Annotated in this window: 55 protein-coding genes, 2 tRNA genes and 1 other RNA gene (2 of these 58 only partly in view); 28 read left to right on the forward strand and 30 right to left on the reverse strand. The window is 65.0% G+C overall.

Annotation, left to right across the window (positions count from 1 at the left end; all coding sequences use genetic code 11):
* From C935_RS0101495 to C935_RS0101520, 8 genes are all read right to left on the reverse strand, one after another.
* A protein-coding gene (locus C935_RS0101495; protein WP_026278577.1) for a 50S ribosomal protein L25/general stress protein Ctc crosses the window boundary here: on the reverse strand, positions 1-133 show its beginning. It extends 569 nt beyond the left edge of the window; only the first 133 of its 702 coding nucleotides appear in the window; it begins with the start codon at positions 131-133; its stop codon lies beyond the left edge, outside the window.
* 129 nt (positions 134-262) lie between these two features.
* A complete protein-coding gene (locus tag C935_RS0101500) occupies positions 263-1,219 on the reverse strand; it encodes a ribose-phosphate diphosphokinase (RefSeq protein ID WP_026278578.1) in 957 nt (318 codons plus the stop codon).
* Positions 1,220-1,350: 131 nt separating this feature from the next.
* A non-coding RNA gene (locus C935_RS12885) (RtT sRNA) lies at positions 1,351-1,475 on the reverse strand.
* Between the two features lie 33 nt (positions 1,476-1,508).
* Positions 1,509-1,583 (reverse strand) — tRNA-Gln (locus tag C935_RS0101505).
* 142 nt (positions 1,584-1,725) lie between these two features.
* Positions 1,726-1,797, reverse strand: a tRNA-Gln gene (locus tag C935_RS13250).
* Positions 1,790-2,683 (reverse strand): 4-(cytidine 5'-diphospho)-2-C-methyl-D-erythritol kinase, encoded by an 894-nt coding sequence (gene ispE, locus C935_RS0101510; protein ID WP_018860749.1) that lies wholly within the window; start codon positions 2,681-2,683, stop codon positions 1,790-1,792. The genes C935_RS13250 and ispE overlap by 8 nt, the downstream gene beginning before the upstream one ends.
* On the reverse strand, positions 2,680-3,288 hold the full coding sequence (gene lolB, locus C935_RS0101515; protein ID WP_018860750.1) for a lipoprotein insertase outer membrane protein LolB: 609 nt from the start codon (positions 3,286-3,288) through the stop codon (positions 2,680-2,682). Before lolB ends, ispE begins: the two co-directional genes overlap by 4 nt.
* A gap of 44 nt (positions 3,289-3,332) precedes the next feature.
* Positions 3,333-5,051 (reverse strand): tetratricopeptide repeat protein, encoded by a 1,719-nt coding sequence (locus C935_RS0101520; RefSeq protein WP_018860751.1) that lies wholly within the window; start codon positions 5,049-5,051, stop codon positions 3,333-3,335.
* Positions 5,052-5,295: 244 nt separating this feature from the next.
* On the opposite strand from C935_RS0101520, the gene hemA reads away from it, so the two are divergent.
* From hemA to prmC, 3 genes are read left to right on the forward strand one after another with little or no spacing between them, the layout of a single operon-like run.
* A complete protein-coding gene (gene hemA / locus C935_RS0101525; RefSeq protein WP_018860752.1) occupies positions 5,296-6,594 on the forward strand; it encodes a glutamyl-tRNA reductase in 1,299 nt (432 codons plus the stop codon).
* Positions 6,591-7,676 carry a peptide chain release factor 1 gene (gene prfA, locus C935_RS0101530; protein ID WP_018860753.1) on the forward strand — a complete coding sequence of 362 codons (1,086 nt, stop codon included), beginning with the start codon at positions 6,591-6,593 and terminating at the stop codon, positions 7,674-7,676. Before hemA ends, prfA begins: the two co-directional genes overlap by 4 nt.
* Positions 7,676-8,533 carry a peptide chain release factor N(5)-glutamine methyltransferase gene (gene prmC / locus C935_RS0101535; protein ID WP_018860754.1) on the forward strand — a complete coding sequence of 286 codons (858 nt, stop codon included), beginning with the start codon at positions 7,676-7,678 and terminating at the stop codon, positions 8,531-8,533. The genes prfA and prmC overlap by 1 nt, the downstream gene beginning before the upstream one ends.
* A gap of 50 nt (positions 8,534-8,583) precedes the next feature.
* Here the strand turns inward: prmC and C935_RS0101540 are convergent, their stop codons facing one another.
* Positions 8,584-8,943: a hypothetical protein gene (locus tag C935_RS0101540; protein ID WP_026278580.1), complete on the reverse strand. Its 360-nt coding sequence runs from the start codon at positions 8,941-8,943 to the stop codon at positions 8,584-8,586.
* A 163-nt stretch (positions 8,944-9,106) separates the two neighbouring features.
* Here C935_RS0101540 and C935_RS0101545 point away from each other — a divergent pair, with 163 nt between their 5' ends.
* Complete coding sequence (locus C935_RS0101545; protein WP_018860755.1) at positions 9,107-9,862, forward strand: molybdopterin-synthase adenylyltransferase MoeB; 756 nt, start codon at positions 9,107-9,109, stop codon at positions 9,860-9,862.
* 13 nt (positions 9,863-9,875) lie between these two features.
* Here C935_RS0101545 and C935_RS0101550 read toward each other — a convergent pair whose 3' ends face one another.
* From C935_RS0101550 to gatC, 5 genes are all read right to left on the reverse strand, one after another.
* The gene (locus tag C935_RS0101550) at positions 9,876-10,292 is read right to left on the reverse strand and encodes a hypothetical protein (RefSeq protein ID WP_018860756.1); all 417 of its coding nucleotides are present in this window, start codon (positions 10,290-10,292) and stop codon (positions 9,876-9,878) included.
* Between the two features lie 99 nt (positions 10,293-10,391).
* Positions 10,392-11,288 (reverse strand): Hsp33 family molecular chaperone HslO, encoded by an 897-nt coding sequence (hslO, locus tag C935_RS0101555; protein ID WP_018860757.1) that lies wholly within the window; start codon positions 11,286-11,288, stop codon positions 10,392-10,394.
* An 18-nt stretch (positions 11,289-11,306) separates the two neighbouring features.
* Positions 11,307-12,740: an Asp-tRNA(Asn)/Glu-tRNA(Gln) amidotransferase subunit GatB gene (gene gatB, locus C935_RS0101560; RefSeq protein ID WP_018860758.1), complete on the reverse strand. Its 1,434-nt coding sequence runs from the start codon at positions 12,738-12,740 to the stop codon at positions 11,307-11,309.
* A gap of 10 nt (positions 12,741-12,750) precedes the next feature.
* Entirely contained in the window at positions 12,751-14,202 is a 1,452-nt protein-coding gene (gene gatA / locus C935_RS0101565) for an Asp-tRNA(Asn)/Glu-tRNA(Gln) amidotransferase subunit GatA (RefSeq protein ID WP_018860759.1), read from the reverse strand.
* 69 nt (positions 14,203-14,271) lie between these two features.
* A complete protein-coding gene (gene gatC / locus C935_RS0101570) occupies positions 14,272-14,559 on the reverse strand; it encodes an Asp-tRNA(Asn)/Glu-tRNA(Gln) amidotransferase subunit GatC (RefSeq protein WP_018860760.1) in 288 nt (95 codons plus the stop codon).
* A gap of 144 nt (positions 14,560-14,703) precedes the next feature.
* Here gatC and C935_RS0101575 point away from each other — a divergent pair, with 144 nt between their 5' ends.
* The 5 genes from C935_RS0101575 (at position 14,704) to rnd (ending at position 18,866) form a co-directional block, all read left to right on the forward strand.
* Positions 14,704-15,750 carry a rod shape-determining protein gene (locus C935_RS0101575; RefSeq protein WP_012981744.1) on the forward strand — a complete coding sequence of 349 codons (1,047 nt, stop codon included), beginning with the start codon at positions 14,704-14,706 and terminating at the stop codon, positions 15,748-15,750.
* A gap of 131 nt (positions 15,751-15,881) precedes the next feature.
* Positions 15,882-16,817 carry a rod shape-determining protein MreC gene (mreC, locus tag C935_RS0101580; RefSeq protein ID WP_155984189.1) on the forward strand — a complete coding sequence of 312 codons (936 nt, stop codon included), beginning with the start codon at positions 15,882-15,884 and terminating at the stop codon, positions 16,815-16,817.
* Complete coding sequence (mreD, locus tag C935_RS0101585) at positions 16,814-17,305, forward strand: rod shape-determining protein MreD (protein WP_018860762.1); 492 nt, start codon at positions 16,814-16,816, stop codon at positions 17,303-17,305. Before mreC ends, mreD begins: the two co-directional genes overlap by 4 nt.
* 90 nt (positions 17,306-17,395) lie before the next feature.
* Positions 17,396-17,698, forward strand: coding sequence for a DUF1244 domain-containing protein (locus C935_RS0101590; protein ID WP_018860763.1), 303 nt, complete (start codon positions 17,396-17,398; stop codon positions 17,696-17,698).
* Positions 17,691-18,866, forward strand: a complete 1,176-nt coding sequence (gene rnd, locus C935_RS0101595; RefSeq protein ID WP_018860764.1) for a ribonuclease D — start codon at positions 17,691-17,693, stop codon at positions 18,864-18,866. Before C935_RS0101590 ends, rnd begins: the two co-directional genes overlap by 8 nt.
* Positions 18,867-18,895: 29 nt before the next feature.
* Here rnd and C935_RS0101600 read toward each other — a convergent pair whose 3' ends face one another.
* A complete protein-coding gene (locus C935_RS0101600; protein ID WP_018860765.1) occupies positions 18,896-19,333 on the reverse strand; it encodes a hypothetical protein in 438 nt (145 codons plus the stop codon).
* Between the two features lie 133 nt (positions 19,334-19,466).
* On the opposite strand from C935_RS0101600, the gene C935_RS12890 reads away from it, so the two are divergent.
* On the forward strand, positions 19,467-19,955 hold the full coding sequence (locus C935_RS12890; protein WP_081616561.1) for a SprT-like domain-containing protein: 489 nt from the start codon (positions 19,467-19,469) through the stop codon (positions 19,953-19,955).
* Between the two features lie 37 nt (positions 19,956-19,992).
* Here C935_RS12890 and waaA read toward each other — a convergent pair whose 3' ends face one another.
* From waaA to C935_RS0101615, 3 genes are read right to left on the reverse strand one after another with little or no spacing between them, the layout of a single operon-like run.
* Positions 19,993-21,252, reverse strand: a complete 1,260-nt coding sequence (gene waaA / locus C935_RS0101605; protein ID WP_018860766.1) for a lipid IV(A) 3-deoxy-D-manno-octulosonic acid transferase — start codon at positions 21,250-21,252, stop codon at positions 19,993-19,995.
* A gap of 13 nt (positions 21,253-21,265) precedes the next feature.
* Positions 21,266-21,811 carry a D-glycero-beta-D-manno-heptose 1,7-bisphosphate 7-phosphatase gene (locus tag C935_RS0101610; RefSeq protein ID WP_018860767.1) on the reverse strand — a complete coding sequence of 182 codons (546 nt, stop codon included), beginning with the start codon at positions 21,809-21,811 and terminating at the stop codon, positions 21,266-21,268.
* On the reverse strand, positions 21,808-22,413 hold the full coding sequence (locus C935_RS0101615) for a D-sedoheptulose 7-phosphate isomerase (protein ID WP_018860768.1): 606 nt from the start codon (positions 22,411-22,413) through the stop codon (positions 21,808-21,810). The genes C935_RS0101610 and C935_RS0101615 overlap by 4 nt, the downstream gene beginning before the upstream one ends.
* A gap of 188 nt (positions 22,414-22,601) precedes the next feature.
* Here C935_RS0101615 and msbA point away from each other — a divergent pair, with 188 nt between their 5' ends.
* The 7 genes from msbA (at position 22,602) to C935_RS0101650 (ending at position 30,294) form a co-directional block, all read left to right on the forward strand.
* Positions 22,602-24,422, forward strand: a complete 1,821-nt coding sequence (msbA, locus tag C935_RS0101620; protein ID WP_018860769.1) for a lipid A export permease/ATP-binding protein MsbA — start codon at positions 22,602-22,604, stop codon at positions 24,420-24,422.
* A 71-nt stretch (positions 24,423-24,493) separates the two neighbouring features.
* Positions 24,494-25,501, forward strand: a complete 1,008-nt coding sequence (locus tag C935_RS0101625) for a lysophospholipid acyltransferase family protein (protein WP_018860770.1) — start codon at positions 24,494-24,496, stop codon at positions 25,499-25,501.
* Positions 25,488-26,585, forward strand: coding sequence for a glycosyltransferase family 9 protein (locus tag C935_RS0101630; protein WP_026278582.1), 1,098 nt, complete (start codon positions 25,488-25,490; stop codon positions 26,583-26,585). The genes C935_RS0101625 and C935_RS0101630 overlap by 14 nt, the downstream gene beginning before the upstream one ends.
* A complete protein-coding gene (locus C935_RS0101635; RefSeq protein ID WP_018860772.1) occupies positions 26,578-27,702 on the forward strand; it encodes a glycosyltransferase in 1,125 nt (374 codons plus the stop codon). The genes C935_RS0101630 and C935_RS0101635 overlap by 8 nt, the downstream gene beginning before the upstream one ends.
* Before the next feature lie 83 nt (positions 27,703-27,785).
* Positions 27,786-28,520 carry a sulfotransferase family 2 domain-containing protein gene (locus C935_RS0101640; protein WP_018860773.1) on the forward strand — a complete coding sequence of 245 codons (735 nt, stop codon included), beginning with the start codon at positions 27,786-27,788 and terminating at the stop codon, positions 28,518-28,520.
* A 2-nt stretch (positions 28,521-28,522) separates the two neighbouring features.
* A complete protein-coding gene (locus C935_RS0101645; RefSeq protein WP_018860774.1) occupies positions 28,523-29,407 on the forward strand; it encodes a sulfotransferase domain-containing protein in 885 nt (294 codons plus the stop codon).
* Positions 29,404-30,294, forward strand: a complete 891-nt coding sequence (locus tag C935_RS0101650; protein ID WP_018860775.1) for a sulfotransferase — start codon at positions 29,404-29,406, stop codon at positions 30,292-30,294. Before C935_RS0101645 ends, C935_RS0101650 begins: the two co-directional genes overlap by 4 nt.
* A gap of 41 nt (positions 30,295-30,335) precedes the next feature.
* Here C935_RS0101650 and C935_RS0101655 read toward each other — a convergent pair whose 3' ends face one another.
* Together C935_RS0101655 and C935_RS0101660 are read right to left on the reverse strand one after the other, a co-directional pair.
* Positions 30,336-31,103: a sulfotransferase family 2 domain-containing protein gene (locus C935_RS0101655; protein ID WP_018860776.1), complete on the reverse strand. Its 768-nt coding sequence runs from the start codon at positions 31,101-31,103 to the stop codon at positions 30,336-30,338.
* A 52-nt stretch (positions 31,104-31,155) separates the two neighbouring features.
* Complete coding sequence (locus tag C935_RS0101660; RefSeq protein ID WP_255349365.1) at positions 31,156-32,229, reverse strand: glycosyltransferase; 1,074 nt, start codon at positions 32,227-32,229, stop codon at positions 31,156-31,158.
* Positions 32,230-32,388: 159 nt separating this feature from the next.
* Between C935_RS0101660 and C935_RS0101665 the strand changes: the two genes are divergently transcribed.
* Positions 32,389-33,141, forward strand: coding sequence for a sulfotransferase family protein (locus C935_RS0101665; protein WP_018860778.1), 753 nt, complete (start codon positions 32,389-32,391; stop codon positions 33,139-33,141).
* A 12-nt stretch (positions 33,142-33,153) separates the two neighbouring features.
* Here the strand turns inward: C935_RS0101665 and C935_RS0101670 are convergent, their stop codons facing one another.
* From C935_RS0101670 to C935_RS0101690, 5 genes are all read right to left on the reverse strand, one after another.
* Positions 33,154-33,855: a sulfotransferase family protein gene (locus C935_RS0101670; protein ID WP_196799759.1), complete on the reverse strand. Its 702-nt coding sequence runs from the start codon at positions 33,853-33,855 to the stop codon at positions 33,154-33,156.
* Positions 33,856-34,052: 197 nt separating this feature from the next.
* Entirely contained in the window at positions 34,053-34,802 is a 750-nt protein-coding gene (locus tag C935_RS12670) for a hypothetical protein (RefSeq protein WP_038040133.1), read from the reverse strand.
* Between the two features lie 3 nt (positions 34,803-34,805).
* Positions 34,806-35,828: an aminoglycoside phosphotransferase family protein gene (locus tag C935_RS0101680; protein ID WP_018860781.1), complete on the reverse strand. Its 1,023-nt coding sequence runs from the start codon at positions 35,826-35,828 to the stop codon at positions 34,806-34,808.
* Complete coding sequence (locus C935_RS0101685) at positions 35,825-36,928, reverse strand: glycosyltransferase (RefSeq protein WP_196800526.1); 1,104 nt, start codon at positions 36,926-36,928, stop codon at positions 35,825-35,827. The genes C935_RS0101680 and C935_RS0101685 overlap by 4 nt, the downstream gene beginning before the upstream one ends.
* Before the next feature lie 30 nt (positions 36,929-36,958).
* A complete protein-coding gene (locus tag C935_RS0101690; protein ID WP_018860783.1) occupies positions 36,959-38,344 on the reverse strand; it encodes an O-antigen ligase family protein in 1,386 nt (461 codons plus the stop codon).
* Positions 38,345-38,550: 206 nt separating this feature from the next.
* Here C935_RS0101690 and C935_RS0101695 point away from each other — a divergent pair, with 206 nt between their 5' ends.
* Genes C935_RS0101695 through C935_RS0101715 form a run of 5 tightly spaced genes read left to right on the forward strand, consistent with a single transcriptional unit; the run spans position 38,551 to position 43,089 of the window.
* Positions 38,551-39,357: a 3-deoxy-D-manno-octulosonic acid kinase gene (locus C935_RS0101695; RefSeq protein ID WP_369771383.1), complete on the forward strand. Its 807-nt coding sequence runs from the start codon at positions 38,551-38,553 to the stop codon at positions 39,355-39,357.
* Positions 39,354-40,496: a glycosyltransferase gene (locus tag C935_RS0101700; RefSeq protein ID WP_018860785.1), complete on the forward strand. Its 1,143-nt coding sequence runs from the start codon at positions 39,354-39,356 to the stop codon at positions 40,494-40,496. Before C935_RS0101695 ends, C935_RS0101700 begins: the two co-directional genes overlap by 4 nt.
* Positions 40,493-41,095: a hypothetical protein gene (locus C935_RS0101705; RefSeq protein ID WP_018860786.1), complete on the forward strand. Its 603-nt coding sequence runs from the start codon at positions 40,493-40,495 to the stop codon at positions 41,093-41,095. The genes C935_RS0101700 and C935_RS0101705 overlap by 4 nt, the downstream gene beginning before the upstream one ends.
* A gap of 49 nt (positions 41,096-41,144) precedes the next feature.
* Positions 41,145-41,825 (forward strand): sulfotransferase family 2 domain-containing protein, encoded by a 681-nt coding sequence (locus C935_RS0101710; RefSeq protein ID WP_018860787.1) that lies wholly within the window; start codon positions 41,145-41,147, stop codon positions 41,823-41,825.
* Positions 41,800-43,089 (forward strand): hypothetical protein, encoded by a 1,290-nt coding sequence (locus C935_RS0101715; protein ID WP_018860788.1) that lies wholly within the window; start codon positions 41,800-41,802, stop codon positions 43,087-43,089. The genes C935_RS0101710 and C935_RS0101715 overlap by 26 nt, the downstream gene beginning before the upstream one ends.
* Before the next feature lie 12 nt (positions 43,090-43,101).
* Here the strand turns inward: C935_RS0101715 and C935_RS0101720 are convergent, their stop codons facing one another.
* The 5 genes from C935_RS0101720 to glnE all read right to left on the reverse strand — a co-directional run bounded on the left by C935_RS0101720 (position 43,102) and on the right by glnE (position 49,809).
* Positions 43,102-43,911, reverse strand: a complete 810-nt coding sequence (locus C935_RS0101720) for a sulfotransferase (RefSeq protein ID WP_018860789.1) — start codon at positions 43,909-43,911, stop codon at positions 43,102-43,104.
* Positions 43,908-45,344, reverse strand: coding sequence for a bifunctional D-glycero-beta-D-manno-heptose-7-phosphate kinase/D-glycero-beta-D-manno-heptose 1-phosphate adenylyltransferase HldE (gene hldE, locus C935_RS0101725; protein ID WP_018860790.1), 1,437 nt, complete (start codon positions 45,342-45,344; stop codon positions 43,908-43,910). The genes C935_RS0101720 and hldE overlap by 4 nt, the downstream gene beginning before the upstream one ends.
* 76 nt (positions 45,345-45,420) lie before the next feature.
* The gene (locus C935_RS0101730) at positions 45,421-45,645 is read right to left on the reverse strand and encodes a zinc-finger domain-containing protein (protein ID WP_018860791.1); all 225 of its coding nucleotides are present in this window, start codon (positions 45,643-45,645) and stop codon (positions 45,421-45,423) included.
* Positions 45,646-45,947: 302 nt separating this feature from the next.
* Positions 45,948-46,868 (reverse strand): branched-chain amino acid transaminase, encoded by a 921-nt coding sequence (locus tag C935_RS0101735; protein WP_018860792.1) that lies wholly within the window; start codon positions 46,866-46,868, stop codon positions 45,948-45,950.
* A gap of 13 nt (positions 46,869-46,881) precedes the next feature.
* Positions 46,882-49,809, reverse strand: a complete 2,928-nt coding sequence (gene glnE / locus C935_RS0101740) for a bifunctional [glutamate--ammonia ligase]-adenylyl-L-tyrosine phosphorylase/[glutamate--ammonia-ligase] adenylyltransferase (RefSeq protein WP_018860793.1) — start codon at positions 49,807-49,809, stop codon at positions 46,882-46,884.
* A 148-nt stretch (positions 49,810-49,957) separates the two neighbouring features.
* Here glnE and C935_RS0101745 point away from each other — a divergent pair, with 148 nt between their 5' ends.
* The 5 genes from C935_RS0101745 to C935_RS0101765 form a co-directional block, all read left to right on the forward strand.
* Complete coding sequence (locus C935_RS0101745; protein WP_018860794.1) at positions 49,958-50,995, forward strand: Fe(3+) ABC transporter substrate-binding protein; 1,038 nt, start codon at positions 49,958-49,960, stop codon at positions 50,993-50,995.
* Positions 50,996-51,212: 217 nt separating this feature from the next.
* Entirely contained in the window at positions 51,213-52,892 is a 1,680-nt protein-coding gene (locus tag C935_RS0101750; protein WP_018860795.1) for an iron ABC transporter permease, read from the forward strand.
* Between the two features lies 1 nt (position 52,893).
* Positions 52,894-54,009: an ABC transporter ATP-binding protein gene (locus C935_RS0101755; RefSeq protein ID WP_018860796.1), complete on the forward strand. Its 1,116-nt coding sequence runs from the start codon at positions 52,894-52,896 to the stop codon at positions 54,007-54,009.
* 93 nt (positions 54,010-54,102) lie between these two features.
* Positions 54,103-55,890 (forward strand): autotransporter assembly complex family protein, encoded by a 1,788-nt coding sequence (locus tag C935_RS0101760; RefSeq protein WP_018860797.1) that lies wholly within the window; start codon positions 54,103-54,105, stop codon positions 55,888-55,890.
* Positions 55,887-56,438, forward strand: partial view of a translocation/assembly module TamB domain-containing protein gene (locus tag C935_RS0101765; RefSeq protein WP_018860798.1) — the beginning only. 3,597 nt of this gene lie beyond the right edge of the window; the window shows 552 of its 4,149 coding nt (coding positions 1-552); its start codon is at positions 55,887-55,889; its stop codon lies off the right edge, out of view. Before C935_RS0101760 ends, C935_RS0101765 begins: the two co-directional genes overlap by 4 nt.

Here is a 56,438-nt window from a genome sequence, read left to right on the forward strand (position 1 = left end):
GGGTGATTGCCTGGGCGTCTTTGTCGCCCCCGTACAGGATGGCGGGCAGCCTGCCGGCGCGACGCAGGCGGCGGCTCGCACTCGATCCCTGCTCGTCCCGCTTCTCGGCTTCAATGGTAAAACTCATGCTCATCGTTGCTTTCTCCAAATGAACACGCCTCATCCGCGACCAGATGAGGCGTGAGGTTGGGGGTCAAGCCCCCGAAATCGTGACGCCGGAACGCCCTGCGCGTCAGTCCACAACGCGTCAATCTACGACGCGTCAATCTACAAACAGCGAACTGACCGACTCCTCGCGGTTGATCCGGCGAATAGTCTCGGCCAGCATCTCCGCCACCGACAACTGTCGGATCTTCGCACAGGCCTGGGCATTCGGCTGCAGTGCCAGGGTATCGGTCACCACCAGCTCGTCCAGCGCCGAACCGTTTATGTTATCAATTGCCGCACCAGAAAGCACGGGGTGCGTGGCATAAGCGCTCACGGACGCCGCTCCATGTTCCTTCAGGGCCCTGGCCGCCTGGCACAACGTGCCCGCCGTATCCACCAGGTCGTCGATAATGATGCAGGACTTGTCGCGTACGTCGCCGATAATGTGCATCACTTCGGATTCGTTCGCACGCGGGCGCCGCTTGTCGATAATCGCCAGATCGGCATCGTCCAGACGCTTGGCAATCGCACGGGCCCGCACCACGCCACCAACATCCGGCGAAACCACGGTCAGATTGCCGGAGACATGCCGCCAGACATCGCCCAGCAGTACCGGCGAGGCATAGATGTTGTCCACCGGGACGTTGAAAAAGCCCTGCACCTGATCCGCGTGCACGTCTATCGTGAGCACGCGATCGGCACCGACTGCCTCGATCATGTTCGCGACCACCTTGGCCGAGATCGGCACCCGCGCCGAGCGCACCCGGCGGTCCTGGCGGGCATAGCCAAAATACGGGATCACCGTGGTAATGCGGCCGGCCGAGGCGCGACGCAGCGCGTCCACCATGATCACCAGCTCCATGATGTTCTCGTTGGTCGGCTGCCCGGTCGGCTGGATCAGGAAGACGTCGCGCCCACGCACGTTCTCCAGAATCTCGACCTGCACCTCGCCATCGCTGAAGCGCCCTACAATCGCCTTGCCCATCGGCAGGCCCAGGTGCTCGGCGACGCTCTGCGCCAGGCGGGGATTCGCGTTCCCCGCGAAGACCATCATTCGGCTCTTGTCGACCACGGTTTCGTCCGGTCTGAGTGGTGCGGAGCGGGTGAACGGGTCACCTGGCTCCAGATATAGACACCGGCGTGGCGCCGGGGTCTGTGGTGTATGGCGCGGTGGCGATATCCAGCATCACCACCCGCGTTGTATGGCTGGGCCGGCAGGATTACGGCGCTGCGCGCCGCCCTTCGGGCCGCCGCCAGTGGCGGCGTTCTCTCGCGGCTACACCGCTCGAGTCGAACCCGGTTCTCATCCTGCCGGCCCTTTGGCCGGTGCCGCGGCGGCAAGCGCCGCGGGTCTCGTTGTATGGCTGGGCCGGCAGGATTCGAACCTGCGCATGACGGGATCAAAACCCGTTGCCTTACCGCTTGGCTACGGCCCAATTACTCGTTACTGCCTGCCTCGCCCCTGCCCGGGTTCCACTTCCGGAACCTGATGGCGGATCGGCTGCCGCCGATCCGGGCCGGCAGGATGATGGCGCTACGCGCCACCCTTCGGGCGCCACCTGCGGTGGCGTGCTCTCGCGGCTACGCCGCTCGGGTCGAACCTGCGCATGACGGGATCAAAACCCGTTGCCTTACCGCTTGGCTACGGCCCAATTGCTTCTTGTTCGGCACCTTCGCCCCCGGCCGCGCCACGCGGAAGCCACTGCCGCAAGGGCGACACATTGGTCAGCGGCGTCACCCAGCTTTGCCAGGACACGGGCTGTGCGGACTGCGCCTGGCGCGCGGCCGACTCGCTCGGGAACATCCCGAAAATGCAGCCCCCGGTACCACTCAAACGCGCACGCTTCGTCTGCCCGCCCATCCAGTCCAGTGCCTCGCCAATGGAGGGATACTGCCGGCGAACCAGCGGCTCGAAGACATTACGAAAGCGCGCGGCGTCGATTTCGGGCGAAATTGTCTCGGCGGGACAGTCGCGTGTCAATTCCGCTGCGCCAAACATGGCGGCTGTCGCCACCGAAACGCCGGGGTCCACCAGCAACAGCCAGGCCAGATCCGGCTCCACGGAAACCAGGCGATCGCCGACACCCTCGGCCCAGGCCGCCCGGCCGCGCACAAACACTGGAACGTCGGCTCCCAGATCAAGCCCGAGGGTCGCCAGATCGTCTTCCGACAAGCCGAGACCAAAGAGATGGTTCAATGCGACCAGCGTGGTCGCGGCATCGGAGCTCCCGCCACCCAGGCCGCCTCCGATCGGGATGCGCTTGTCGAGGTGTACCCGCACTCCGAGGGGCGCCCCGCTGGCGTCCGCCAGCGCCCGTGCCGCCCGCAGGCACAAGTTGTCAGCCCCGTCGACGGCACCAGCCGCCATCTCGATCCGCCCCCGCTCGAGCGGTTCAAAGCGCAGCGAATCCGCCAGTCCGACAAACTGAAAAACGGTCTGCAGTTCGTGATAGCCATCTGCGCGGCGACCCGTGACATGCAGGAACCGGTTGATCTTGGCTGGCGCGGGAAAGGCCGCATCGAAAGGGCCGCTCATGGCGTTGCCAAATGCCAGTTCGCGATGCGCACACGCAACTCCACACCCTCGCGCTCCAGATCCATGCGCACCGGCAACGCCACGCCGTCAACTTCGTCGAACTCGCCGAATTCGATCACCCAGCCGGACTGTTCGATACGACGAGGCAAGCCGTCCTCGTCCGTCGCCAGTTCGTAATCGGCGTCCGGGGCGAGCAATCCCCGCACCCAGTAGCGCATGCCGGAAACCGGGATCGACTCGTTCGTCAGGTAGGCGACCAGGGCATCCGGATCCTCGGCCTGGTAGTGCTCGCCAGAACGCGTGACCAGCACGGCTGACTGGTTCGGAGCCAGTGTCAGACGCCCACCCCCGCGTCCCATCGGGCCGGACAGGTCGAGGACATGGCGGCCCTGCTGCACCCGCCAGTTCAGCTGGGCGGACCAGTATTCGGTCTCGGTGGAAAGTCCCAGACGTGCCGCGAGACGCCACTCGTCGAAGGCCTTCACGATCTCGGCACGCTCGTCGAATGCCTGACGCGTGTCCGGGTCGGGCTCGGTGCGAGGCATAGGGGCCGTACAACCGACCAGCACCAGTGTCACGACGATACCCGACGCCCAGCGGGTCATTCCCGCCCACGAGGGTGCGCGGGACTTTCGGGATCCAGGCAACATCACTTGAGGAGTTCGTCGCGCACCCGCAGCAGGCGCTCGTGATCCGGTTCACGTTCCAGCGCCGCCTCCAGAATGGCGCGCGCTTCATCCCGTTCACCCCGCTCCCAGAGCACCACGGCGAGGTTGCTCGCGATCTCGCCATCATCGGAAAGATCGTAGGCACGACGCAGGAAATCCTCGGCCTCGTCGAGCCGCCCGAGACGGTAGAGGACCCAGCCATAGCTGTCGATGATCGCCGCATCGTCGGGCTCCTTCGCGTAGGCCCGCTCGATCAGGTCCAGCGCTTCCTCGTAGCGCTCGGTACGATCAGCCAGGGTGTACCCCAATGCATTCAGAGCCGCGACGTTCTCCGGATCGTTGTCCAGTATCGTGCGAAAGTCCGCTTCTGCGGCCTCGATATCATCCTTGCGCTCGTGAACCAGACCGCGCATGTACAACAAGCGGGTATCGCCCGGGAACTGGACCAGCCCCCGATTCAGACGCTCGCGTGCGGCCGCGTACTCGCCCTTTTCGCGCAACAGGTTCGCTTCGCCGAGATAGGCGCGTCGTGCCAGCTCCGTATCCGGGCCCTGCTGCATTTGCTGGAAACGCTCGCGTGCAGCCGGCTCGCCTTCGATCTCGAACGTCATGCGTGCCGCACGCAGACGTGCATCGTCCGCGTGACTCCCGCCATCGACCCGCTCGTAGGCCAGGCGCGCACCCTCCGGATCCTCTTCCATCTCATGCAGCCGGCCCAAGTAGTACGCGATGTCGTCCTCGCGCTCGCCCAGGGCATCCAGTCGCTCCAGATAGGTCCGGGCCGGCCCCAGTTGCTCGGCCTCCAGATTCATCAGTGCCAGTGCCAGCAGTAGCTGCACATCCTCCGGATCCTGCTCGACCAGGCGATCCATCTCCTCGCGCGCCATTTCGCGATCATCATGCTCGGCCAGCATACGGGCATAGCCAAAACGGGCCTCGCGACTCTCCGGGTGATCGGACACTGTCGCACGCAGGACTTCCAGGGCCTCGTCCGACTCCCCCGCCTCGTCCAGTGCGCGGGCATGGAGCAACCGCAACGGTACGGACTCCGGAAACCGCTCCACACCCCGCGTGGCCGCTTCCAGTGCCGGCTCGCCCGGAGCGAACCGCAGCGCCGCCTCGGCATACACACGGTGTACACCGACATCGTCCTGGCGTTGATCCGTCAACTTCTCCAGGGCTTCGAGCGCCGCCTCGCGGTTACGCGTCTGGCCCACAACAGCTCCGAGCGCCGCATAGGGATCACCCCCCTGCACGGCCTGCAGGTCGATGACCTCGCCCATCTGCTCGGCCGCCGGACCCGGTTGGCCCAGGTCCAGCCGCAGCACTGTGGACAGTTGCAGGGCATCCAGACTCTCCGGTGCCAACTGGCGCCAGCGCTCGGACGACTGCAGGGCCTGGTTGCGGTCCTGGGCAAACAGCGCGATGCGGGTGGCGCGTTCGGCGATCGCCGGATCGTCACTGATCAGGGCCGCGGCACCGTAATAGCGCGCCGCCTCCTGATATTCCCCGGAACGCACGGCGATCTCGCCCACCAGCACGCCGAGCATCAGAGCTGCCTCCGGGTCCTGCGCCGGCATGATCGGGAGGATGACGGGGCGATCCGTCTCCGGGGCCTCGCCCTCCGAGGCGCCCAGAGGCATGTGGGCACAGCCCACCAGCACTAGCACGGCCAGCGCCGCAAAAAGGGGTCGAATCATTTCGGGTCTGATCGGACTGCTCCATTTCATGAACGGTGAGACTCGAATGCGTGCATCATTATTGGGACGCCCGCCGCGCGCCACGGTTCCGGACCACTAACCGTGTGGTGCACCAATTGGACACTGTAACGGACGGCACGGGTCAGTACACTAGGGACGTCTCCCCTCGGGAAGCACAAGCACCCCGGGTGACTTGTATGTTTTGGGGGCCTTTTCCGGGCATTTGCGGCACAATAGCGTCAGCATGCTGTTCACTCTTGGCATTAATCACAAGACCGCCCCGGTCGCGATCCGCGAACGGCTGTCGGTGAACGAAAGCCAGCTCGGCGAGGCCCTGCACTCGCTGCGCTCGGGTGTCCTGTTGCCGGAAACCGCGATCCTGTCGACCTGCAACCGCACCGAGGTGTACTTCCGCGAGGGCGGCAATCAGTCGGAACACCGTGTGCTGGACTGGCTGGGCGGCTACCACGGCATCGACCGCGACGAACTCAGGCCCTACCTCTACCTGCACCACGACGGCTCCGCGGTGCGCCACACCCTGCGTGTGGCGAGCGGACTGGACTCGCTGGTCCTCGGGGAGCCCCAGATCCTCGGGCAGATGAAGACGGCCTACCAGCATGCCCACGACGCCGGCACGCTGGGCCGTTCGCTGGAGCGCCTGTTCCAGCATGCCTTTGCCACCGCCAAGGACGTGCGCACCCAGACCGCGATCGGCCAGAGCGCCGTCTCCGTGGCCTTTGCCGCGGTCTCGCTGGCGCGCCAGATCTTTGGCGACCTGAAGCCGCTGACCGCACTGGTGATCGGCGCCGGGGAAACGATCGAACTGGCGCTGCAGCACCTGTCCGGCCACGGGATCGGCCAGGTGATCGTCGCCAACCGTACCGAGGAGCGCGCGCAGGCCGTGGCCGAGCGCTTCGATGCCCACGCGATCAGCCTGAACCAGTTGCCGGATCGCCTGGCCGAGGCCGACATCGTGATCTCCTCCACCGCCGCGCCGCTGCCGATCCTCGGCAAGGGGGCGGTGGAACGTGCCCTGCGCAAGCGCCGGCACAAGCCGATCTTCATGGTCGACATCGCCGTCCCGCGCGACATCGAGCCCGAGGTCGGCCAGCTCGAGGACGTCTACCTCTACACGGTGGATGACCTCCAGGAAGTGATCGACGAGAACATGGCCTCGCGCCAGGCCGCCGCCGCGCAGGCCGAGGAGATCATCACCCAGCGCGCCAGCGAATTCATGCGCTGGCTGCGCGCCCGCGACTCCGTCGACAGCATCCGCCAGCTGCGTCAGCGCGCCGAGGCCGTCAAGGCGGAATCCCTGTCCAAGGCCGAGGCGATGCTGCGCGCCGGCAAGTCGCCGGAAGAGGCCATGCAGCTGCTGGCCCACAGCCTGACCAACAAGCTGATGCACGCCCCCTGCAAGTCGCTGAACACCGCCGCGCACGAGGGCGACGCGCGCCTGCTTGATGCCGCCCACCGGCTGTTCCAGCTGCCCAGCCCGGAAGACGACCCCGGCCACGACCCTGAATCCGGCCCCCGTTCGTGAAGGCCTCGTTCCGCACCAAGCTCGAGGGCCTGGCGGAGCGCCATGCCGAGATCGCGCAGCTGCTGGCCACGCCGGACGCCGCCGAGGACGCCGACCAGCTGCGCCGTTTGTCGCAGGAATACAGCCAGCTCGAACCGGTCGCCGAGGCCTGGCGGGCCTGGCACGACAACCAGGCCGCGCTGGAAGAGGCCCGCGCGATGCTCGCGGAGGACGACCCCGAGCTGCGCGCAATGGCCGAGGCCGAGATCGAGACCCTGACGGAACAGACCGAGGCGCTGGAGGCCGAGCTCCATCGCCATCTGATCCCGAAGGACCCACACGACAACGCCAACGTGTTCCTCGAGATCCGTGCCGGCACCGGCGGCGACGAGGCCGCAATCTTCGCCGGCGACCTGCTGCGCATGTACACCCGCTACGCCGAACAACAGGGCTGGAAGCTGGAAATCCTCAGCGCCAGCGAGGGCGAGCACGGCGGCTACCGCGAAGTGATCGGACGCCTGGCCGGCCAGGGCGCCTTCTCGCGACTCAAGTTCGAATCCGGCGCCCACCGCGTTCAGCGCGTCCCGGAGACCGAATCCCAGGGCCGCATCCACACCTCCGCGGCCACGGTCGCCATCCTGCCGGAGCTGGACGAGGTCGAGATGCCGGAGATCAACCCGGCCGACCTGCGCGTGGACACCTTCCGCGCCTCCGGGGCCGGCGGCCAGCACGTCAACAAGACCGACTCGGCGATCCGCCTGACCCACCTGCCCACCGGCATCGTGGTCGAGTGCCAGGAAGAACGCTCGCAGCACAAGAACCGCGCCAAGGCCATGACCTACCTCGCCGCCCGCCTGTTCGAGGCCGAGCGCGAGGCCCAGGACGCCGCGCAGAGCGCCGAGCGCAAGAGCCTGGTCGGAAGCGGCGACCGCTCCGAACGCATCCGCACCTACAACTTCCCGCAGGGCCGCGTCACCGACCACCGCATCAACCTGACCCTGTACAAGCTGGAACAGGTGATGGCCGGCGACCTCGACCCGGTGATCGACCCACTGATCCACGAATACCAGGCCGAACAGCTCGCGACTCTCGCGGACGCGTAATGGAAACGCCTGCCACGCTGGATGCCCTGCTGCGGGAGCTGCGCGACCGTCTGCAGGCGGCCGGATCGGACGAGCCGGGTCTCGAGGCCCGGCTGCTGCTCGGCGCGGCGACCGGGCTCGACACCAGCGCCCTGATCGCCCGCGGGCTCGATGTCGCCTCCGCGTCGCAGCGCGAACGTGCCGACACCCTGTGCCGGCGTCGCGAGGCGGGTGAGCCGATCGCCCACATCCTCGGCCGGCGCGCCTTCTGGACCCTCGATCTCGGGGTCTCCCCCGCCTGTCTGATCCCGCGCCCGGAGACCGAACTCCTGGTGGAACAGGCAATCGCGACCATCGACGCCTGCGAGCGCGCGCATCCCCGGGTGCTGGACCTGGGCACCGGCAGCGGCGCAATCATCCTCGCGCTGAAGGCGGAACGCCCGGCCATAGAGGCCGTCGCCACCGACCGCAGCGCGGACGCCCTGCGCCAGGCCCGTGCGAACGCAGACACCCTGGGGCTGGACGTGACCTTCCTGCAGGGGACGTGGCTCGCCGCGCTCAAGCCCGGGGACACCTTCGACGTGATCGTCAGCAACCCGCCCTACATTGACCCCGACGACCCCCACCTGACCCGAGGCGACCTGCGCTTCGAGCCACGGGAGGCACTGGCCGCGCCGGAAGCCGGGCTCGGCGACCTGTACACCATCATCGACACCGCATTCCTCCACCTGCTCCCGGGCGCGCCTCTGCTCCTGGAGCACGGGTTTGATCAGGCCCGCGACGTTCGGGCCCGCATGGAGCGGGCAGGCTATCGCGAGGTGCGGAGTTTGCGTGACCCCGCCGAACTCGAGCGCGTCACAATCGGAAGCCGCCCATAAAAAAAGCCCCGGCGCGAACGCCGGGGCCAACCGTGTGATGCGGGTATAGCCTAGAACGGCAGATGCAGATGCAGGTTCATCGAGCCACTCGGCGAGCGGTGTCGCGGGCGGCTGTGGTAGTGGTAATGATGGTGCTGCTGGTAGCTGTGATAGTGCCGGTGATGATGACCACGCCCGCGTTTGTGCGAGCGCTTGGAATGCTTGTAGCCACGATAGCCGGGATGGCTGCGGGCATGCGGCGGGCCGCCATAATGGCCCGGGCGATGATGCACATGCTGCAGGGCATCGGGGTCGAAGGCCGCGGCACCGGTGTGCACAAAGCCGGAGACCGGCTGGGCCGCATGCGCCGGGGCCGCCAGGGCAAACACCAGCAACGCCGCCGGCGCCAGGGCGATCATCATGCGTTTCATCGTGTACCTCCTTGGACTGCGCAACTGGCAGAATTGCCAAGGTCCAAATTACGGGGTCTTCCTGAACGGTTCCTAACCGAGCCGCCCCAGGAGCGTGACGCCGGTTACACTTTTCCGTACTACGTGACTAAGCCTTGACCCGATTCACACTGGAGAACGCCCCGTGGATGACCCGGAACTGCTGCGCTACAGCCGCCAGATCATGCTGCCCGGTGTCGGGGTCGAGGGGCAGCAGGGCCTGCAGGAGGCCCACGCGGTCATCATGGGCCTGGGTGGCCTGGGTTCGCCCGTAGCCGCCTACCTCGCGGCTGCCGGGGTCGGGCGACTCACGCTCGTCGACCCGGATCATGTCGAGGTCACGAACCTGCAGCGACAGATCCTGCATACCGATGCGGATATCGGTCGCGACAAGGTGGAGTCCGCGGCGCGGCGCCTGGCGGCGATGAATCCCAACTGTCGCGTCGAGACCCGCGCCGAACGCCTGGATGTGCCTGCCATGAGCACCCTGTTCGCGAAGGCCGACGTGGTTCTGGACGGCACCGACAACTTCGCCAGCCGGGGCGCAATCAACCGCGCGGCGGTTGCCAGCGGTACACCGCTGGTCTCCGGCGCGGTAATCCGCTTCGAGGGACAGCTCACCACCTTCGACTACCGCGACCCGGGGGCCGCCTGCTACCACTGCCTGTATGGCGAGGGCGGCGGGGACGAGGACACCTGTGCAGCCAATGGCGTGCTGGCCAGCCTGCCGGGGGTAATCGGCAGCCTGCAGGCCACCGAGGCGCTCAAACTGCTGATCGGGCTCCCGACCCTGAGCGGGCGGCTGCTGATCGTGGATGCGACCAGCATGCAGTTTCGCGAGATTCGTCTGCGCCGCGATCCGGATTGCCCGGTCTGCGCACAGCGTCCGGCCCGGGCCTGACGAAGACGCTGAGTCAGTCGCTGGAGCGGGGCCGGAAGGCGACCACCTGGCCACGGGGGATACGTTGATCCTCCTGGGCCAGAGCAGCGGCCAGACGGTCGGCCATGCAAGCCAGGGCGCGATTGGTGACCATGGTTGCCATGGAGTGATAAAGGCGCAGCTCGCAGGCCACCGGGCGATGCAGGTTATGACGATGGGCGGCGCGAAAGGCCGTCCAGGCCACCACCGGCATGTCGTTGAGCACGCGATCCACCACGACCCACGCATCCGGCTGCAGGATCAGGTCCAGGTGCTTCAGGATTGGCAGGGGCAGGCGGATCTCGGGGCCCAGCCGACGCAGGGCCAGGGCCGCCTGGTTGTAATAGCGGGCCTCGACCTGCCATCCGGGCCGGGTATCCAGAGTGGGAATCTCGGTATGCCGGGAATACATGACCAGCCCCCGCTAGGGAAACACTGATGCCATTGCTATCTCTATAGCAAAGACTGCCGCCCGGCGGGAAGATTCCGTGTCCGGTTTATTTGAACCCGGCTACTGGCGCGTGTCAGGGGTTGGCGGCTGGACCGCCTGGGTGGCGCAGAGGGCCTCGGCATCCACCGGGTCGAAGTGATATTGCGCGTTGCAGAACTCGCAGGTCACCTCGATGCGGCCCTGCTCCTCGATGATGCTGCGGATCTCGTCCTGCCCGAGGCCGCGCAGGGTCTCGGACACCCGTTCGCGCGAGCAGGGGCAGTGGAACTGGACCGGGGTCCCGTCGAACAGGCGTACGCGCTCCTCGGCGAACAGCCGGCCGAGCAGCGTGCCGGCATCCAGCTTCAGCATCTCCTCGGGGCTCGTGGTATCGGCCAGGATGTTCGCACGGTTCCAGTCCTCGGAATCACGCGTGACTGCATGACCACCCTCGCCGGGTACCGCCTGCAAGAGCATCCCGGCCGCGGACTGGCCATTGGCCGCCAGCCACAACCGGGTGGGTAGTTGCTCGGAACGCTCGAAGTAAACGTTCATTGCATCCGCCAGGGTCTCGCCCTCCAGCTCGACCACGCCCTGGTAGCGCTCGCCGCCGTCGCCCGGGTCCAGCGTCAGCATCAACCGGGCGTTTTCGCCGGCACACTGGGCCAGCGTCGCATCCTCGGGCGGCGTCTCACGGAAGCGGGCCAAGCCGCGCAGCCGACCCTGGCCATCGGCCTGGGCCACGATCATGTGCACGGGACCGGTGCCGGTCACCTGCAGGATCAGCGAGCCGTCGAACTTGAGCGTGGCGGCCGTCAGCGCCACAGCCGCATAGGCCTGACCCAGCAGGTCGCGCACCACCGGCGGATACTCGTGGCGTTGCAGCAGGGCCTGCCAGGCGGCGTCCAGGTGCACCCATTCGCCACGCACCCCAGCCTCCTCCAGCATGAAGCGGTGCAGGGTGTCGGTTTCACGCATGGAGTCCGCAGCCCTGCATCATCCGTCCAGCTTGGCCTTCAGGCGCTCGTTTACCTGGGCCGGGTTGGCCTTGCCCTGGGTGGCCTTCATTACCTGGCCGACAAAGAAGCCGAACAGCTTGTCCTTGCCGCCGCGGTACTGCTCCAGCTGCTGCGGATTGTTGGCCATCACCTCGTCGATGATCGCGTCGATCGCGCCGGTATCGGTGATCTGCTTGAGCCCCTTGGCCTCGATCACGGTGTCGGCATCGCCCTCGCCGTTCCACATCGCTTCGAAGACCTCCTTGGCGATTTTGCCGGAGATGGTCTCGTCCTGGATGCGGGCCAGGAGCCCGGCCAGGCCCTCGGCGTTCACCGGGGCCTCGGCCAGTTCGACCTCGGAGCGGTTCAGCGCCGCGGAGAACTCGCCCATCACCCAGTTGGCGGCGAGCTTGGGCGCGCCACAGCCGGCGGCGACGGCCTCGTAGAAATCGCCCATCTCGCGCGCGGCGGTCAGCACACCGGCGTCATAGTCGGACAGGCCGTACTGCTCGACAAAGCGGGCGCGCTTGGCATCCGGCAGCTCCGGAAGCTTCTCGCGCATCTGGTTCACGAACGCCGTGTCCACCACCACCGGTAGCAGGTCCGGATCGGGGAAATAGCGGTAGTCGTTGGCCTCTTCCTTGGTGCGCATGGAGCGCGTCTCGTCGCGATCCGGGTCGTACAGACGAGTCTCCTGGACGACACTGCCGCCACCCTCGATCACGTCGATCTGGCGCTCGATCTCGTGATTGATCGCGCGCTCGACGAAGCGGAAGGAGTTCAGGTTCTTCAGCTCCGCGCGGGTGCCGAACTCGGTCTGTCCCTTGGGCCGGATGGAGACGTTCGCATCACAGCGGAAGCTGCCTTCCTGCATGTTGCCATCGCAGATATCGAGATAGCGCACCAGCGAGTGCAGCTTTTTCATGTAGGCGACCGCCTCTTTCGCCGAGCGCAGTTCCGGCTCGGAGACGATCTCGATCAGCGGGGTACCGGCACGGTTGAGGTCGATGCCGGTCATCAACTCGAAGCCTTCGTGCAGGCTCTTGCCGGCGTCTTCCTCCAGGTGTGCGCGGGTCACCCCGATGCGCTTGATCGTGCCGTCCTCCAGCTCGATATCCAAATGCCCGCGGGCGACGATCGGCAGCTCGTACTGCGAAATCTGGTAGCCCTTGGGGAGGTCCGGGTAGAAGTAGTTCTTGCGCGCGAACACCGAGCGCGGGGTGATCTCGGCGTCAATCGCCAGCCCCAGCATCACGGCCTTCTCCACCGCACCCTGGTTGAGCACCGGCAGCACGCCGGGCATGCCCAGGTCCACCGCGCAGGCCTGGCGGTTGGGCTCGGCACCGTAGGCGGTCGGCGCCCCGGAGAAGATCTTGGAGATGGTGTTGAGCTGGGCGTGAATCTCCAGCCCGATGACGGTTTCCCATTCCATGCGGCGATCCTCAGGCGAAGGCCGCCGGCACACGGGTGTGCCAGTCGGTTTCTTGCTGGTACTGGTGGGCGACACCGAGCAGGCGCGCCTCGTCGAAGTAATTGCCGATCAGCTGCAGGCCCACCGGCAGGCCGTCGATCTCGCCGGCCGGCAGCGACATCGCCGGCAGGCCCGCGAGGTTCGCGGCGATGGTGTAGATGTCCGACAGGTACATGCTGACCGGATCGGCCTTGGCGCCCAGCGCGAACGGCAGCTCCGGCGTGGTCGGCCCGAGCAGGACGTCGACGTCCTGGAAAGCGCTGCGGAAGTCGTCGGCAATGATGCGGCGGACCTTCTGCGCCTTCAGGTAGTAGGCGTCGTAATAGCCGGCAGACAGTACGTAGGTGCCGACCATGATGCGGCGCTTCACCTCGTCGCCGAAGCCCTCCCCGCGCGAACGGGTGTAGAGGTCCATCAGATCCTTGGGGTCGTCGCAGCGGTGGCCGTAGCGCACGCCGTCGAAGCGCGCAAGATTGGATGAGCACTCCGCCGGGGCAATCACGTAATAGGCCGGCACCGACAGATGGCTGTTCGGCAGGCTGACCTCGCGGATCTCGGCGCCGCGGCCCTTGAGCACCTCAACGGCCGCGTCGATCACGCCGCGCACCTTCTCGTCCAGGCCCTCGCCGAAAAACTCCTTCGGCAGACCGATACGCAGCCCCTTCAGGTCCTGGTTCAGACCGGCGGTGAAGTCCTCGGCCGGACGCTCGACGCTGGTGGAGTCGCGCGGATCGAAACCGGCCATGGCGTTCAGCATCAGGCCACAGTCCTCGGCGGTCGCGGCCATCGGACCGCCCTGGTCGAGACTGGAGGCGAAGGCGATCATGCCGTAGCGCGAAACGCGGCCATAAGTGGGTTTGAGGCCGGTAATACCGCAGAACGCGGCGGGTTCACGGATCGATCCGCCGGTGTCGGTGCCGGTCGCCCCCGGCACCAGGCGCGCGCCCACCGCCGCGGCGGAGCCACCCGAAGAGCCGCCCGGGACACGCTCGATATCCCAGGGATTGCGCACCGGGCCGTAGAAACTGGTCTCGTTGGACGAGCCCATCGCGAACTCGTCCATGTTCGTCTTGCCGAGCATCACCGCACCGGCGGCATTCATCCGCTCGACGACGGTGGCGTCGTAAGGCGAGACGAAGGGATCGAGCATGCGCGAACCGCAGGAGGTGCGCACGCCCTCGGTGCAGAAAATGTCCTTCTGCGCGACCGGCACACCCAGCAGCGGGGTCTGTTCACCATTGGCCAGACGGGCATCGGCCGCTTCGGCCTGCGCCAGCGCGGACTCGGCGGTCACGGTAATAAAGCTGTTGAGCTGCGGATCGAAGCGCTCGATCCGCTCCAGATACAGCTGAGTCAGCTCGCGCGAGCTGATCTCGCGGGCCTGAAGCCTGCGCACCCAGCCGGACAGGGTTTCCTGGGACATGGTTTCGAGAACTCTTGTCGACAAAAAGCGTGATGAATTCGGCGGAATCGTACCGGTGGCGCCCGCGGGTTACTCGATGACGCGCGGCACCAGGTAGAGCCCACCCTCGACGGCCGGCGCAATCGCCTGAAATCCCTCGCGATTATCGGGCTCGGTGACGGCGTCCGGGCGCAGCCGCTGCTCGGCGTCCAGCGGATGGGCCATGGGTTCCACACCCTCGATGGGGGCGCCGTCGAGTTGTTCGACGAAAGCAAAGATGTCGCTCAAACCGCCGGCAAACTCACGGGCCTTTTCGTCGCTCATCGCCAGACGAGCAAGATGCGCGATGCGCTGAACTTCGGAGGCTTCTACGGACATGGTTCGGACAGGGCCCCTGTATCAGTCGATGATGATGCGGGAAACGGCCGGCAAACTTACCACAAAGCCGTTATTGCCCAAACCCCGGGCAGTTGCTAGAGTCTCGGGCTTTCCCGCCCGACCACCAACGCAGGTTTCTTCTTCATGTTCAAACGCCTCCTGGGGTTGTTCTCCAACGACATCTCCATCGACCTCGGCACTGCCAACACGCTTATTTACATGCGCGGGCAGGGCATCGTCCTGAACGAGCCATCCGTGGTCGCGATCCGGCAGGACCGGGGGCCGGGAGGCCCGCGCTCCATCGAGGCCGTGGGGATCGAGGCGAAGAAGATGCTGGGACGCACACCCGAACACGTGGTGACGATCCGCCCGATGAAGGACGGCGTGATCGCCGACTTCACCACCACCGAGAAGATGCTCCAGTACTTCATCAAGAAGGTGCACGAGCGGCGGATCTTCCGCCCCAGCCCGCGCGTGCTGGTCTGCGTGCCCTGTGGCGCGACGCAGGTGGAGCGCCGCGCGATCCGCGAGTCCGCGTTCGGTGCCGGGGCGCGCAAAGTGTATCTGCTGCAGGAGCCGGTGGCGGCCGCGATTGGTGCCGGCATCCCGTTGGACGAGGCCGTCGGCTCGATGGTGCTGGACATTGGCGGCGGGACCTCCGAGGTCGCGGTGCTGTCGATGAACGGCATCGTCTACTCCGAGTCCGTGCGCATCGGCGGCGATACCTTCGACGAGGCGATCATGTCGTATGTGCGTCGCAACTACGGCGTGCTGATCGGCGAGGCCACCGCCGAGCGCATCAAGCATGCGGTCGGGTCGGCCTATCCGGGCAAGGAACTGCTGGAGATCGAGGTCAAGGGCCGCAACCTGGCCGAGGGCGTGCCGCGCTCGTTCACGCTGAACTCCAACGAGATCCTCGAGGCCCTGCAGGATCCGCTGTACGGGATCGTCTCCGCCGTGCGTACCGCGCTGGAGCAGACCCCACCGGAACTGGGCTCCGATGTCGCCGAGCGCGGCATCGTACTGACCGGCGGCGGCGCGCTGCTGCAGCAGATCGATCGCCTGCTGATGGAAGAGACCGGCATCCCGGTGGTCATCGCCGACGATCCGCTGACCTGTGTGGCGCGTGGTGGCGGCCGCGTACTGGAGATGCTCGACGAGAAACAGGTGGACTTCCTGTCCATGGAGTAGACTCCGGGCTGGATCGGGGCGAGATGGGGCGCCGCCCCGCATTCCGGGTACACGGTGGGGTCCAGCCCGTCGCGCCCGCCGACCGCGGGGCGCCCCCGGCCCAACCACGACCCGCAACCGGAGGTTGAACTATCAGCAAGCCGCTGTTCAGACTGGGCGTATCGCCCACTCTGCGCCTGCTCGCGGTCATCCTGCTGGGGGTGGCGCTGATGGCGCTGGACCACCGGCTGAACGAGCTGCAGACGGTGCGCAATGCACTGTCCACCATCGCCTACCCCTTGCAAGTCGCAGTGGATGCCCCGATCCGGGCGGGCAGTCGACTGCTCGAATCCTTCACCAGTCGCGAAGATCTGATCACCGAGAATCGCATCCTGCGCGACGAGAATGCGGAGTTGCGGGCTCGTCAACTGCGCTTCGACGCGTTGCAGATGGAGAACGACCGCCTGCGGGCGCTGCTGAATACGGCCGAACGCGCGGAAGAACGCGTCGAGATCGCCAAACTCCTGGCCGTGGACCTGGACCCCTTTCGCCAGCAGATCGTACTGAGCAAGGGCAGCCGACACGATGTCTACCCCGGGCAGCCGGTGATTCACCCCGATGGCGTAATCGGCCAAGTCCTTTCGACCCAGATGACCAGCTCCACCGCCCTGCTGATCTCCGACCCGGGCCATGCCCTGCCCGTGCTCAGTGCGCGCACCGGCCTGCGCGGCATTGTCGTCGGCACCGGCAATCCGCGGCGCCTGGAGATGCGGCACGTGCCACCCCAGGAGGATATCGAGGAAGGCGACCTCCTGCTGACATCCGGTCTGGGCGGACGCTTCCCGCCGGACTACCCGGTCGCCCGTGTGATCTCGGTCGAACGTCAGCCCGGCCAGCCATTCCTGGATATCCAGGCCGAACCGCTGGCGGCCCTGGATCGCTCGCGGGAAGTCCTGTTGCTGTGGACCGACGAGGTCCCGGATGCGGATGCCGACACGACATCAAACACCGAAGAGGATGAACTGGACGACAGCGGATCAGAGCCCGCAACCGGGACCAGCACTCCGGAGGCGGATGAGGCCCCATGAACCGAGCACTGGGCATCCCCTGGCTGGTCGCCCTGACCCTGGTATTTGCACTGGCGCTATCCATCGTGCCCATGCCGGACACCCTGCCCCCGGCCCGGCCTGAATGGCTGTTGCTGACGCTGGTGTACTGGACCATGGCTTTCCCCCAGCGTATCGGTGTACTGACGGCTTTTGCCATGGGGCTGTTGCTGGACACCCTGCACGGCCAACTGCTTGGGCAAAACGCCATCGCCCTCGCGGTCGTGGCCTACATCGTGCTGCAGATCCACCCGCGACTGCGCGTTTATCCCCTGTGGCAGCAAGCCATCGTGATCGCCGTGATCACGGCGCTTTACAAGCTGTTGGCCCTGTGGCCGCAGGGCGCGATCGGACTGCCGCCCGGAAGCGCCTGGTACTGGGCCCCGGTGGCCACCAGCGCACTCGTCTGGCCCCTGATCTTTCTGCTGTTGCGCGACATGCGTCGACGCTGGCTGCTCCATCTAAGCTGAACGCCCGAGGTCAGTCCCGGTCGAACGCCCCCAAAAGCTGTTCCATACTGTGTGCACCGAGGGAAACACTGATCAATGGAGATATCCACGATGGATCCGAAGACCCGCACCGAGATCGAAGCCGCCGTCTTCCAGCGCCTTCTGCAACACCTGGATGAACGCAAGGATGTCCAGAACATCGACCTGATGAATCTCGCCGGCTTCTGCCGCAACTGCCTGTCCAAGTGGTACGTCGCGGCCGCCGAAGAACGCGGCGAGTCGATCGATTACGAGGGCGCCCGCGAGATCGTCTACGGCATGCCCTACAGCGAATGGAAGGAACGCTACCAGAAGGAAGCATCCGCCGAGCAGAAGGCGGCTTTCGACGCGAGCCAGAAATCGAATCATGCATGACCACGGGCTGATCGAGACGCCCGAAGACCTGCAGGCGTTCCTCGACTCCATTGCCGGAACAGACTGGATCGCCCTGGACACCGAGTTCCTGCGCGAGAAGACCTACTACCCGCAGCTCTGCCTGATCCAGGCCGCCACGCTGGATCAGCTCGCCTGCATCGACCCGTTGCAACTCGATATCCAGCAACTGGCCCCTCTGTTCCGGGACCCGGGCATCACCAAGGTTTTCCACGCCGCTTCGCAGGACATGGAGCTGCTGTATCGCGAATTGGGGTTTGTGCCCAGCCCGGTCTTCGACACCCAGATCGCGGCCAGCATGCTTGGCTACGGGGAACAGGTCGGCTACGCAAACCTGGTCAAGACCGTGCTCGAACGCGATCTCGACAAAAGCCAGACGCGGACCGACTGGTCCCGTCGGCCGCTAAGCGCAGAACAAATCCGCTATGCCGCGGACGATGTCCGCCACCTCGCAACGCTGTTCAATCGACTGTTGCACGAGCTGGACACCCACGACCGCATGCACTGGCTCCGCCCGGAGATGGAGGCCCTGAGCGATCCGGCACTGTACGAGCCGGACCCGGACCAAAGCTGGCAGCGAGTGTCGGGCGTGAAACGACTGAAGCCCAAGGAACGCGCCGTACTCAAGTGTGTCGCAGCCTGGCGCGAGCGCACTGCACAAAGCAGCAACCGACCCCGGCGTTGGGTGTTGTCCGATGATCTCCTGCTGGATATTGCGCGCCGCACACCGAGCACTGCCGAGGGCTTGCGCGAACTACGCCAGTTCCCCGGCGGGATGAAACCGGAACACATCAACTCGCTACTGGCAGCCATCAAGGAGGGGCAGGGCCTGCCGCGCGAAGATTGGCCGCATCTGCCCGAAAAGCCACGCCTTGGCGAACGCGACGAGGTCCTGGTCGATATCGGCATGGCGCTGCTACGCGAGTGCGCACGCGAACATCAGATCAGCGCCTCTGCGATCGCACAGCGCAAGGATGTGGTCGAACTCCTGAAGAGTGGCGGCAAAAATGGCCGCCTGGCAAGCGGCTGGCGCCAGGAGATTGCAGGCCACACGATCCAAAGCTGGTTCAACGGCGAGAGCCGCCTTGTCTGCAGCCCCGGGAATGGGGTCGAACTCGAACCTCTGCCCGACACGATTGCGGCGGAATAACCGCCGCAATCGACAAACGTCAAATCGGCTCAGGCCGCGGTCTTGTACACCCCGCGGCGCGGAGACTTCAAACGCCCCTGGCGCTTCAGATAGGCCAGAGTCTGCGAGATATTCTTGGTGTCCAGGCCGGCCTTCTCGGCGCGCTCCTTGATCTCCTTGGTCGCCATTTCGGATTTCTCGGCGACGATCTCGACCAGTTGCTGACTGACCGAGCTGCCTCCCCGGCCCCCACGCCGGCCACCACCAGCGCGACCAACGCGGCCGCCCAGCTCGCGTATCTGGCGCTCAAGCTCGTTGAGTTCCTTGCGGTGACGCGCGATCATCTCCTTGCGCTTTTCCATCAGCTTCTCGCGCTTCTTGCGGCGCTCCGCTTCCTGGCGCTCGGCTTCTTCCTTTTCCCGCTGACGGGCCAGGGCATACAGCTCTTCGGCGGAAAGTTCGGAGGCCTTCTTGCTATCCAGACTCATTTATATGACTCCTCGTTCGGAACTTCTCAATGACCAGAACGGCTCTCAATCCCTCGCACGCCCTAGACGAAATCTGCCGGACAGGAGAATATGATAAAAATGGAAGTAAATTACAAGACCCCCCCGAAATCAATTGACCAGGGACCAGGAAGCGAAGATTCACCAAAAGGTAAGGGAGCTTTACCGCAAGGCCAACCTCGACCTGCGGCACAGGACACCCGAGGTACTCTTTGATCTGCGGGGAAAAGCTGCGGGGCAATGGCGCGTCCGCGACGGGCGTGAGCAACTTCGTTTCAACCCCGAGGCCTTTTCTCAGGACTGGGATGCACACTTCCCGGATACCGTTGCCCACGAAGTCGCGCACTCCCTTGTATATCGAGCATCCGAATGGCGGCGTGTTCGGCCCCACGGTGCGGAATGGCGAGCCTGGATGCAGACCTTTGGCTGCCAGCCACGAGTCACACACAACACGCCCCTGCAGGGCAGGAGGGTCAAGACCTATACGTATCGTTGCGCCTGCCAGACGCATGCGCTGAGTGCACGCCGGCATTACTTGATCCAACGACGCCGATACCGCTATGAGTGCCGGGAATGCGGGCAACGACTACGGCGGGAAAAATAAGCAACCGAAAACAACCTGCTAAAGATTTGGTTGACACTCAACCATGCAGCCTAGGCTCCATCTCGGCCAGCACGCGGTCCACCGCACCGCGCCCTTCCTCGATCACAGAGCGCGCCGCATTGCCCATTGATCGTCGACATCCAGGATCGCGCAGCAAATCCGTGACTGAACGCCCCAGCGCCGCGGCATCCTGCACGCACCATAGCGCACCACGCTGTTCCAGCTGCTCAACCGCAAAAGCAAAATGCTCGGTACTGGGCCCCACAATCACCGGCAAACCAAGTGCGGCGGGCTCGAGTACGTTCTGCCCACCCTGGGGTACAAGACTCCCCCCCACAAAGGCAACATCCGCCGCCCCGAGATAGATGCCAATCTCGCCGATCGTATCGCCCACCAGCACATCCACCGGCGGACTCGGAAACTGTGTGCGCCTCCCAACGGAAAACCCCGATTGCCTGGCCGCCTCGAAAGCAACATCAAAGCGATTGCGGTGACGCGGCACCCAGAACAGCACGGTACCGGGATGAGATTCGCGCACCACGCGGTGGGCCTCGAGCACGGCCTCTTCTTCGCCTTCCCGCGTACTGACCGCGACCCAGACCGGTACTCCCTCGGGCGCAACGGACGCACGCAGCTTCCCCGCCTGTTCATACCCAGGCGGCAATGCGCGATCGAACTTCAGATTCCCCATCACCTGAACGCGCGCGTTCGACGCGCCCAGCTCGCGAAAGCCCCGCGCGGCCGACTCGTCCTGCGCGAGGATCTTCTCGGCACGTTCAAGGGTTTCCCGCACCAGTGGCTGCAAACGCCGATACCGCTTCAGCGATCGCGGCGACAGCCGCGCGCTCACCAACCAGAGCGGAATACCGGCCCGTTCACAGGCGCGATAGAGATTGGGCCAGAGTTCGGTCTCAATGATCAGAGCGGCGGCCGGGCGCGCTCGACGCAGGAATCGGCAAACGGCCCCGGGCAGGTCCAGCGGCAAGTAGGCATGCTGAACGTCGTTCCCTAGAGCAGCCTCCACACGGGCCGCCCCTTCCGGGGTCGTGGTCGTCATCAGCAACGCGCGCCCCGGATAATGGCTGCGCAAGGCACGCGCGAGCGGCAGCGCGGCCTCTACCTCACCCACCGAGGCCGCATGGAGCCAGATGGAACCGGGTGCCAGCGACTCCCCGAACCCCAACCACTCGCGCCAGCGGGCGACCGGCACACCGTTCGCCCGCGCACGGCGCGCCAGCCGCGCCAGCAATGCCGGAGAGGCCAGTCGCAGCAGCGCGGTGTACAGGACCTGGCGCATCACGGATAGCGGCTCAGTCGAGCCACGCAATGGCCTCGGGCAGGGCACGGATTCGAACGGCCCCGTCTTCGGCCAACCGCGATTCCGTGCCCGACGGATCAAACAGTATTCGCGTACCAACCCCGGCTCGACGCCCCGCCTCGAGGTCGGAGGCGCGATCCCCTACGAGGACCGAACCGGGGAGATCCAGACCCAGGTCATCCCGCGCCCGCAGCAGCATGCCCGGCTCCGGCTTGCGATCAGGACAGGCTCGACGATAGTCGGGCTGCGCATCATGGGGGTGATGAGGACAGTGATAGACCGCCTCGATGCGGCCGTCGCGCTCGGAAAAGCGCTTGCGCATCCAGTCCGTCAGCTGCCGGAATTCGCTGTCGCCGTAATAGCCGCGGCCAATCCCGGACTGGTTGGTGACGACCACCACCGGCCACTGACGGGCGGTCGCAGCCGCCACCAGCTCGAAGATCCCGGGGACAAACTCGACCTGGTCAGGGCGATGCACGTAGCCATGGTCGACATTGATCACCCCGTCGCGGTCGAGAAACAGGGCACGCGCGCTCACGCCGACCCCGAGCGTTCCTGATCGGCCACCAGCGCATCCTCGACGATCCCGCACAGCAGATGCCCGATCAGCCCGTGGACCTCCTGCACCCGTGCGGTGGCGGCATCGGGCACCCGCAGCACATGATCCGCGGGATGCGTCTCCGGCAGCCCCTTCTCGCCGGTCAGGGCAACGGTCACCAACCCACGCTGACGCGCCACCCCGAGGGCCTCAAGCACGTTGGGCGAATGCCCGGATGTACTGATCCCGACGAACACATCACCCGGCTGCCCCAGCGCCTCGACCTGACGCGAGAACACATGCTCGTAGCCAAAATCGTTACCGATCGCCGTCAGCACCGAGGTATCGGTGGTCAACGCAATCGCCGCCGCACCCGGGCGCACCGCCCGATAACGGCACACAATCTCCGCCGCAATGTGCTGCGCATCCGCCGCGCTACCACCATTGCCCGCCAGCAGCACCTTGCCGCCTGCACGCAAGATACGCAGCCAAACTTGCGCAACGAGCTCGACCTCGGCGACAAATTCCGCATCGTCGGCCAGGCGCCCAAATAACCGGCTCGCCGCCGCCAACTCTTTCACGATCCCGTTGCGCAATCCCATTCTCCGCTGCTCCCAACCGGGCAAAGTACCTCGCTCCCATTGACTCCGACAAGCCGCGCAATACGCACTCTACGTACGGCTGGAGCCGGGGAACGAGCCCTGCTTCTGGTAGCATGGCGGCTTTTGCCGGGGCTGGCCACCGGACCCATGACGGCCGGTCCACGGCAAGCACCCCAAGAAGGATCCGGATGAAAGGCAAAGGAAAACGCGTCAAGCCCACCCGCCCCACAGCGGGGACCTCGTGGGAGCTTTACCGGCGCATCTTCGAATTCATCAAGCCCTACTGGCGCCTTGGAATCGTGGCCATTGTCGCGATGATCATGGCGGCTGCGGGACAGACGGCCTTTGCCTGGATCATCCAGCCCCTGGTGGATGGCACCTTCATCGAACAGGATCCGGCAGCCCGCGTATGGGTGCCACTGGGACTGGTGGCCATCTTTGTCTACTACGGCGCCACCACCTTTGCCTCCGACTACACGGTGGCCTGGATTGGGCGCAAGGTGGTCAAGGACATCCGCCAGGCCGTGTTCGAGCAATATCTGCGCCTGCCGGCGGCCTTCTTTGACCGACATTCGCCGGGCACCCTGCTCGCGAAGCTGACCTACAACGTCAACCAGATCAGCTCCGCAGCGTCCCGCGCCATCGTTGTACTGATTCGTGACTCCTTCACCGTGCTGTTCCTTATGGCCTATATGGCTTACCTCAGTGGATGGCTCGTACTGATCGTCTTCACGCTCGCGCCGGTAGTCGCCCTGGTCATCACCGGCGCGAACCGGCAATTCCGCAAGATCAGCCGACGCATGCAGCGCTCCGTGGGCGACTATGCACAGATTGCGGAGGACGGCATCCGCGGACAGGCCGAGGTGAAGATTTTCGGTGCCACGGATTACGAAGCGGCTCGCTTCGACGACACCAACACCCGCTTTCACCGCCAGGCCATGCGCCACAAAGCGGTGCAGGCCGCCGCCCAGCCGCTGTCACAGCTGGGCGCCATCGTCGCCCTGGCCGTGATCGTGTATCTCGCCACGATGGATGTCATCCTGGAGGCGATTACGCCAGGCGGCATGATCTCGTTCATCGCCGCCATGCTGCTGATGCTGCCCCCCCTGAAGCGCATCGTGGGGGTCAACGCTGCAATTCAAAAGGCACTGGCCGCAGGCGAAAGCGTATTCGAGGTACTCGACACGCCTGCCGAACCTGACCACGGTCAGCGTCCGCTGGAACAGACCAATGGGCGCATCGAATTCAAGCACGTGGGCTTTCGCTACCCCACCAGTCATGACCGGGTGCTGAAGGACATCAGCCTGACCGTGGAGCCAGGGCAGACCGTGGCACTCGTCGGCCGCTCCGGCAGCGGCAAGACCAGCCTCGCGCGGTTACTGCCCCGCTTTTACGAGATTGAGGAAGGCGAGATCCGGCTGGATGGTCACCCGATCCAGGAATACCGCCTGCGTGACCTGCGGGCACAAATGGCCCTGGTAAGCCAGCACGTCGTGCTGTTCAACGACACCCTCGGCCACAACATCGCCTACGGGCTCAATCGCGAACCCTCGCTCGACGAGCTGCGCGAGGCGGCGCGCGCGGCGAACGCCCTGGACTTCATCGACGAACTGCCCGACGGGTTTGATACCGTGGTTGGCGAGAACGGGATCATGCTCTCCGGTGGCCAGCGCCAGCGGGTCGCCATCGCCCGTGCAATCCTGAAGGACGCCCCGATCCTGATTCTGGACGAGGCCACCTCGGCACTGGACACGGAATCCGAACAGAAGATCCAGAATGCGCTGGAACGGCTGATGGAAAACCGCACCACGCTGGTCATCGCCCATCGGCTCTCTACCATCGAGAATGCCGACCGCATCGTGGTACTGGATCAGGGACGTATCATCGAAGCCGGCACCCATGCGGAACTGCTCGAGCGAAACGGGCACTACGCCGCGCTGCAAATGGCCCAGTTCGAGGAAGCGCCCGAGCCGGCTGATCACGCGGATGACGATGCCTCCGCTCCCTGAGCCGGGCAGCCGGGTATGCGATGTACAATATGCTGCTTCCGGCCCTTGCCTGACAGGATCTGCCCCGCGCGATGAAAGGCCCGCGTAGCGACAACGCCCTACACCCGTCCAACTGGGGGCAAACCACTGCGATCGCCGCTCTGTGGCTTATTGCGCGCCTGCCGTGGCGCTGGGCCATTGGCCTGGGCGAAACCTTGGGCGGAGCGCTCTACCACGTGGCGAAATCACGCCGCTACGTCGTACGCCGAAATCTGGAGCTGTGCTTCCCGGAGCTGTCGGAAACCCAGCGCGAGGAATGGGTGCGCGCCAACTTCCGCTATACCGGGCGCGGCCTCGCCGAAGTCGCCCTGGGCTGGCTAGGCGGCAAGGCCGTCGACCGGATTCCCTGCCGCATCGATGGTCTGCATCACCTGCGTGCCGCCGCCGAAGAAGGCGCCCCCGTGATTCTGCTGTCCGGCCATTTCAGTTGCATCGAATTGGCCGGAAGGCTGTTCGGCCAGCGCGCCGAGATGGCCGTGATCTACAAACCGATGGAGAAAAAACCCGTGCTCGAGCGCGCCATGAAGAAGGGGCGCGAAAAAAGCCTGAGCCGAGCGATCTCCAAGGACGACATCCGCGGCATTTTGCGCACGCTCAAGGCCGGGGTTCCGGTCTGGTATGCAGGCGATCAGAACATTCGCCAGGCAGATCTGGTCTTCGCCCCGTTTTTTGGACAGCCAGCGGCCACCACCACCGGCCTTTCCCGTCTCGCCAGCATGGGCAAGGCACGCGTGCTGCCGTTGTTCTATCGCGTGGACTCACAGGAGGGTGGCTACGAGATCGTGATCGGGCCGCCTCTGGAGAACTACCCCTCCGGCGACCGAACCGCGGATGCGGCGCGAATGAACCAGGTCCTGGAAGAGGCCGTGCGAGCCTATCCGCAGCAATATTTCTGGGCACACCGACGCTTCAAGACCCAGCCCGAGGGAGCCCCGGACCCCTATCCGGGCATTCGCAGCAAACACATCGGTCGCCTGCCGTGGCAGAAAAACAAGCTCAAAAAGAAGAACAAGCGGAAGACGCCCGGTGACGACTCCTGACCAGTCGACCATAGCCCCATCGACCCCGGGGCCGCCCCGGGAGATCGCACTTCTGCGCCTCTCGGCGCTGGGTGACGCCACGCACGTAGTCCCCGTGGTGCGCTCGCTACAAAAGGCCTGGCCCAGCACCCGCATCACCTGGATCATCGGGCACCTCGAATACCAGTTGCTGGGAGACCTGCCCGGTGTGGAGTTCGTCGTGGTCGACAAGGCGCGGGGGCTACGTGCCTACACAGACCTCCGACGCGCCCTGAAGGGCCGCCAGTTCGACACCCTCCTGCAGATGCAGGTCTCCCTGCGCGCCAGCCTGATGGGGATGCAGATTCCGGCACGGCGCAAGATCGGATTCGACCGTGAGCGTGCACGCGACTTCCAGTGGCTGTTCACCCGGGAGCGCATCGCCGCCCGGCCGCGCCAGCACGTGCTGGACGCGTTCTTCGGCTTTGCCGAGGCGCTGGGCGTACAGGAGCGCGAACTGCGCTGGGACATCCCGATCCCGGATAGTGCGAGGGAATGGGCCGCTCGGCACCTGCCCACCGACCGCCCCGTCCTGGTCATCAACCCGTGTTCCAGCGCCCGCTTTCGCAACTTTCGCAACTGGGCCGCCGAACACTACGCGGCCGTCGCCGAACATGCGGTGGAGCACCACGGCATGACCGTCGTGCTGACCGGCGGCCCCACCGAACTGGAGCGAGACTATGGCGAAGCCATCGCCTCCGACTGCCGCCACTCGCTCATTAACCTGATCGGGACAACCAGCCTCAAACAGCTACTGGCGGTGCTCGAACGGGCTGACGTGGTGATCTCACCCGACTCGGGCCCGGCCCACATGGCCAACTCAGTCGGCACACCCGTGATCGGACTCTATGCCGGTTCCAATCCCGAGCGTACGGGGCCGTACTGCAGCCGTGAGTGGGTCGTCAATGCATACCCCGAGGCCTGCCAGGCGGCCTTCGGCAAGCTACCGGAGGCGCTGCGCTGGGGACAGCGGGTCCGCAATCCCGCCGTGATGGACCGCATCAAGGTCGCGGACGTCACCGCGAAACTGGATATGCTGGTGGAGGCGACGGCGAACCATGCCTGAATCCCCCTCGCCCCGGGTTGCCCTGCTGTTTGCCACCTCGGGGCATAGCGGGGTCGATCGAGTGGTCGCCAACCTCGTCCGGGAATTTGGCCACTACTCCCTGGAATTCGATCTGCTGACCCTGCGCGGACATGGCCCCTATATCGACGACCTGCCCCCGAACGTACGCCGGATACCGCTGCGCGCCGCCCATCGCAACACGGCCCTGCCCGCCCTCATCGTCTACCTGCTGCGCCATCGCCCACAGGCGCTATACACCGCCAGCCATCGACTTAACCGAACCGCACTCCTGGCACGCCGCCTGACCCGGCCCGGCATGCCGGTGGCGATCCGCATGGGCATGTCCATCAGCGCCACCCTCGCCGAGATGAAGCCCTCCCGCGCCCGACGCCTCCAGCACTCGATGCAGCGCTGGTATCCGCAGGCGGACGCCGTAGTCGCACCTTCCGAGGGAGTCGGCCACGATCTGAACACCCTAGCGGGCGTTCCCGCCGAGCGGCTGCATGTCATCCCCAACCCGATCGTATCCACGGACTTGATTGATCAAGCTGCCGCCCCTCTGGAAGACCCGTGGCTCCAAGACAGCCGCACCCAGAAGATCCCCGTGGTCCTCGGGGCGGGTTCGCTGGAACTGCGCAAGGACTTTGCCAGCCTGATCCGCGCATTCGCCAAGCTCCGGCAGCGACGCCCCCTGCGACTGGTCATTCTAGGCGAGGGCCGCGAACGCACGAATCTGGAACAGCTCGCCAGAGATCTCGGGGTGGAGCAGGACCTGCGACTACCCGGTTTCCAGTACAACCCTTACGCCTGGATGGCACGCGCCAACGCATTCGCACTCACATCCAAACGCGAGGGGTCCGGGGCCGTGCTGATCGAAGCCCTCGCCTGCGGCACCCCATGCGTAGCCACCGACTGTCCCTCCGGCCCCGCCGAAATACTGGACCAGGGCACCCTGGGCCCCGTTGTGCCCATAGGCGACATCGAGGCCCTGGCTCAGGCCCTGGACACCCTGCTGACCACACCGCCAGACCCGGCCACCCTGCAGGCGGCTACTCTCCCTTTCACCGCAGAAGCCTCAGCGCGGGCCTACCTGAAGGCGCTGAGGCTCGCCCCGTAATGCACCGCTGAATTGTCCGGCGCAGAAACCCTGTGCTCTAATCTCGCCTCCCGCATGCGCCACCAGCAAGGGCTTCAAAACGCGTGATAATTTCCCACCGCCATCAGTTCGTATTCATCAAGACACGCAAGACCGCGGGTAGCAGCCTCGAAATCGGGCTTTCACGCGTATGCGGCCCTCAGGACATCGTGACCCCGCTCAGCGAAAACCGCGGCGAGGAATCATTCCGGCGTCAGGAAGGGGGCATCGGCCCCATCAATTACCTCAAACCCGTTTCCAGGCATCGCGGCTTCAAGGAGTGGCGGCGGTTGCTCACGCGCGGGCAACGGGCCAGCTACGGTCAGCACACCCGAGCACCCGAGATTCGCGACCTGCTCGGGGAAGACAAATGGAACCGCTATTATCGTTTCACGGTCGAGCGAAATCCCTGGGATCGCGCCCTGTCCCGCTATTGGTGGCAAAAGCACCGCTGGGAGAGCAAGGGGCGTACCGAGTTCCCCAGCTTGAGCGAATACCTGGCCTGGATGGAGCAGCACAAGCCCCACTGGTTGAGCAACTGGGGGCATTACACGATCAATGACGAATTGGCCGTTCACAAGGTGTTGCGCTACGAGACGCTGAGTGCCGACCTGGAGGCCCTGCAGTCCGAACTGGACATGGATGGTGACATCTCGCTACCGACCTACCGCGCGAAGGGCGGCTTTCGCAAGGACAGCCGGCATTACAGCGAAGTCCTTGGGCCAGAGGACCGCGCCATCATTGAGCGCGTCTGCCACCACGAGATATCTGTCCTCGGCTACCGCTTCGAGGACGCCTGAACGTGGCTGCAATCACGCGCAAGCGGGGTCCGGCGCGCCGACTGGTCCAACTGGTCCGCCGACGCTGGCGGCGCTGGCGCGCCGATGTCCACATCGTCTCCTACCCCAAATGCGGCCGCACCTGGCTGGTCGTTCTGCTCAGCAAGGCCCTGGAGCTCCACTACGGCATCCGCCTGCGCAAACCCTTGCGCCTGCGCGGCTACTGCAAGCCATGGCGTGATATTCCGTACATCCTCCAACACCATGACGGCGGCCCCGAATTCCAGTACCCCGAGGAGCTTGATACCGACAAGTCCGCCTACGCCCGCAAGAAAGTCGTATTCATGGCCCGCGACCCCCGCGACGTTCTGGTCTCTTCCTATTTCCAGAAGACCCGGCGCAACGCGAACTACGAGGGGACCATGGACGACTACGTCCACGAACGCCGCGGCGGCATCGAGACCATCGTGGATTTCTACTCCATCTGGGCGCGCAACCGCCACGTACCCGAAGACTTCCTGCTATTGACCTATGAGGACCTTCACGCCGATACCGCGGGCGAACTACGTCGGGTGCTGGACTTCATGGGCATCCACGGAGTGAGCGATACGGTAATCGCGCAGGCAGTCGAGTACGGCCGGTTCGACAACATGCGCCAACTGGAGGCCAGCAATGCGATGGGCTCCAGCGCCCTCGCCGCCCGCGACCAGGACGATTCCGACAGCTACAAGACCCGGAAAGGCGAGGTGGGGGGCTACCGCGAATACCTCGACGGGAAGAGTCTCCAGCACGTAGAAGATGTCATCGCCTTGCGCCTGGACCCCTGGTTCGAAAGATACAGGCACCAGGGCACGCCAGCGCATAACGAAGCCAACCGCCCCCCAACCCCGGATGCGGCTGCGCCATGAGCACCCGAGCACAACCGCCCGTCATCATCATCGGCATGCACCGATCGGGTACGAGCCTCCTCACCCGGGTTCTGCAGGAGTCCGGCTTCTTCATGGGCGTTGGCGCCAGCCGCAACGAGGAGGCGGCCTTCACCAACGCAATCAATGCCTGGCTTTTTCGCGAAGCGTCCGCCACCTGGGACCGGCCCGAATCCCTCGACTGGCTGCTCGCAGACGAGGCACTCCAGCCCTGGCTTCTGGACTACATGCGCGACACGGTCGACGGTCCGTCCAGTCTGCGATTCCTGGGGCTACAGCGAAGCCTGCGGGGGTGGGGCCTGAGCCGCCAGCAAACTCCATGGGGATGGAAAGATCCCCGCAACACATTCACGCTGCCGCTGTGGCTGGAGCTCTTTCCCTCTGCCCGTGTCCTCCACATCGTTCGCCACGGCGCCGATGTAGCCGCGAGTCTGCTCACACGCCGTCGCGATGTGTTCAACAAACGCACGCGCCGCTACCGGCAGTATCGCCAGATGTATCGGATGAACCCCTTCGGACCAGGGCGCCGAGGATTCGCGCCCCAAGTTCGTTGCGGCACGCTGGAGGGCGGGCTCGATCTCTGGGCCCTTTATGTGACGAGGGCGCGCCAACACCTGCAGACGTTGGGAGACCGGGGCCTGGAAATTTCCTACGAGGCACTGCTCACCGAGCCAGAAGGTACGCTGGACGCGGCCCTGCGATTCTGCGGGTGCCCGCTCGATCCCGCACAGCTGGCAGCGACAGCGGCAAGCTTCCGCCCTGATCGGGCTCACGCCTGGCACCAGGACGAGCAATTGCGCGAGTTTGCGGAGCACCACCGCCAAACCCTGCAGGCCCAGGGTTATGACTCGCGGCCCCATGGCGGATGAACTGCCCCCAGCCAGACAGCACGCGCGATCGCTTTGAATGTTTATTGGGGCCCTGACGCGCCTCGGTCGGTAAACGAGTATTCGAAGTACTCGATCTCCTGGCTGAACAGTTGCTCCACCTTCTCCCGTTCCTCCGGGCCGTAGTACTCCTGCCAGGGTTTGGGGTAGGTACGCCGCTTGGCCGATGACAGGGTGTCCACGCCCTCGATGCCAACCTGCGACAAGGCGTGCCGGAAATCGGCCTCCAGGTTTTCGTAACGCCCGACAAAGTCCACGGCCACCTCGTCATTGATGGTGTACATCGGCCAATTGTCATGCTTTTGCCGCCCCGAGCGGGCGTCGGCGATCACCTCGCTCAGAAAACCGCTAAAACTCGGGGGCGCTTCATCCTTCCGTGTGCGATAGAGGTAATCCGACACCGCGCGTTCGTACGGATTCCGGACAAAACAGAATTTGTAGTAGTCACGCCAGATATCGGGCATGGCATCGCGTATCTCCACCGCCGGGGGATGCGACGAGGAGGACAGCCCGAATTCCCGTTTGAAGCGCTTTTTCATTACTTTGTTCAGCGCCGATGCCCAGCCCCGCCGCTTGAGCATTGCGCTCCAGAGTTCGGAAATACCAAGAGGTGTCAGAAGCTGGCGCCGCATCCAGGGCTGCATAGCCCCCTCTGCCTGAATGCTCTCGTGGACACTACCCAGCATCACGTCGTCCGGACCGAGATGCGGCGCGAGAGAGACCTTCATCGAACTGCCGGCGACCTTGCGGCAGTGGATGAAGATGAAGCGATGCCGATGGCTGATGATCATCCCTGCACTCCTCGCATAACAACCTGGTTCGCGACTCCCGACTCCACGAGATTCATGTCGATTTGAGCCCCATCACCTGCAGGTACTGCAGCGCAACCCGGTCACTGCGAAAGCGATCCAGCCCATCACGCAACACATCGCTCCTCGGAGGATCGCAGAGGGTCGCATCCATCGCATGGCACATCGCCTCGACATCTCCGACCGGAACCAGTCGCCCCACACGCCCGTTCCGGAGAATCTCGCGCGGACCAGACGGACAGTCTGTAGCGACCACGGGCACGCCCGCCGCCAGGGCCTCCACGATCACATTACCGAGCCCTTCATACCGGGACGACAATACAAACAGCGCCGCACGGGCAAAGTACGGGATGGGATCCGGCACGTACCCGGGCAGATCCACCGCCTCGGACACGCCGAGTTGCTCTGCCCGCTGCCGCAGTGACTCGCGTAGTGGGCCATCGCCCAGGATCACCAGTCGGGCTGGCTGGCGCGCTGTCAGACAGGCAAAGGCCTCAATCAGGGTGGCGAAATCCTTCTGCCCAGTCAGCCGGCCCGCACCCACGATCACGGGCGGGCCCTCACCTTGAAACCAGGGGTGGTCGACCGCGTTTGCGGCGCGCTCGGGAATATCGGGCGTCACGGTCGGGTTGTAGATCACCTGGACCTTGTCCGTGGGCATGCCAAAATGCGTGGTCAGGTCGTCCCGTACGCCTTCGGAGATCGCAATCACACAATCCGCCTGGCGATACAAAAGCCGCGCCGTCCAGCGCTTGAAACGCCGCCGGAGCGTCTGGCTCGGAGTATTGGTGACCTTCACGAATACCGGCACAGGGCAGCCTGACAACCGGCGCGCAATAACGGCAACCTTGGCTGCGTGATCCTTGGCGGTTAGCAGGGCATCGGGCGGGTCTTCTTTCAATAGACGTGCCAGCTTGCGAATGCTGTCCAGCTTTCCGCCACTGGCAAGATCGACCACATCCACCTCGGATGGTATTTCGTCGGGATACGGGACTACGCCCCCGCGCGTAAGGATCAGCTGCGGCTGCACCCCCTGCGCGAGGAACTCCCGACACAGGATCACCATTTTGCGCTCAATACCGCCCCACGCCTTGAAGGGCGAGAGGATCGCGACCCGTGGTTTTCCCAACACCTGCCCTCCATTAGACGCGACCGATGATAGCGCAGACGCCCTGGAAACGCTGACCCGCGTCGGCCCGCGGATGGGCATCGGCGGGCCAGCCTGCAGGGGAGAGAGGGGACATGAGCGTGCTACAATTCGTGAACTATGCACGCCTCACGCTTCTTCAGTGAGCGGTTCAATCCGCTCCTATCCAGCCTTGATGGTCGAGTACAGAAGCATCGCGTCAACCCCCGCATCCTGGTATCCACGTCGCAACGCTTTGTGTTTTACCGGATTCCCAAGGCCGGACACTCCACCGTCGGAAACACCCTCTTGCGCTATGACCCGTCGATCACCGACGAACAGCGCGAGGCAGTCCAGGCCTCCGGCGACAAGATCGGTGTTTATCGCCATCCCCGCGACATCGGACTGATGCGCAGCCGCGAGGCCTGGCGCAACTATTTCCTGTTCACCTTTGTGCGCAACCCCTTTCATCGCACCCTGTCCGCCTATCTCGACAAGATCATGCGCGACCGCCCGCCCGCAGCGAAGAACCTTGGCACTGGGTCAGTGCAGAATGGAGCGCCCCTCAGTTTTGCCGATTTCCTCCAGCGCCTGGAAAACGGAGCCCTTTATCGTGGTCCCCACTGGGCACCCCAGGTCAGTTTGTTACCCCGCGACCGCAGCCGGCTGGATTTCACGGGCAGGCTGGAGCGCATCGACAGCGATCTCCCAGCGCTGGTTGAAAAGCTCTTCGGGACCGAATCCCTTGCAGAGGTACACAACTGGGATCCTCACCGGACTGGCTCGTCCAACAAACTTGCGGACTACTATGGCGGACCCGAGATCGACCGCATCCGCAAACTGTACCGTGAAGATTTCGAAGCCTTCGACTACGCACTCGAACCGAACGAGTGAGGCACGCCAACGTTACGGTCGCCAGGCCGGATCATATCGCCCAACGGTAAAATCCTGCTGATACAAGGCGGCCACACGCGGATAGAGCGAGTCGTCGTAGAACTCAGCCACTCGGCCCGCCGCACCCTGAACCTTGCCCTGATAGCTGCGCTCCAGCGAATGGGGCTTGCTCAGGTCCAGTGACACTGGGAGTGTTACACCCACCGCCGCACACACCCGCTTCATCTCCTCCCTCAGGTTTTCCAGCTGACCGACATGATCGAACTCATCCGGAGGCGCCATCAGCAGGTCGCACTGCGGCCAGAAATGCTTGTTTACCCAAAGACCGCCCGTCTCGAGGAACCCAACGAATTCGGAAAAACCGTCCGCATCCTGACGCCCGGCCCCCGGAAAACAGGAATATCGAGACTTGGCCGATGCCACCTTGTCCAGAAAGCCCGAAAGGCAGCGCGCGTAGGGATTACGAAAAATGGTAAATCGGTAGTAACGGCGCGCCGCCAGGAGTTCCCGAACCGAGAGATCATCCAGTCGCTTCCCCGAACTGCGCGCGCTTTTCAGCTCCGACCGATAGGCCGCCCGCGTCATCGGCGTGCCCGCTGAAATGCTTTCGCCCGCCACCAGCTCGTTCAAGTAGAGGGAAATGCTTGAGTTACCCGACTTCTTGATCCGGTTATAGATCAACCCCAGGTCAGGATAGACATGAGCGCGGTCCATGGTGGCCACCCGCAGTCCTCGCGTAGCGGTCAGCCACGCGACTTTGGAACGAGTCAGCCTCTTACGGATACTCGGTGTGTGTTTTGCCATAACAGTACTCGATATCACCGCGGCCGAGATGCGAGGCAGCGTAAGGGTTCCCCGCAAAGGGGCGCTGGAACGCCGTCCCCTTCCATCGGGGTGGTACCACGCCCAGCCTAACCTTCGTTATGTTCCAGACTGTCCGCGAGAAATCGGGCCGCCTTGTCAGGGGGCGCGCTCGAATCCAGGTGCACAAGCGGGATGCCCCTGTCGCCGCAGATGCTCGCAGCAATCTCGGTAATGTCGAGAGCCTGCTCAACCATTTCGTGGAAACGTGTTACGTCCGGGTTGCGCTGGCGCAGGCGCGCATTCACGAGATCGGGCGGGGCGACCACCAGAACCAGCGCGTCCGGGGCCGGCATGCTGTCCAGATAGGCCTGGACCTGTTCCGGCGACGCCCCCTGACCCAGACTAATGGCCCGCTGGGCAAGTCCTTCGTCAAACGGAATCCAAGTGTTTCCCGGCAACCGTTCGGTCGCTCGTGCCAGTGCGACACTACCCATGAAGCTCTGCATCCGTTCCAGCGCAAGCGCCTCTCCTCCCTCCGACTCGCCACCGCGCACCAGCGCCAGACGCAAGAACTCGGGCCATGGGGATCCGGCCTCGCGCAGGGATCGGAACTCGTGACGCACCATCTCCTTCTCAAGCTTGGGGCGCATCCATCGTTGCAGACCCTTGCGGGCGTACAGGGCCGCCTCAAACCGTCGCCGGAAAGCGCCCGCGCCCTGACGCTCCTGATAGGTCCACAGCGGAAGTAATCGTGGAGATGCGGCCTCGATACCCCGACGTTTCCATTCTGCCTGGAGAGGTCCGAGCAGCGCGGTCTTGCCCACACCAGGCGGCCCCATCAATTCCAGTCGACGCATGCGTTAATCCACCCTGAGAGCAGAGCGCAGCTTTTCGCTGGCACCCACAAACTTGTCTCGACGCTTGTGCGAAGCAGCGCTCGCAAACTGGGGGCGAAAGGCATGCGCGAGCGCCATCGACAGCAGCGAGGCAACGCGGTGCTCCGGGCACCATTCGCGCCCGGCGGAATGCCACAAAGAAGCCATTTCCGGGTCGTAGTCGCCCCGCAGATAGTTTGTGCGCAACGCAGCATTCACCGGCGCGGTCCCGCGCAGGAGCGACAGCGCGTCGTAGAAAAAAGGTAACGGTTGCACCCGTTCCAGGTCGATCAGCACAACACGGCCATCCGGACGAACAAAGACATTCCCGTTGTGACAGTCGCCGTGGCATTCGAGCAGGGGCGCCTCGCGCAGGACATGTTCGACACCCGTCTCATACTGATCCAGCGCCCTGCGCAACCAACCCGGAAGGTTCCATCGTCGAACCTCGCTCCAGACCCGATCGAGGTCGAAACAACCCTCGCAATGCTCGACATGGTGCTCGCAACTGGCCAACAACTGGCGATATACCGGATCCCATTGCGCTTCGTCCGCATCACGGACAGGAACACCATCGACAAAGGATTCACGGACGGCAAAAGCACCCGGGATCTCCACCGTGGCCTGGTGAATCTCGGGGCAGGGATAGGACCGTGCCAGCCACTGTGCATGGCGTAACAGCCTGTCGACCTGCCCCGGGCGATCGGTTACCCGAAGCATCCAGCGCCGCTCTCGATCCACCAGCAATGTCCAGTCGCTACGCGCAATCAGCGTATCGCAGGTCCCGGCAGCACCTCCTGCCTGCAGCCCGCGCTTGCGCCCGGCATGGCCCTGTCCGGCGGAACGCAGAAGCCTTTTCTGATACGCATCGGGGTGAACGCCGTCCTTTGGGCAGTAGGCCACACCCGCGGACACCTGCCATTCTCCTCGCGTCAGCTCCGGTTCCACCCAGCGCAGCTTGAGCCGCGTTTGCCGCGCCTGCTTCCATTGGGCGAAAAGACCCTTCAACGCGGCATCCCCTGCCCCGGAGACGCCAGGCCGAAAAAGTCGAGGTATGCCCGGGCGGCCGTTTCCGCCCGAAAGGGGCGCACCGCATCCTCGCGCTCGAACGCGGGCCCCTCGCCACGCAACGTACGATCCAGGGCATCGGCAAGGGCCTCGGGATCCTGCATCGGCACCAGGGTGCCAAAACGACCATCGGCGAGGATCTCGCGCGGTCCACTGGGGCAATCGGTCGACACCACGGGCACGCCGAGTCCCAGGGCCTCCATCACCACATTGACCAGACCCTCCCAGCGAGAGGACAGCGCAAACACGTCAGAACGCGCCATCCATGCATAGGGATTGGAGACGAAGCCCGGCAGATCCAGGTCGCCCTCGATACCCAGTTCCCTGGCGAGGGCCCTCAGGGCAGCTTCCTCGCGCCCCTTGCCGAGAATGATCAGCCTTGCCTCGCGCCGTTCCCTCAGGCGGGCAAATGCGCGCAGCAAGGTCGGGTAATCCTTTTGCGGCACCAGGCGCCCTGCTGACAAGATCACGGGGCAGGTCTTGTTGACTAACCAGGGATGGTCCACGGACTCACAGGCCCGCTCCAGCGTAGACGGGGCCACCGAGCCACTGTAAATACGCTGTACGGTCACCCCTTTCAGGCCCACGGTATCCACCAGATCATCACGCACACCGTCGGAAACGGCGATTACCCCGTGCGAACGCGGATACCAGCGACGAATCTGACGGAACTTCCGTTCCCGCCGCAGCGGCTCAGCCGCCAGCTTTTCCGATTCACCAAAGGTATTGGGTACGCTCAGGAAGCGCTTCGCCCCCGTATCCGGCAGCATGCTCACCTGAGCCAGGATCATGTTGGTGATATGGTTCACCGAGAGGATCACCCGCGGCCGACGTCGTCGCAGGTAGCGCCAAAGGGCCAGAGTAGTCGCGAATTTCCCGCGGGTACCAAGGTGCACGCACGCCACCGATGATGGCATCTCGTCGGGGTAAAACATCTCCCCGTCGCGGAAAGTCACCAACTCCACCGACCAGCCCTCGCGCGTCCACACGTGGATCTGATTCATCAGCCGCCGATAGGTACCTCCCCACGGCCGAAACATCCCGAAAAGCACGATATCCGGCACGCCACGTCATCCGTTTGTGCGGGGGGCGTTAATGTGCCGGGCCAGGGCCGCGGCAACCATTGGCGCCAGGAACATCGTATACAAGTGGATCTGCTTGAATGAATCGAGAAAATACGTGCCCAGCATCGCCACCAGCATGAAAGGCACGAAACCGATCGTCGTAAATGCCAGCCCCAACCCTACGCGATCCGTGCGCGGCCGCGCGCGTACCTGGCGAAAGGCCTCCCAGATGATGGCTATGAAGAACGCGATCATCAGGACATATCCAATTCCGCCCAGGCGCGAAAGCAATTCCACGTGGGCGTCATGAAAATGCCCCGAGCGACCTTCAAGCACCGGTGGCAGAGGGCGCTCTGCCATCATGTGGTAGGGATCTCCGGGGCCCCATCCCGTCATTGGGCGGTCGAGCCACAGCTGGATGGCGAACACCTTGTACGCACCGCGGGCTCCGACATTGCCATCCTCGAACTCCCAGGCATCTTCCAGGCTCTCCATGGCCAGGATCTCACCAATCGCGTCCGCTCGGTCCATCGCACGACGTTCGATCTCGTCCCAGGCAAAGTGGACCCCGGAAGCAAACAGGGCCACCAAGACCAGCAATCCTGCCATCACGGGTGGACGGCGCAGCTCGCGGCGGAAGTGCCAGGCCAGCAGAATGGCCAACACTGACAAGGCCACGATCAGGGACAGCCATCCTGTGCGCGACTTGGTGACGAAAATGGCGACCAGGAGCATGACCACGGCCACCAGAACACCGCTGGCGCGGAACGCAATAGCCCAAGTGCCGCGCGCCCGGGGTTGGACGCCATTACCCAGTAGCAAAGCCGGCACGAACATCAACAGGCCGATCAGCATCGCCCCCATCGCCAGGGCGGCCCGCGAATGCCCCATACCGAATATGTAGCGGAAGGTTCCGGTGAGGGCCTGATTGAAGTCTTCCCAGGACCACGTGGGCAGTATTTCGAAGAAGAGAAACCCAAGGGCCATTACTACCAGGGCACCCACGGCGTGACGCAACCAGTCGCCAGTGGCCACCAGCGCCATGGCCAGAATCAGTACGGGTAATGCAAGGATACGGACCCAGGTCCCCATACCGTCCAGATGTTCGCTGGACAGCTCCGGCTGTTCGATAAAGGCCGCCGACAACCCTCGCAAAAGCACATAGACGATAAATGCCACGGCAATCCAGAACACCGGGCTACGAATGACACCCTGCCAGTGGCGCACTACTACAAGAGCGGTGATGATCAGCATACCGAACTGGGCAAGCTGCCCCAGCGTAATGCTGAGCGGCGACAGGAAGGCGAACACATACACACAGGCGATAGCCGCATAGCGAAGCCCGCCCTGTGATAGCCCAGTGGAATTCATGGGCACGGCGCGCCCGTTCATTGCTGTCATGCGAGTCTCGTTGGTTGTTCGTGCAGGCGTAGAAACCGACCACCTTTCGGGGCGGCATCTGACTCATGGAAAATCGGTCGCCAGTATAATGGGTGCTCACAGGGGGTACAGCCCAACAGCGCCCATCGTCACGTCCCCATCATGGGTCCGGATCACAACCAGAGAAACCGATGCGAGGCGCCCGTTGCGATTGCCCGATGCCAGACGATAACCGCGTTCACATTCCGCGCCATCGGCCTGACGCCCGCGCATTGGCGCCGGACGCGGCAAACCATGCCCCGACATCGCCCGGCACATGCCTCGAGCGCCTGGCCCGAAACCGGTGGATCCTGCACGACACGTCACTGCTCCCAACGGTTTCCGAGGAGTTGTTTCAGCCACAGAGGCTGCGTCAGCAGGGGGCTATAACCGCAACCCGTACCGGGCGCCGGACCACCCACTTCCTCAGGCACGAAGAACTCGACCTTGTATTGCGGCACTACTGGCGCGGCGGCTGGATCGCCAGACTGTCGGAAGACCACTACTGGTGGACCGGCCTCGCGCGCACACGCCCATTGCAGGAATGGCACCTGCTGCGTGCCTTGTATGATCTCGGTCTCCCGGTCCCCCGCCCTGTCGCAGCCCGGGTCGTCCGCCACAGCCTGTGGTATTCGGGGGACTTGATCACCACCGCTATCCCAAAGGCCCTGCCGCTTGATGAATACATCCGGGAAGAACTCGACACCCCGGCCCTGTGGCGCGGAATCGGGACCACCGTTGCCCGTTTCCACAATGCCGGCACCTGGCACGCCGACCTCAATGTTCGCAACATCCTGGTCGGACCAGGTGACGAGGTCTGGCTGATCGACTGGGACCGGGGTCGCCTCGGCGTCCATCGAGGGCTGAAGCGTAACCTGACCCGGCTACAGCGTTCGCTGGCCAAGTGGTCCGGCACACGGGAGCGAGGAGCCAGAGGCTGGTCCCATCTGCTGCAGGGCTACAACGACGAACGAAAACCGGCATGACGACCAGGCGGCTGGCTGTGCTCGTGTCCTACACCGGCGATGGTGGTGTCGAGAAGATGATGAACCATCTTCTGCGAGGCTTCGTGGATGCCGGCATCCAGGTTGACCTTCTGTTGCTGAAGGCGCGTGGCGGTCATCTCGAACAAATCCCCGAGGCCGTGAACGTGATCCGGCTGGACGCACGAACCTCTCTGCTGGCGCTGCCCGCCGTCATCGGTTATCTCCGCCGTCAACGCCCGGCGGCATTACTGGCCGCCAAGGACCGTGCCGGCCGCGTGGCCCTGCATGCACGGCGTCTGGCGCGGGTACCCACAAGGGTCGTTCTCCGGATGGGCATGCACCTGAGCGGTTCGCTTGCCGGCAAGACCTCGTTGCAAAGGCTGCTCCGTTATCGCCCTGTCAGGCGGCTGTACCCGCAGGCGGATGCGATCGTTGCGGTAGCGGGTCCGGTCGCGGAGGACCTCGCCCGCATCGGCAGCATCCCGCCGGAGCGGTTCCGCGTGATTCCCAACCCGGTGATCTCCCCGGAGCTGCCTGAACGCGCGGGGCAGGTCGCAGATCATCCCTGGCTGGATCCGGCCGCCCTGGAAGAGACACCGGTCGTGCTGGCCGTCGGTCGTCTGAAACCGCAGAAGGATTTCGCGACGCTCCTTCGGGCTTTCGCTCGGTTACACGCTCAGCGCACCTGTCGGCTGATCATCCTGGGAGAAGGGCCCGAGCGGGCCCGACTGCAAAACCTGGGGCGGGAACTGGATATCGCGGACCATGTCGATCTGGCGGGCTTCCGCGCCAACCCGTATCCGTTCATGCGTACGGCCAGCCTGTTGGTCCTGTCATCACGCTTCGAGGGTTCGCCCAACGTCCTGGTCGAGGCCATGGCACTCGGGACGCCGGTCGTCGCCACGGACTGTCCCAGTGGTCCACGCGGCATCCTCGACGGCGGGCGCTTTGGACCGCTCGTTCCTGTAGGCGATGCTGCTGCACTGGCCGATGGTATGGCCCGAGGGCTGGATGCACCGACCGAACCGGCCCAGCTCCAGCAGGCGGTCGCCGACTACACCGTTGAAAAGAGCGCCCGCGCCTACCTGGATGCGCTGGGCCTCGTATCGACCTTAAAGCCGGACACCAACACCCCATGAAAGCCCCCATCCTCATCGATCTGCCCACCGAAAATCTCGAGCGGTATCTCGACAAGCGCGACCCGGCGACCAAGGCCCGGTTCTTCATGGATGGGTTGCTCCTTCCCCGGGGCGTGCGTCGCGGACAATGGCACCGGCGGACCAAACCCTTTGACCAGCACCCGATCTACGGACTGCTGGAACACCTGCTGAACGAAGGGCGCAACCGAGACGAACACATCAACGCGCTGCGGTACTACTATCGGGAGCGGGGCAAGACCGCGGACCAGGCCGAGGACAAGATCGCCCGCTCCCTGGACAAGTACCTCGAACGATACCGCGGGCTGGCTCGAAGCATGGCCGAGAATGGATATGTGGCCGGTCTGGGCAAGGACGAGATTGGCGTGGCAATCGGCCCGGACGGCGAATTCATTAAGGTGGCGAACGGCAATCACCGGCTGGCGGTGGCCCGCTTGGTCGGTGTCCCACAGGTGGTCGGAGAGATCCAGTTCGTGCACCGCAACTGGCTGCGCCGCCAGCCCCCGCAACGCGACGTCGACGAGACCCTGCTGCATACCCTGGGCTCGCTGAATGCCCGACGCAATCCCGCGGATTCCTGACACACCCGCGGTTACAATACCGCCACTGCCCCCTGCCAGCCTCCGCTACATGCTGATTTCATACCGCAAGAATTTCCTGTTCGTGCACATCGCCAAGACGGGCGGGACCAGCATCCGGGCGGCGCTGCGGCCGTACCGCTGGGGCGGGTGGTACAGCATTCCGCTGTGGGCGGCGAGCCAGGTCAGCCAGCTGACCCGCCCCCGGCACAAGCTGGGACTGAAGTTCCCCCGCCACGCGAAAGCGATCGCGGCGAAGGAGATGCTGCCGGAGCCGGTCTACCGCGAGCTGTTCAAGTGCGCGATCGTGCGCAACCCGTGGGATCTTCAGGTGAGTTCCTGGCATCACATCCAGCGGGAGAAGCCGGAGGTCCTGAAAGGGGTCAAGTCCTTCGGAGATTTCCTGCGCCTGAAGTTCGATCCCGAGCGCCCGTACGACTACATGCTGGACACCTCGGCGGAGTTGCAGCACGAGTACATCGTGGATCTCCAGGGCCGGGTGATCGTCGACTTCATCGGCCGCTACGAGAACCTGCAGGAGGATTTCCGGACCATCTGCGACCGCATCGGGATACCTGCGCCGGAGCTGCCGCATCTGCGCCGCGCCACCGAACGCGACGACTACCGGACCTACTACGACGATGCCCTCGTGGAGCTGGTCGCGCAGCATTATCGCCGCGACCTGGACCTGCTGGGCTACCAGTTCGATGCGCCGCACACCGGAAACGGGTGACCGCCCGGAGATCCCCGGGCTTGGAACGCTCGCACTGGAACAGTGCATTCACGAGTACCCGGGCAAACGACGGATCTTCCGCGCCCGGCTTGCCAGTGGGCAGCCGGTGGTCGCCAAGTTCTACCTTGGACGCATCGGCCAGTGGGCCGAATGGCGGCGCGGGACGCGTGGAGCGCGCCTGCTGGAAGCCGCTGGCGTCCCCGCTCCAGCCGTACACCACGCCGCTTACTGCCCCCGATACCGCGCCTGGCTGCTGGTCCTGGATCTCGTCGAGGCGGACGAACCCTGGCCACCGTCCGGGGAAGACCCGGGAGACCAGGCCCATGCACGCCTGCTGGCCACACTGGCCGAACACCATCGCGCCGGCATCGTCCAGAACGATCTCAACTGGCTGAACTTCATCCCCCGTGAGGGGCGTCTGTTCGCCATCGACGGAGATCGCGTGCGTCGCCGCAACGGGCCACTCGGCCGCCGAGCGGCCCTCGACCACCTGCAACGGCTGTACGCCTCCAAGACCCGCTTGCCCGAGACACTAATACGGGAGGGCTTCCGGCAGTATCACGAAATGAGAGGCTGGGAAGTGACGGAAGCTGGGTTGCAACGCTGCCTGCGCGACCTGCGCCGTGCCCGCCTCCGGCACGCCCGCCGCGTCGCCCGGCGGGCGTGCCGGGGGTGGAAGCACTACCCCCGATTCCGTATGGATGAGCTCGGGGTGATTCATGACCGACGGGCGCTTGCCCGTGGACAGGCCGAACACCTCGCTCGCCAACTGCACGAAACCGGCGAACTGCCGGATGGGCTCTCCGGCCATGCCGATCGGTCATACCGGGCACAGCGAATCGATGCCCACTGGCAGGCGCTACCCGGCCTGCTGCGCCCGGTCCTCACGCGCCAGATCGCCCGGCGGGCCTGGAGTCATGCCCTCACGCTGCGGCGTCTGGGACTCTCGGTGCCGCGGCCGGTAGCGATTATCGCCGCAGATCGCGGCCTGGTCTGGCTGGTCTGGGAGACGGACCCGGAGTTGCGCCCGCTGAATGCCGCCAGCGATCCCCCGGGAGCGGCGGCCGAGACCCTGTGGGCCGAGCTGCGCGATTACGGGATCCGCTTTCGGGGGCGGGACCCGCGCATGCTGGGCAGCGATGGCCAGGCGCTGTGGATCCTTGATCCCCTGCCGCTGGCCTTCGGACGTCCGGAGTCGCGGGGGTTTCTGCGGGCCGCGGAGGGCGACCGGTCATGGCTGGAACGGGTCAGTAAGCCTCGCTGAACCAGCGGGGACTCAGTCGATTCCCCAGCGACGCTCCTTGGCGTCGTTGGCGACCCGGCCCGGCCAGGCAATCAGGTTCTGGATGCGCTGCATGTAGGGCGGGATCACCTGTTTCCAGGCATCGTCGGGCCGTATCTGGCTGCCCTCGGTCTTGCGAAAGACATCCGCGGAACCGATGTTGTGGTGCGGCATCTCCGCCCAAGCGTCGAGCTGCGGCCGCTCGAACTCCAGACCCAGCCGGGCCATCAGCTTCGGCAGCTGATCTTCCGGATCGTACGCCAGCTTTTCGTAGTTCAGCACGATGTGCGGCTCGTTGCGCAGGAGGTAGTAGAGCCGCAGCGAGCGATGCGAATACGAAAACGTGGGGATGTAGTTCTGCTGTTTGCGCTTGCGCAACGACTGGGCGCGGCCGCGCGGGTCACGCAGGACATGGATCGGAATGACGTCGATGTCGGGCGCGGCCATCAGGCGTCGCAGGCGCTGCACCGATTTGGAGTTGTCGGTCACGAACGGTACGTTGCTGACCTCGGAGACCACCTCGAACAGCGTGCGATTGTGTTCATTGAAACGCGCCGGATCGCGGGCGTGCACATCGAGCGTCTCCAGGGTACAGCCAAGACGTTCCTCCAGGCGGGCATTGACGGCCGACCAGAACTCGCACTCCCAGAAACTGGGGGCACCACAGGGACAGGGATGCTTGCGCGCATAGTGTGCCAGCCGCCGCACCCCGCCCAGCGCCCGAATCTGGCTGTGGGCGTCCAGCAGGATATCCGTCAGCGTCGAACCACTGCGGCCCATCCCCACAAGGTAGAGTACTTTCATCGTTGTTCCTGACTCGCTCGTATGCGTTCCACCACAGCGCTGGTGGAACAGTCGCCCATGAAATCCAGCACTCGTACCTCGCCGCCGTTCGCCACCACCGCATCGTGTCCGGCGATGGCGTCGGGTCGATAATCGCCGCCCTTGACCAGTACGTCCGGCAGGACGTCGGCGATCAGGTCGGCCGGGGTGTCCTCGGAGAACGGGACCACCCAGTCCACCGCGCCCAGGGCCGCCAGGACAGCCATGCGCTGGTCCAACGGATTCACCGGGCGTCCTTCTCCCTTCAGTCGACGCACGGAGGCATCGTCGTTAACCGCGACCAGCAGCCGGTCTCCTAGGGCACGGGCCTGGGCGAGATAGGCGACATGGCCGGCGTGCAGGATGTCGAAACAGCCGTTGGTCATCACGACCCGCTCGCCCGCTGAACGAGCCCGGCGCAGCACCTCCGCCAGCTCGGCACGGGACAGCATGCCCTGACCGGCCGCCCGGGGAGCGTAGATCTCGCGCTCGATCTCGGGCAGCGAGACGGTGGCGGTACCCAGCTTGCCGACCACGATGCCCGCCGCCAGGTTGGCCAGCTGCATCGCGTCCTCGATGGTCGCGCCCGCCGCCAGGGCGGCGGCCAGGGTGGCGATCACCGTATCGCCCGCACCGGTCACGTCGAACACCTCGCGCGCCCGGGCCTGCTGATGCACGGCCGCCTGCCCCTCGCGGAACAACGTCATCCCGGCCGCGCCGCGCGTGACCAGGAGCGCCGGGATCCCGCAGCGCTCCGTCACGCCGCGGGCCGCCTGTTCCAGGCTTTCATCGTCCGGACAGGGACCTGCCACACCCTCCAGTTCGGCGAGATTGGGGGTGATCAGATCCGCGCCTCGGTACCGCGAGAAGTCGTGGCCCTTGGGGTCCACCAGTACGGGGACTCCGGCGGCGCGGGCGGCCTGGATCAGGGGTTGCGGGTCGCGCAGCGCACCCTTGGCGTAGTCGGACAGGACCACGGCGCCGCAGTTGGCCAGCAGGGGTTCGACCTGCGGGAGCAGATCGGCGGCGCGGGTGCCGGGGAAACCGTCCTCGAAGTCGAGGCGGATCAACTGCTGATGACGGCTGATCACGCGCAGCTTGGTGATGGTGGCCGCACCCGCCTGGCGGCGGAAGTGGCAGGCCACACCCGACCCCTCGAGCAGACCGGTCAGTTCGGCCGCGGCCTCGTCCTCGCCGGTCACACCGACCAGATCGGCATGACCGCCCAGGGCAGCAAGATTCAGTGCGACGTTGCCGGCCCCGCCCGGGCGCTGTTCGATCTCGCGCACATGGACTACCGGGACCGGGGCCTCGGGCGAGATCCGGTCGGTACCGCCGTGCCAGTAGCGATCCAGCATCAGATCGCCAATCACCAGCACACGGGCCTGATCGAACGGGGGCAGGGAGAGCTTCATCGGATGCGTGCGCGGGAACGCCCGGGACGGGCACGATTCGCCCCGACATGTGCGCCGGGGGGCGGGTGCCCGGTGATCAGGCGTCGTCCTTCAGGATGAACTGGGTACCGCAGTACGGGCACTGGAAGCGGCCGTCCGGGGTCTCGTCGATCGGCAGAAAGACGCGCGGATGCGAGGCCCACAGCGCCATCTTCGGCGTCGGGCAGTGCAGCGGCAGGTCTTTCTTGGTGACCGTGATCTCCGGCTGCGCGTTCGCGGTCTCGTACTGGTCCTGGTGATGGGCGGTATCGGGATTGACCATGGTTTTCGTCTCGCGTGTTGGGGAAACACTGATTAATGCACGCGCTCGCGCTCGAGTCGCTTTTGCGTGCGAACAAGGCGCGGTGACTGCCGTGCAGTCATTCTGCACAAGGGAACCGCAACGCCGTTCCCGCGCAAAAGCGGCCGAGCCCCGTCTTTCAATAGCTTGTGGGGGTTGGCACCCCAGGTTCCCCGATCCTGCGTTGCGGTCCTTGCCGGTAGAACCACTACCGGCTGCGCACCGCGCCTTGTCTCGGAAAACCTGGGGTACCAGCGCGAGCGTGTACATTAATCAGTGTTTCCCTAGAGGTAGGTCAGCCACCCGTCGTGCTGACGGTCGCGGCCCTGTACGACATCAAAATAGCGCGATTGCAGGCGCTCGGTAATCGGTCCGCGGGTACCGGAGCCAATCGGGCGGTCGTCGACCTCGCGGATCGGGGTTACCTCGGCGGCGGTACCGGTGAAGAAGGCCTCGTCGGCGATGTAGACCTCGTCGCGGGTGATGCGCTTCTCCACCACGCGCAGGCCCTCCTCCTCGGCCAGGGTGATCACCGTGCGACGGGTGATGCCGTCCAACGCGGACGTCAGATCCGGGGTGCACAACACGCCATCGTGGACCAGGAAGATGTTCTCGCCACTACCCTCGGCCACGTAGCCTTCGGTGTCCAGCAGCATGGCTTCGTCATAGCCGCAGCGGGTCGCTTCCTGCAGGGCCATCATCGAGTTCATGTAGTTGCCGTTGGCCTTGGCCTTGCACATGGTCACGTTCACGTGGTGCCGGCTGTAGGAGGAGGTGCGAATGCGGATGCCCTTCTCCATCCCCTCGTCGCCGAGATAGCTGCCCCAGTGCCAGGCCGCGACCATCGCGTGCACCTTGAGGTTATCCGCGCGCAGCCCCATGCCCTCGGACCCGAGGAAGCACATCGGGCGCAGGTAGGCGCTCTCCAGGCCGTTGTCGCGTACCGAGGCGACCTGCGCGTCATTCAGCTCGTCGGCAGAATACGGGATGGTCATGCCGAGGATCTTGGCGGAGTTGAACAGGCGCCGGGTGTGGTCCTGCAGGCGAAAGATCGCCGGACCGCGCTCGGTCTTGTAGGCGCGCACGCCCTCGAACACGCCCATGCCGTAGTGCAGGGTGTGGGTCAGTACGTGGGTCTGCGCCTCGCGCCAGGGCACCATCTGCCCGTCCAGCCAGATCACCCCGTCGCGGTCGGCCATCGACATGTCTTGTATCCCTCTAGGCGTTCTCGTTCGCGGCCGGATCCGGCACGCCGAACAGCTCATTCCAGGTTTCGATTACGCGGTCGCGCACCGCCAGCAAGTCGTCGTCCGGTTCCTCGACCCGGGCGTCCCTACCCGCCAGCGTCAGGCGGTGGATGCGGTTGCGCAAATCCCGATAGGCATCCGCCAGCGTTTCGCTCAAGTCCTCGCTGATTACGCCCTCGTGCCCGAGGGTCTCCAGCGTGCGGATCTTGTCCGGCCAGTCGCAGACGGCGGGATGGTCGTGGGCGGATACCAAAACCCAGTATTGAACCATGAATTCGATATCAGTGATACCGCCCCGGTCGCGCTTGAGATGGAAGCCCTGGCCCTTCTTCGAAGCATGCTCGGCCAGCATGCGCTGGCGCATCTCGATCACCTCGGCCCGCAGGGCAGTGGCATCTCGTTCGCGGGTCAGCACCTCGTGACGAAGGGCATCAAACTCCCTGCCCAGCTCGGCATCGCCAGCGACAAAGCGCGCCCGCACCAGTGCCTGATGCTCCCAGGTCCAGGCGGACTCGTCCTGATAACGGCGAAAGGCCCGTAGCCCGCTGACCAGCAAACCGGAGGTTCCACTGGGCCGCAGGCGAGTATCCACCTCATACAGTCTTCCAGCCGGAGTGAATGCGCCCAGAAGGTGGACAATCCTCTGCGCGACACGGGCAAAGAACTCCGCATTGTCGATGGCTTTAGGCCCGACGGTTTGGGCCTCGTCACCCTCGGAGTCATGCAGGAACACCACGTCCAGATCGGAGCCGTAGCCCAGCTCGAAACCGCCCAGCTTGCCGTAACCGATCACCGCGAAGCGTGCCGGGCGAAGGTCGTCGCCCTCGCCACAGCGCGGCTCGCCATGACGCTCGACCAGCTTGTCCCAGGCCAGCTGGAGCACCCGTTCGAGCATTACCTCCGCCAACCAGGTCAGGTGATCGGAGACCTTCATCAGGGGCAAAAAGCCCATGATGTCCGCCGCCGCCACGCGCAATGTCTGCACCTGCTTGAACTGGCGCAGGCGGTCCAGCATCTGCTCGTGGTCCTCGCCCGGGAACTGCGCGAGTTCCGCTTCCAGTTCCTCGCGCAGTCCGTCCCGGTCCGGCGGGGCGTACAAGGCGCGCGGATCGAGCAACTCGTCCAGCAGGACGGGAAAACGCGTCAGCTGCTCGCTGATCCAGGGACTGGCCGCGACCAGCTTGACCAGCTGCGACAGCGCCAGCGGGTTCTCGACCAGCAGCGACAGATATACCGAGCGTCGGGCGATCGTCCGCACCATCTGCAGCGCGCGAGGCAGCACCGTATCCGGGGCGTCCAGCTCGGCCAGCGCCCCGACGAGTAGCGGCATCAGCCGATCCAGGCGCTGACGTCCAGTGGTGCTCATCGCACGTACGCCGGGGCTCTCGCGCAACTCCACCAGCCCTTCCAGGGCTGCTCCGGCGTCGTCGAAGCCAAGGGAGCCAAGAACCTCCCGCGCCACATCGTCGTCCAGCGATCCCTGCCACAGACGGTGCAGTTGCTGTTCGCGATCCGCCTCGGGCGAGCTGTCCATCGATTCGGCATCGTCGCGCTGAGGGGCAGTAAACACCTGCTCGAAATGGGCATGCACCCGGCGCTGCTCGCGCACCAGCGCCGCTTCGAAGGTCACCTCGCTGTCGAACCCCAGCGACAGGGCCAGACGCGTCCGATCGCCGGTGGAGCGCGGCAAGCGATGGGTCTGCTGATCGTTGAGCATCTGCAGACGGTTCTCGATCCGGCGCAGAAAGCGATAACTGCGCTCCAGTTGATCGACGGCGTAGCCTGGCAGCAGCTCGCGTGCGCGCAGCACCTCCATCACACCCAGCAGGTCGCGCCGCTGCAGGGCTTGGTCGCGCCCGCCGCGAATCAACTGAAACGACTGCGCAATAAATTCGATCTCGCGGATCCCGCCCTCGCCGTGCTTCACGTCCTCGTAACGCCCGCGCCGCGCGGATTCGTCGTTGATCATCTGCTTGAGTTCGCGCAGGTTGGCGAGCGTGCCGTAGTCCAGATAGCGGCGGTAGATGAACGGTCGCAGGCGCTTCATCAGCGCATCCCCCGCAGCCGCGTCCCCCGCCAGCGGGCGCGCCTTGATCAGGGCATAGCGCTCCCATTCGCGGCCATGCGCCTGGTAGTAGTCCTCCATCGCATCGAAGTGCATCACCAGCGGGCCCGAGTCACCGAATGGGCGCAGGCGCATGTCGACGCGATAGCAAAAGCCATCCGCGGTTACCTCGGACAGCGCCGCGATCAGGGCACGCCCCAGCTTCTGAAAGTACGCACCGTTGTCCAGCACCCGTTCGCCATCGGTCTCGCCAGTCTCCGCGTAGGCAAAGATCAGGTCGATATCGGAAGAGAAGTTGAGCTCGCCACCGCCGAGTTTTCCCAAGCCCAGCACGACCAGCGACTGCGCTGCGCCATCGGCCCCGCGCGGCTGGCCATGGCGGCCTTGGTAGTGTCGGTCGAGCCACTCCAGCGCCCCCCGGATCAGGCCCTGGGCGAGTCGGCTGAGGTCATGCATCACCTCGTCCAGGTCCGCACGCCCCTCCAGGTCCCGCCAGGCGATTCGGATCATCTCGCGATGGCGGATCTCGCGTAGCGCCTGTTTCAGTTGCTCTTCGCTGTCGACGTCTTGCAACGCGGTGCTCAGCATCGCGGCAAACGCTTCATCGTCGCGCTCGGGCACGTGCCCCTCGTCATCCAGGGTATCGAGCAGATAGTCCGGATGGCGCCCCACCGTTTGGGCGAGGTAGTGGCTGAAGGCCAGCGGGCTGGCCGACTGACCCGTCAAGCTGTCGGGCCACTGGGTCTTGTCGCCGAGGTCCTTCAGCAGGTGCGCGACCTCTTCGTCCAAAAAGGGAGGCAGGGCTTCGGGGTTCTCGGGCAGGGGCTTGTCCATGGGCCAAGCTTAGGGAAACACCCGCCAATGTGCATACCCTTTCTTCGGCGCGGCTCAAAGCCCCGATCCAGCAGCAGAAAATCGTTGACAAGGATGCGAACACAAATAACAATCGTTCTCGTCAATGTTTCCACGAGGAAGATTCAGCATGTCGTTTCGCCCCCTTTCCTGGCTGGTGATGGCCGCCGCGGCCGTGGCCGTCTCCATGCCCCTGGTCGGCTGCAGCCCGGCCGACGAAGACGAAGTCAACCTGTACTCGGCACGGCAGGAAAACCTGATCCAGCCCCTGCTCGAGCAGTTCACCGAGGAGACGGGCATCAAAGTCAATCTGGTGACCGGCAGCGCGGACAGCCTGCTGCAGCGCCTGCGCCACGAGGGGCGCAACTCGCCCGCGGATGTGCTGATTACTGTAGACGCCGGGCGCCTGCACCACGCACAGGCGGCGGGCGTGCTGCAGTCCGTGGAATCCAACACACTGAACGAGAACATCCCCGAGCGCTATCGCGATCCGGAAGGCGAGTGGTACGGCCTGTCACTGCGCGCGCGTCCGATCCTCTATCACAAGGACCGGGTCGATCCGGAAGACCTGTCCACCTACGAGGCCCTGACCGACGAACAATGGGAAGGCCGCATCTGCATTCGCTCGTCCGACAACGTCTACAACCAGTCGCTGGTGGCCGCGATGATCGCGACCGAAGGCGCGGAGGCCGCCGAGGCGTGGGCCGAGGGCATCGTGAACAACATGGCGCGCCGGCCGCAGGGCGGCGACCGCGACCAGATTCGCGCGGTAGCCGACGGGGTCTGTGATGTTGCGATCGCCAACACCTACTACCTGGGCCTGATGCTGGCCGGCGACGGTAGCGACCGCGATGTCGCCGAACAGATCGGCGTCTTCTGGCCCAATCAGGACGACCGCGGTACACACGTGAACATCAGTGGTGCGGGCGTCACGGCGCATGCCCCGAACCGCGACAACGCCATCCGCCTGATCGAGTTCCTGACCTCGCAGAAGGCGCAACAGTGGTACGCCGAAGCCAACCAGGAATACCCGATCCGGGATGACGTACCGGCCAGCGAGATCCTGCAGGGCTTTGGCGAATTCGAATCCGACGACATTGAGCTTCACCTTCTGGGGGACAACAACAGCGAGGCCGTGCGAATCATGGACCGCGTACGCTGGCGCTGATGCCCTTCGGGCCCACGCGTTTCGCAAGCCCCCGGCTCCGCCCGGGGGCTTGCTGTTTCTGCGAAGCCTTTAATGGGGGAACGGTCTTGGTGGTATTCGAAACAAGAACCTTTATTATTCGCACTCCATGAGCACCCAGCCCTCCAACCCAGCTCTGCCCGATACGCGAACCACTTCCCGGGGCAGGCCGCGACTGTCGTTCAGCCTGTGGTCGGTCGTGGCGATTACGGTGGCGCTGGTGCTCGCGCTGCCGGTCCTGGTGATCTTCGGGCATGTATTCATTCCGGCGGGCGAGGTCTGGGAACACCTGCGCCAGACGGTACTGGCCGACTACGTCACCAACTCCCTGGCGCTGGTGGTCGGCGTCGGCATCGGGGTGCTGCTGATCGGCGTCCCGGTCGCCTGGCTGGTCAGCATGTGCGAGTTCCCCGGACGCGGGATCTTCCAGTGGGCGCTGATGCTGCCGCTGGCGATGCCGGCCTACATCATCGCCTACACCTATACCGGCATGCTGGACTTCTCGGGGCCGGTGCAGAGCCTGATCCGCGACCTGACCGGGCTGGGCTACGGGGAGTATTTTTTCCCCGAGATCCGCTCGCTCGGCGGAGCGATGGTCATGCTGATGCTGGTGCTCTACCCGTATGTATACCTGCTCAGCCGCGCGGCCTTTCTGGAGCAGTCGGTCTGCGTGCTGGAGGTCTCGCGCACGCTGGGCCAGGGGCCATTCGGCGGGTTTCGCCGCGTGGCCCTGCCGCTGGCCCGACCGGCGATCATCGCCGGGCTGACCCTCGCGCTGATGGAGGTGCTCGCGGACTACGGAACGGTCGCCTATTTCGGCATCAGTACCTTTACCACCGGTGTGTTCCGCACCTGGTACGGGCTGGGCGACCCGGCCGCCGCCGCGCAGCTCTCGGCAGTACTGCTGACCTTCGTGTTCATACTGATCGTGCTGGAGCGATGGTCGCGTGCAAAGGCCCGCTTCCATCACACCAGCCGCCGCTATTCCACCCTGCCACGTTACCGCCTGAAGGGCTGGAAAGCCGCGGCGGCGTTCACCGCCTGCCTGCTGCCGGTGGTACTCGGCTTCCTGCTGCCCGCCGCGCAACTCTCGATCTGGGCGGTACAAACCACCGACCACTGGATGAATGCCCGCTTCGCCGAGCTGGTGTTCAACACCTTCTGGCTGGCGGTGGCCGCGGCCGTGATCGCCGTCGTCCTTGCGCTGGTACTGGCCTATGCCAAGCGCATGCAGGGCGGGACCTTCACCAATCTCGCCGTGCGCGTGGCGGGCATGGGCTACGCGATCCCCGGCACCGTGATCGCGATTGGCGTAATGATCCCGTTCGCCGCCTTTGACAACGCTCTGGATGGCTTCATGCGCGACACCTTCGGGCTGTCGACCGGGCTGCTGCTGTCGGGCACGGTGTTCGCCCTGCTGTTCGCCTACGCGGTGCGCTTTCTCGCGGTCTCGCTGCAGACCGTGGAGGCGGGGCTGGGCAAGATTCAGCCGAGCATGGACGATGCCGCCCGTTCACTGGGCATGCGCCCCCTGCAGACGCTGACCCGCGTGCACCTGCCGATCATGCGCGGCACCCTGCTGACCGCTTTATTGCTGGTCTTTGTCGATGTGCTCAAAGAGCTTCCCGCGACGCTGATCCTGCGCCCGTTCGACTTCAACACCCTCGCGGTGCGGGCCTTCGAGTTGGCCGGCGACGAACGGCTGGCGGAATCCTCCAGTGCCGCACTGGCCATCGTGCTGGTCGGGCTGGTTCCCGTTATCCTGCTGTCGATGACCATCGGTCGTTCGCGGCCCGGTCAGGGCGCGGCCAACCAGCGCCCGGACACCGAGGCCGACGAGCCACAGAAACCGCTCCCCATGCCCGCTGGTACGACCTGACATGACACAAGCCGCTACTTCCAACGCCGCCATCCAGGTCACCCATACGCCGCTGTTGGAGCTCGACCATGTCGACATCGGCTACGACGGCAAGGCTGTGGTGCACGGGGTCTCGCTGGCCCTGACCGAGGGCCAGATCGGCTGCCTGCTGGGCCCCTCCGGCTGCGGCAAGACCACCCTGCTGCGTGCGATTGCGGGGTTCGAACCGGTGATGCGCGGGGCCATCCACCTGGGCGGGCGGGCCGTCAGCGAGGCGGGGCATACGGTGCCCCCCGAACGGCGTGGTGTCGGAATGGTATTCCAGGATTTCGCGCTGTTCCCGCACCTGAACGTCGCCGACAACATCACCTTCGGCATCCGCGACTGGAGCCGCGAGGCACGCACCGAACGCGTCCAGACGCTGCTGAAGCTCGTGGGTCTGTCCGGATACGGCGAGGCCTATCCGCATGCCCTGTCCGGCGGCCAGCAGCAGCGCATCGCGCTGGCGCGCGCCCTGGCGCCGAAGCCCGCGCTCCTGCTGCTGGACGAGCCCTTCTCCAGCATGGACGTGGAGCTGCGCGGCGACCTGGCCCGCGAGGTCCGGCGCATCCTGCGGGCGGAGCACACCACCGCGATCCTGGTGACCCACGACCAGCACGAGGCCTTCGCCTTCGCCGATCGCATCGCGGTGATCCACCAGGGCCGCATTGCCCAGTGGGATACCGCCTACAACCTCTACCATCGCCCGGCCGACCGTTTTGTCGCGGACTTCGTCGGCGAGGGCACGCTGATCCCCGGCATGATCTGCACTGAAGACCGGGTCGACACGGCCTTCGGCGAGATACAGGGGTCGATGTCCGAGCAGCTCCCGCCGGGCACCGCGGTCGACGTACTGGTGCGCCCGGACGACATCACCATCGACAACGAACAGGGCACGGTGCAAACCGAGATCCTCGACAAGGCCTTCCGCGGAGCCGACTTCCTCTACACCCTGAAGCTCCCCGACGGGATCAGCGTGCTGTGCATGGCGCCCAGCCACGACAACTTCGTGATCGGCGAGCATGTGCGCCTGCGTCTGGACTTTACGCACCTGGTGGTCTTCTCACGCGGGAGCGGGGTGGACTGCCCTAGCGTCTAAGTTCGTCCTGCCGGGGAACTCGTACCCACGACGAGACACTGATAGGGACGCGCTCTTTGCCGAATCCACGCGGGTAGCCGGTATCATCGTTTCATGACCCTTCTTTCTCGCCCGCATCCGTTTCCCCTGTCGCATGCGCGCGCGGCACGACAGGCTCGATGGATCGGGATCCTCCTGGCGCTGCTGGCATTCCCGCTGGCAGCCGACGAGGACGATGGCCCGGTACCGGGACTGGTGCTGGAGGGGGGCACGGAGCTCCAGCGCGAAAACATTCGCAACAGCCTCAATCTGGCACGACAGCCCTGCGACCTGCCCGGCTTTCGCGAGCGCCGCCTGCTGCGCGACTCCGAACAGCGCGCTCACAATGCCCTGCGCGCCGTCGGCCACTACGACGCCGAACTGGACCTGAGCCTGGAGCGCGATGACGACTGCTGGGACCTGCACCTGACGTTCGAGCCCGGGCCACCGACCACCGTGGAAACCGTCGACATCCAGATCACCGGCGAGGGGATCGGCGATCTCGCGTTCGAGGCCGTGCTCAGCCAGACCGACATTCTGGAAGGCGATGTCCTGCGCCATGACCGCTACGACACCCTGCGCAATCGCATGACGCGGATTGCGGCGGACCGCGGCTATTTCGACGCGGACCTGCACACCCGCCGCCTGGAGGTCGACCGCGAGAACCGCACCGCGACCATCCGCCTGCACATGGACACGGGGGATCGCTACCGCATTGGCCGGGTCACGCTGGACCAGGACATCCTCGCGCCAGAATTCGTCGAACGCATGATCCCGTTCGAGGAAGGCGACCCCTACAGCTCCTCGCAGATCATCGCGCTGCAGCGAAACCTGAATGACTCTGGCTACTTTTCCGGCGTACGGGTACGCCCCCTGCGCGACCAGGCCGAGGACCGCCACGTCCCGATCGTGGCCGAGTTCGAACCCCGGCGGCGGCACAGCTACGAGGCCGGCATCGGCTACTCCACCGACATCGGCCCTCGCCTGCGCTTTCGTTTCGAGAACCGCTATGCCAACCAGCAAGGCCACCGGTATCACGCGGAACTGGAGGCATCGCCTGTGCGTTCCGGTGTGGGCTTCAACTACGCCATTCCACTACGCGACCCGCTACGTGAGCAGCTGAACCTGTTCACGACCTACCGCACCGAGGACACCGATACCCAGCAGTCCGACCGATTCCAGATCGGGGCCAACCGTGTCCTGCAAAGAACCGGCGGTTGGCAAACGACCGAGGGGCTGCGGTACGAATTCGAGGACTACACGGTGGGGGATGAGACGGATCGCAGCCGTCTGCTGATCCCTTCCTACCGCATCGGCCGCATGGAGGCGGACGACCCGATGACCCCGCGTCGCGGATACCGCTTCGATATCACCGTGCAGGGGGCCCAGGAAGAGATCCTGTCCAGCACCTCGTTCGCACAGGTGCTGGCCAGTGGCAAGTTCGTGCGCGCGATGGGTCCGGGACGGGTACTGGCCCGGGCCGATGCCGGATTTACCGAGGTGGATTCGGTTCGCGACCTGCCCAGTTCCCTGCGCTTCTTCGCCGGCGGAGATGCAAGCATCCGCGGCTACGGATATCAGAAGGTTGGCCCAACCAACGAGGACGGCGACGTGATCGGCGGGCGCCACAAGGTGGTCGGCAGCCTGGAGTACGACATCCCGGTTCGCGGTAATTGGAGTGCTGCCGCCTTTGTGGATGCGGGCAACGTCGTCAACGAATGGACCGAGTTCGACCCGGTCTACGGCGTCGGCATGGGCGTGCGATGGCGCTCGCCGGTGGGGCCGATCCGCGTCGATATCGCCCACGGCCCGGACTCCGATGACGACTTTCGCATCCACTTCTCCATGGGGCCGGACCTGTGAGGCGTCTCGCCAGGACTCTGCTGTGGCTAATCGGCGGGGTACTACTGCTGGTCGTCCTGGTGATCGGGAGCCTGGTCGCGCTGCTCGCCTCCGAGACCGGCACGCGCTGGCTGGCCAAACAGGCCGAGCAACACGCGCCCGTGGACCTGCGTATCGAACGCGTGGAGGGCACGCTGTTCACCGAGCTCGCAATCCACGGTCTCTACCTGTCGCTGCCGGACGGCCCCCGCATCGAACTGGACGAGGGGCGTTTGGCAATCGACGCGCAGGCCGGGCTGCGCGGCAAGCTTCGCATCCCGATCGTCCACGCATCCGGGCTGCTGATCGACCTGCCGCCCGAGGACATCGATGACGACGATCCGCTCGAGCTGCCCGATGCAATCCGTCTCCCACTGGTCGTGCAGGTGGAGGACGTCCTGCTGAACGACTTGCGGGTGCACCGCGAAGGCGCGCCTCTTGTCGCCATCACGCAAATCACGGCACGGGCGCGCGCCAGTGGTTCCCTGGTGGAACTCCAGCAACTCGCCCTGGACATGCCGGAGATCCAG

Origin of the sequence: Thioalkalivibrio sp. ALJ3, from assembly GCF_000377205.1 — a bacterium.
Lineage (GTDB): Bacteria > Pseudomonadota > Gammaproteobacteria > Ectothiorhodospirales > Ectothiorhodospiraceae > Thioalkalivibrio.

What these genes read in the sequence shown, in the direction of transcription:
- C935_RS0101745 (WP_018860794.1), top strand. Translation starts at nt 49,958, where the DNA reads ATGTCGTTTCGCCCCCTTTCCTGGCTGGTGATGGCCGCCGCGGCCGTG.
- C935_RS0101700 (WP_018860785.1), top strand. Translation starts at nt 39,354, where the DNA reads ATGACGACCAGGCGGCTGGCTGTGCTCGTGTCCTACACCGGCGATGGT.
- gatB (WP_018860758.1), bottom strand. Translation starts at nt 12,740, where the DNA reads ATGGAATGGGAAACCGTCATCGGGCTGGAGATTCACGCCCAGCTCAAC.
- C935_RS0101720 (WP_018860789.1), bottom strand. Translation starts at nt 43,911, where the DNA reads ATGAAAGTACTCTACCTTGTGGGGATGGGCCGCAGTGGTTCGACGCTG.
- C935_RS0101635 (WP_018860772.1), top strand. Translation starts at nt 26,578, where the DNA reads ATGCCTGAATCCCCCTCGCCCCGGGTTGCCCTGCTGTTTGCCACCTCG.
- C935_RS0101650 (WP_018860775.1), top strand. Translation starts at nt 29,404, where the DNA reads ATGAGCACCCGAGCACAACCGCCCGTCATCATCATCGGCATGCACCGA.
- C935_RS0101710 (WP_018860787.1), top strand. Translation starts at nt 41,145, where the DNA reads ATGCTGATTTCATACCGCAAGAATTTCCTGTTCGTGCACATCGCCAAG.
- hldE (WP_018860790.1), bottom strand. Translation starts at nt 45,344, where the DNA reads ATGAAGCTCTCCCTGCCCCCGTTCGATCAGGCCCGTGTGCTGGTGATT.
- C935_RS0101665 (WP_018860778.1), top strand. Translation starts at nt 32,389, where the DNA reads ATGCACGCCTCACGCTTCTTCAGTGAGCGGTTCAATCCGCTCCTATCC.
- gatC (WP_018860760.1), bottom strand. Translation starts at nt 14,559, where the DNA reads ATGTCCGTAGAAGCCTCCGAAGTTCAGCGCATCGCGCATCTTGCTCGT.
- hslO (WP_018860757.1), bottom strand. Translation starts at nt 11,288, where the DNA reads ATGCGTGAAACCGACACCCTGCACCGCTTCATGCTGGAGGAGGCTGGG.
- msbA (WP_018860769.1), top strand. Translation starts at nt 22,602, where the DNA reads ATGAAAGGCAAAGGAAAACGCGTCAAGCCCACCCGCCCCACAGCGGGG.
- C935_RS0101590 (WP_018860763.1), top strand. Translation starts at nt 17,396, where the DNA reads ATGGATCCGAAGACCCGCACCGAGATCGAAGCCGCCGTCTTCCAGCGC.
- C935_RS0101760 (WP_018860797.1), top strand. Translation starts at nt 54,103, where the DNA reads ATGACCCTTCTTTCTCGCCCGCATCCGTTTCCCCTGTCGCATGCGCGC.
- C935_RS0101655 (WP_018860776.1), bottom strand. Translation starts at nt 31,103, where the DNA reads ATGATCATCAGCCATCGGCATCGCTTCATCTTCATCCACTGCCGCAAG.
- mreD (WP_018860762.1), top strand. Translation starts at nt 16,814, where the DNA reads ATGAACCGAGCACTGGGCATCCCCTGGCTGGTCGCCCTGACCCTGGTA.
- C935_RS0101705 (WP_018860786.1), top strand. Translation starts at nt 40,493, where the DNA reads ATGAAAGCCCCCATCCTCATCGATCTGCCCACCGAAAATCTCGAGCGG.
- C935_RS0101690 (WP_018860783.1), bottom strand. Translation starts at nt 38,344, where the DNA reads ATGAACGGGCGCGCCGTGCCCATGAATTCCACTGGGCTATCACAGGGC.
- prmC (WP_018860754.1), top strand. Translation starts at nt 7,676, where the DNA reads ATGGAAACGCCTGCCACGCTGGATGCCCTGCTGCGGGAGCTGCGCGAC.
- C935_RS0101715 (WP_018860788.1), top strand. Translation starts at nt 41,800, where the DNA reads ATGCGCCGCACACCGGAAACGGGTGACCGCCCGGAGATCCCCGGGCTT.
- C935_RS0101735 (WP_018860792.1), bottom strand. Translation starts at nt 46,868, where the DNA reads ATGTCGATGGCCGACCGCGACGGGGTGATCTGGCTGGACGGGCAGATG.
- gatA (WP_018860759.1), bottom strand. Translation starts at nt 14,202, where the DNA reads ATGTCCCAGGAAACCCTGTCCGGCTGGGTGCGCAGGCTTCAGGCCCGC.
- hemA (WP_018860752.1), top strand. Translation starts at nt 5,296, where the DNA reads ATGCTGTTCACTCTTGGCATTAATCACAAGACCGCCCCGGTCGCGATC.
- ispE (WP_018860749.1), bottom strand. Translation starts at nt 2,683, where the DNA reads ATGAGCGGCCCTTTCGATGCGGCCTTTCCCGCGCCAGCCAAGATCAAC.
- C935_RS0101550 (WP_018860756.1), bottom strand. Translation starts at nt 10,292, where the DNA reads ATGTATTCCCGGCATACCGAGATTCCCACTCTGGATACCCGGCCCGGA.
- C935_RS0101615 (WP_018860768.1), bottom strand. Translation starts at nt 22,413, where the DNA reads ATGGGATTGCGCAACGGGATCGTGAAAGAGTTGGCGGCGGCGAGCCGG.
- C935_RS0101695 (WP_369771383.1), top strand. Translation starts at nt 38,551, where the DNA reads ATGCCAGACGATAACCGCGTTCACATTCCGCGCCATCGGCCTGACGCC.
- C935_RS0101730 (WP_018860791.1), bottom strand. Translation starts at nt 45,645, where the DNA reads ATGGTCAATCCCGATACCGCCCATCACCAGGACCAGTACGAGACCGCG.
- lolB (WP_018860750.1), bottom strand. Translation starts at nt 3,288, where the DNA reads ATGACCCGCTGGGCGTCGGGTATCGTCGTGACACTGGTGCTGGTCGGT.
- C935_RS12670 (WP_038040133.1), bottom strand. Translation starts at nt 34,802, where the DNA reads ATGCGTCGACTGGAATTGATGGGGCCGCCTGGTGTGGGCAAGACCGCG.
- C935_RS0101625 (WP_018860770.1), top strand. Translation starts at nt 24,494, where the DNA reads ATGAAAGGCCCGCGTAGCGACAACGCCCTACACCCGTCCAACTGGGGG.
- rnd (WP_018860764.1), top strand. Translation starts at nt 17,691, where the DNA reads ATGCATGACCACGGGCTGATCGAGACGCCCGAAGACCTGCAGGCGTTC.
- C935_RS0101575 (WP_012981744.1), top strand. Translation starts at nt 14,704, where the DNA reads ATGTTCAAACGCCTCCTGGGGTTGTTCTCCAACGACATCTCCATCGAC.
- C935_RS0101755 (WP_018860796.1), top strand. Translation starts at nt 52,894, where the DNA reads ATGACACAAGCCGCTACTTCCAACGCCGCCATCCAGGTCACCCATACG.
- waaA (WP_018860766.1), bottom strand. Translation starts at nt 21,252, where the DNA reads ATGCGCCAGGTCCTGTACACCGCGCTGCTGCGACTGGCCTCTCCGGCA.
- C935_RS0101540 (WP_026278580.1), bottom strand. Translation starts at nt 8,943, where the DNA reads ATGAAACGCATGATGATCGCCCTGGCGCCGGCGGCGTTGCTGGTGTTT.
- C935_RS0101670 (WP_196799759.1), bottom strand. Translation starts at nt 33,855, where the DNA reads ATGGACCGCGCTCATGTCTATCCTGACCTGGGGTTGATCTATAACCGG.
- C935_RS0101600 (WP_018860765.1), bottom strand. Translation starts at nt 19,333, where the DNA reads ATGAGTCTGGATAGCAAGAAGGCCTCCGAACTTTCCGCCGAAGAGCTG.
- C935_RS0101520 (WP_018860751.1), bottom strand. Translation starts at nt 5,051, where the DNA reads ATGATTCGACCCCTTTTTGCGGCGCTGGCCGTGCTAGTGCTGGTGGGC.
- glnE (WP_018860793.1), bottom strand. Translation starts at nt 49,809, where the DNA reads ATGGACAAGCCCCTGCCCGAGAACCCCGAAGCCCTGCCTCCCTTTTTG.
- C935_RS0101685 (WP_196800526.1), bottom strand. Translation starts at nt 36,928, where the DNA reads ATGTTTCGGCCGTGGGGAGGTACCTATCGGCGGCTGATGAATCAGATC.